The sequence below is a fragment of the Williamsia sp. D3 genome (genome assembly GCF_000506245.1).
Lineage (GTDB): Bacteria > Actinomycetota > Actinomycetes > Mycobacteriales > Mycobacteriaceae > Williamsia > Williamsia muralis.
On record NZ_AYTE01000050.1, the window covers coordinates 1 to 46,526 of the forward strand.

Genomic DNA, 46,526 nt, shown 5'->3' on the forward strand with positions numbered 1-46,526 from the left:
CGGGGTGCGCGCGGCACCCGGCTTGGCTGCTGATGGTTTTGCTGCCGGGGCGCTGCCTCCGGCGTTTTGATGATGGTGCTCCACCGTTGGCGGCGGGAGCGTCCTTCCCGGGGAAGGACTGGCGAAGTCGCCGGGCCACGGGAGCCTCTACGGTCGACGACGCTGATTTGACGAACTCGCCTTGTTCGCTGAGTCGGGCGAGTACTTCTTTACTCGTCACGCCCAGTTCTTTGGCCAATTCGTGCACGCGGGCCTTGCCTGCCACTGCTCTCCTCACTTGGAGGTCGAGCGGCATTGCCCGCTACGACCTCGGTCTACGTCCGAAACGTGCTCATCGCAAGAACTTCACGGTGTGCTCATGTCTTCTGCTACCTGTCCTTAGTGGCCGACTGCTGCCGGCCTCTCTGTGTGGCTACCGACTCGATCTCTCGGGTCAGTAGATCGGCGTCGACGGTCAACCCGCCGAGCCGAAATGCCCTTGCGAAGGCTCTGCGCTGCACCGCTGTCACCAGACATGCCGGTTCGGGATGCAGCCAGGCTCCTCGCCCTGGCATGGTCTTTCGATGGTCGATCACAACAGCCGGGAGACCGTCGTCGGTGCAGACGACCAGCCGAACGAGTTCGGTGGCCGGGCGACACTGTCGACATCCGACGCAGGTACGCATCGGAATTTTCTCGCGGTGGGGCGAAGGATCACTGTGGACCACCGCAAAGTCTACCGTCCTGGGCGCTGCAGATGCCAATGCCACCCTTTCCGGCGAGTTTTCGGTCAGCTCGCACCCGCCGCCGACTCGACGTGGTCGGGATCGGGCTGGGCGTCGCTGCGGATGTCGATACGCCATCCGGTGAGCCTCGCCGCGAGCCGTGCATTCTGCCCTTCTTTGCCGATGGCCAGCGACAACTGGTAATCGGGAACCACGACCCGCGCCGCCTTGGCAGCCAGATCGACCACCGTGACCGAGATGACCTTCGACGGCGAGAGCGCGTTACCGACGAACACCGCGGGATCGTTGTCGTAGTCGATGATGTCGATCTTCTCTCCGGCCAGTTCGCTCATCACGTTGCGGACCCGCTGCCCCATCGGCCCGATGCAGGCGCCCTTGGCGTTGAGCCCGGCGACCCCGGTGTGCACCGCGATCTTCGATCGATGCCCGGCCTCGCGGGCCACGGCGACGATCTCCACCGACCCGTCTTCGATTTCCGGGACCTCGAGCGAGAAGAGTTTGCGGACCAGGTTCGGATGGGTTCGCGACAACGTGATCTGGAGTCCACGCGCCCCGCGGGTGACGCCCACCACGTAGCACTTGATCCGCTCGCCGTGCACGTACTTCTCTCCCGGCACCTGTTCCGCCGGCGGCAGCACACCTTCTTGACCCGTTGCCTCGCTGCCGATCCGCACGACCACCATGCCGCGTGCGTTCGCCCGGCGTCCTGCTGGACCACACCGCCGACGATCTCACCTTCGTGGGTGGAGAACTCGCCGAAGTTCTTGTCGTGCTCGGCATCTCGGAGGCGCTGCAGGATGACCTGGCGTGCGGTGGTCGCCGCGATCCGTCCGAATCCCTCTGGTGTGTCGTCCCATTCGGAGATGACGTTGCCGTCCTCGTCACGTTCCTGCGCCATCACCCGCACCTGACCCGATTTGCGGTCCACGTCGATGTACGCGTGGGGGGCGAATCCGTCGGTGTGGCGGTACGCGGTCAGCAGAGCCGACTGGATGGTCTCGATGACGGTGTCGATCGAGATGCCCTTCTCTGCCTCGATCATTCTCAATGCTGCGATATCGATATTCATTTGTTCCCTTTCCGTCTTGCCTCGATCTGTTCGGGATCGAGGCCGCACTTCTCTAGTTCCGCAGGGGACGGTTCACCGAAGTCCACCTGTACGAACGCCTTGCGTACCGCCGCCAGCTCGATTTGCCGGGTGGTCAGACCCCGGCCGGACTTGATGACCACCGACACGCTGTTCTCGTCGTCGGCCAGTCGCCCCACCCGACCGGCGACCCGCTCGGGCGGCTCGCCGACGAGGTCGACGACAACCTTGCGGCCGGCGGCGCGTCGCCAATGACGCGCTGCCGTGAGCGGGCGGTCCACGCCCGGCGATGTCACTTCCAACACATAGGTGTCGAATGCGGCAACCGGGTCGCCGACGTCGTGTCGCCGACGGAGTCGTCGGATTCGGCCGGAGCGTCGAGTACTTCGGAGATGGATCTGCTCAGGGCGGCCAGTTCGTCGAGTGTGGCGCCACCATCGCGGTCGACGACCACCTTGACCACGTTCTCCGCACCGGAGGCGGACACCGTCAGTTCCTCGACGTCGTAGCCGTTCTGAGCGGCGATCGGCTCGAGCAGTGCGCTGATCCGGTCGTGGTCGATTGCCCCGGGCATCGGCGTCTCCTCCATGTGCAGTTGTCGGTTCCCAGCATGTCGAGCGGTCGATAGTCGACCGCATGCCTTCGCATCGACGATGCGGCGTGTGGCCATCAGCTTAACGCCCCGCGGACACCGTTTCGCCCACCTGCTCGGTCGGCAGGGCACGCGACCCACCGCGAACCGGCAGAGTCTTCCCTTGCCGAGCGCGACTGGCACTATGTGAACCTGTGACGGTCAGTGACATACGAAACTCGATGGACCTTATGGGGTCCGTGGAACCCTCGGGCTCCACCAGCTGGAGTCCTACACGACGGGTTTTCCTGCGATCGACGGTTGCGTTGTCGGCGGGTGCGGCCGCGGTCGCGACGGTGGCTGCATGCGGTGACAGCGCGGAGGTCACCGCGAAACAAAAGCTCGCCGACCAGCTGCTCCCCCAGGTCGCCTCGGCGAACGCCGATGCAACTGCCGCGACGGCAGCGGTGGCGACCAATCCCGACCGGGCGGCCGCACTGACCGTGATCGCGCAGGAGCGCAGCACGCATGCACGGGCACTGACCGACGAGATCACCCGCCTCGACAGCGGACGCGCGGAAAGCGCATCGAGTTCCGCGGCGCCGAGTCCGAGCCCGCCGGCCCCACCGACGATCGATCAGTTGCGTGCCCAGCTTACCGCCTCCGCGCGGTCGGCCGGTGACCTGGCGGTGCAGACGCAGGGGTATGTCGCCGGCCTCCTCGGGTCGATCAGCGCAGGCACCACCACAGCTGTGGCGGTGCAACTCTCGTGACCGTGACCACCGACGCCCTCGCGGCGACACTGGATGCTGAGAACGCGACGATCTTCACCTACGGAGTGGTGGCGGCGTACGCGGCCGCGTCCCGCGCACAGACCGTCGCCGAGTTCACCGCCGAACATCGATCACGCCGAGAAGAGTTGACCGCGGCTCTCACCACCGCCGCGGCCGAGGTGCCGGAGGCAGCACCCGGCTACGATCTGCCGCAACCGATCACCGACCCGGTTTCTGCCCTCACCGTCGCGCTGTCCACCGAAGAGGACTGCACGATCGCTTACCGCGCCCTGCTGGAACGCGCCGAGGACGCCGCCGTACGCGGCCTGGCGCTGGGCGGACTGACCGACAGCGCCCGTCGGGCTGCGACATGGCGTCTGGCGCTACGGATCTCGCCGTCGACTGTCGCGTTGCCCGGCAGCACGATCTGAGTCAGCGGCCCGCGAGCAACGTCTCGACCGCCACGTCGGAGGCGACCTCGGTGGCCTCGCCGGTGAAGCGATCCCGGATCTCCACCGTGCCGTTCGCCCAGCCACGACCGACCACCACCACCACGGGCATCCCCAGCAGTTCGGCGTCCTTGAACTTCACTCCGGGCGAGGCCTTGCGGTCGTCGATCAACACGGACATACCGGCTGCGTCGAGGTCGGCGGCCAGACTCTGCGCCCCGGCCCATGCCTGTTCGTCCTTGTTCGCGATCACGAGGTGGATGTCGAAGGGCGCCACCGACTTCGGCCACCGCAGACCCTTCTCGTCGTGGTGCTGCTCGGCGATCACGGCGACCATCCGGGACACGCCGACCCCGTAGGAACCCTGGATGAGCCGTACGGGCTTGCCGTTCTCGCCGAGGACGTCCACATCGAAGGCGTCGGTGTACTTGGTACCCAGCTGGAAGATGTGGCCGATCTCGATTCCCCGGGCGGTCACCAGGGTGCCCAAGCCATCGGGCGACGGATCCCCGTCGCGCACCTCGGCGGCCTCGATCGTGCCGTCGGGCACGAAGTCCCGCCCGACCACCAGGTCAACCACGTGCTTGCCCGGCTCGTTCGCCCCGGTGATCCATGCGGTGCCGTCGACGATCCTGGGGTCGACCAGGTAGCGCACACCGTTGTCCTGCAGGGCCTTCGGGCCGATGTAACCGCGGACCAGAAACGGATTGGCCGCGAAATCGGCGTCTGTGATGAGTTCGGGTGCGGCAGGTTCCACCGCGGCTTCGAGCCGCTTCATGTCGACTTCGCGATCCCCGGGCACACCCACCGCGAGCAATTCGGACGTGCCGTGGGGATGGCGCAGCTTCACGACCACGTTCTTGAGCGTGTCCGCCGCAGTGAAGCCGCGATCGGGGAAGGTCTCCTGAGCCCACGCCACGAGCGTGTCGATGGTGGGGGTGTTGCCGGTGTCGTGCACGGTCGCCTCGGGCAGGCCCTCGATGGGGCGCGCCGGCGGTGCCGGGGTGATGACGGCCTCGACGTTGGCCGCATACCCGGATTCGGGGCTGCGGACATAGGTGTCCTCGCCCACCTCGCTCTCGGCGAGGAACTCCTCGGACGCGCTGCCCCCCATCGCGCCGGACGTGGCGGCCACGATGACGTATTTGACCTGGAGCCTGCGGAAAATCGCCTGGTACGCCTCTCGGTGGGCGTCGTAGGACGCCTTCGATCCATCGGTGTCCAGGTCGAAGGAATACGAGTCCTTCATGATGAACTCGCGACCGCGCAGAATGCCGGCACGCGGGCGTTCTTCATCGCGATACTTGGTCTGGATCTGGTACAGCGTGACCGGGAGGTCTTTGTAGGACGAGTACTCCCCCTTCACCAGCTGCGCGAACAGCTCCTCGTGTGTCGGTCCGAGCAGCATGTCGGCGCCCTTGCGGTCCTTGAGCCGGAAGAGGGCGGCGCCGTATTCGGTCCAGCGGCCGGTGACCTCGTACGGGTCGCGCGGGAGCAGTGCAGGCAGAGAGATCTCCTGGCCTCCGATGTTGTCCATCTCTTCGCGCACCACGGTCTCCACCTTGCGCAACACCTTCAGGCCCAGGGCAGCCAGCTGTACACGCCTGGGGCGACCCGACGGACGTAACCGCCGCGGACCAGCAGCCGGTGGCTGGGTACCTCGGCGTCGGCTGGGTCGTCGCGCAGCGTGCGCAGGAACAGGGTCGACATGCGTGTGATCACGGTGTCACCTTAACGGGGTCTGGACGCCTTCCCGGCGGTGCCCGGTCACGGCTGAGCCGTCGGCGATACGGTGTTGCACTGTGCTGATCGTGTTACCCCCCTCGGAGAGCAAGGCCGGAGGCGGCCGCGGCGCTCCATTGGACCTGGACGCGTTGTCGTTGCCCACCCTGACGCCCATCCGCCGCAAGCTGGCCGAGGCCATCGTGTCCCTCGCCGACGACCACGACGCGAGCCGTAAGGCTCTGGGCCTGGGGGCGTCGGCAACGCCCGAGATCGAGCGGAACGCCCAGCTGTGGACGAGTCCGACACGACCGGCGATCGAGCGGTACACCGGTGTGTTGTTCGACGCACTCGACTACCCGTCGTTGAGCCGGGCAGGCAAGAACAAGGCGATCGACCGTCTCGCTGTCGGCTCGGCACTGTTCGGCGTCGTGCGAGCGGGCGACCTGATCCCGGCGTACCGACTGTCCGCGGGGTCGAGGATTCCCGGGTTCAGAACGCTGGCAGCCGAATGGAAACCCGCGCTCCCCGAGGCACTGGCCGCTCTGGGCGAGGATGTGGTCATCGACCTGCGGTCGGGTGGTTACCAGCAACTGGGTCCTGTCCCCGGCGCCATCACCATGACAGTGCTGACCGAGGGTACTGACGGCACACGCACCGTTGTCAGCCACTTCAACAAGCACCACAAGGGTGTGGTGGCCCGCTCGCTGATCCGGTCTCGCAAACAGGTACGCGACATCAACTCGCTGGCGGCAATCGTCGCCGACGGGGGTCAGCGAGCCGAGGTGGCCTCTGAACGGGAGCTGATCGTCCTCACCGACTGAGCGGTGGACTCAGGGTCAGGCAGTCAGTTCGTTGGGGTCGATGTCGGTGTGAGCGGCCTCCTGAGCCGCTTGCCCCTCTGCGACGTCCTCGGGGGTGAAACGCATGAACATCACCACCACACCGGCAAGGACGGCGATCGCGGCGCAACAGACGAACGCCAGCCCATAGCCGCTCGCGAGCGCATCGAGCTGTCCGGCGTCCATCTCTTCCACCGGTCCGGTCACCCCGCCCTCGGACAGGGTCCGCGAGGTCACCATCGCCCCGACCGCAACAAGTGCAATCGCTCCGCCGAGGTTCTGGGCCACCTGCGCGAGCGCGGTCAGCGGTCCGATCTCGGTGGGCCCCACCCCGGCGACCACCGACAACGTCAGCGGGATCACCGCCATACCCACACCGGCGCCGATCACGATCACCGGAATGAAGATGTGCGGCATGTAGGCGGGCGCATCGCGGGCGATCGCGGCAGCGTAGGCGCAGCCCGCGACCACCACCGAACCGCCGGCGATCACCAACCATCGCGGCTGGAAACGCAACGCCAGTTTGGATGCGACGGCCGCCGCGATCCCGAGACCGAACGCGAACGGAACCACGGCCATGCCGCTCTGGATCGGTGAGTACTTGAGAATCCCCTGCAGGTACAGCGAGATGAAGACCGCCATGCACATGATGATGGCGCCCGCCAGCAGGATCGCGACCAGCGCTGCGACGCGGCTGTGGTTGGCGAACAAACTGAACGGCAGGATGGGATTGTCGGCATGACGCTCGACCATCACAAACGCGATCAGCGCGCAGATCCCCAAGATGAGCGGGACCACGACGATCGGACGTAGCCAGCCTCCGGGTCCTTCGTTCACCGCCAGCACCACCAGGGAACAGCCGGCGGTGCCGAGCACGGCACCCCGGACGTCGAGCGGCAGTCGCTCACCCTGTGACTCCTGCAGGACAAAGATGGCGCCTATCGCGACCAGCAGACCGATCGGGACGTTGATCAGGAACACCAGCCGCCAGGACAGTTCGGTGAGCACGCCTCCTGCGATCAGACCTGCCACCGAACCGATCCCGGTCATCGCGGCGTAGACCGCAAATGCCTGGTTGCGGGGCTTGCCCGGCGCGAATGTGGTTGCCACCAGGGCCATTGCGGTGGGCGCGGCCACCGCTGCCGAAGCGCCTTGCAGCCCGCGCCCGATGATCAGGCTGAACGGATCCCATGCGAGTCCGCAGAGCAGAGAAGTGACGGTGAAGGCCGCCACACCCCCGACGAACATCCTCTTGCGGCCGAAGGTGTCGCCGAGCCTTCCGCCGAGCAGCATCAGACCACCGAACGCGAGCACGTACGCGGTGATGATCCATGCTCCCGCGCTGTCGGAGAGCTCCAACGCTGTCTGTATGCGGGGCAGAGCCAGTGCGGCTACCGTGCCGTCGAGCACCACGAGCAGCTGCATACCGCCCAGCACGACGATCTGCGGACCCCACACGCGGGTCTGTCCGACGTCAGCAGACATGCGTGTCGATGAGGTCATGGGCATCGACGGTACCGCCGCCTGGTCGCCATTTCACAATCAAGCTTGTCACGGTCCGGTCGCGGGAGTCCCGGTGCTGCCGGTTTCCGCGTCGAACCCGGCGACCGGACCGATCACCACGATCGCGGGCGGGCGAACGTTCTGTGAGCGTGCGTCCGCGGCCGCCGCGGCAAGCGTCGAGCGCACGACCCGCTGGCTGCTCAGTGTGGCGTTCTCGATGATCGCGACGGGGGTCGCCTCGTCCCGGCCGCCTTTCAACAGCGCCGCGGTGAACACGTCGAGTCGCTCGACGGCCATCATCAGCACGATGGTGCCACGCATCTTCGCCAGCGCAGGCCATTCGACGAGGGAGTCGGGATGATCGGGCGGGATGTGACCGGAGACCACCACCACCTCGTGGGTCATCCCCCGGTGCGTCACCGGGATGCCGGCGGCCGACGGACCGGCGATGGCGCTGGTGATCCCGGGGACCACCGTCACCGGCACACCCGCGGCCACACACGCCGCGAGTTCTTCGAATCCCCGGCCGTACACGTACGGATCCCCGCCCTTGAAGCGGACCACGAACTTGCCGGCCTTGGCGCGGTCGATGAGGACCTCGTTGATCGACTCCTGCTTCATCGCCCGTCCGTAGGGGACCTTCGCGGCATCGATGATCTCCACGTGCGGTCCCAGCTCGGCGAGCAGCGCCGGAGGCGCGAGGCGATCGGCGACGACAACATCGGCAGCGGCGAGCAACCGCCGACCACGCACCGTGATCAGATCCGGGTCACCCGGACCCCCCCCGACAAGCGCGACCCCGGGTGGCTGTGAACCGTGCGCAGCCGCCTCCAGACCGGCAGCGCCCAACTCGCCGCCGCCCAGCGCCTGACCGATCGCTGTCCTGACCGCGGCAGACCGTCGATGGTCCCCACCGGCCAGCACTCCGATGCTCAGGTGGTCGTGCCGCAACGACGCAGGGGTCACGGCGGTACCGTGCCGCGCGTCGTCGGCGCGAACACAGAAGATGCGCCGTGATTCGGCCTCGGCCACCACCGCGGCGTTGACCTCGGGATCGTCGGTGCATGCGAGCGCGTACCAGGCATCTGCGAGATCGCCGTCGCGGTACTCCCTCAGCGACAACGTGATGCCCGGGAACGATTCGACGGTCGGGGTCGCCTCGGGGGCAATGACGTGGATGTCCGCGCCGCTGTGGGCGAGGGTGCCCAATCGTCTCTGCACCACCGAACCCGCACCGATGATCACCACCCGACGTCCGGACAAACTGAGCCCCACCAGGTAGTGATCGGCCTGCTGGCCTTCGAGTTCCTTGTCCGACATGCGATAAACCGTACCCAGCGCACTTCGTGTGCACGGTCGGCACCTAGGGCGTCGCGCTCGTCAGTACTGCGAAACGCTGTCGAACGCGGTTCTCGCCGCCCGCACCAGGCGCGCGACGACCTCCGGCCGGCCTGCCGGATGTGTGTGTAGATACGACGCGTGCACGTTGCCCTGTACCCAACCCTCGATGTGGGCCACCCCATCGCGCCGCCACCCCCAGGCACTCGGCTTCGAGCCGTCGAGAGCCGTGATGGTGGTGCGGTGGAACTCGTGCCCCCGCATCCGGGAACCGGCATCGAACAGCACCGAATCCGTCAGGGCGACGGCGTCCCGGTAGCCGAGTGTGAGTGTCTTGCCGAAGGTTCCACGCAACGGGAGCACTCCGGCCATCACATGATCATCAAGGCTCTGGGCCAGGTAGAGCAGTCCCGCGCATTCGGCGTGGATGGGGATCCCGGAACGTGCGACTGTACGCAGCTGGGTCAGCAGCCTGCGGTTGGCGGCGAGAGCCGCGGCGTGTTCCTCGGGGAATCCACCACCGATGACAACACCCGAGCACCCATCGGGTAAGAGGTCGGTGAGGGGATCGAACGGCACCACTGACGCGCCGGCGGCGGCCAGCAGCTCGGAGTGTTCGGCGTACCCGAATGTGAAGGCCGCACCGGACGCGAGCGCGATGACCGGCCTGCTGTCGCCGGACACAGATTCGTCGACCCCGACCTCCAGTTCCGGTGACCACATCGGGCCGACGGCACCCGCGCCGATGTCGGCGGCGGCGACCAGAGCGGCCAGATCAACTGCGCCGCCGATCAATTCGGTCATGGCATCGATCGCGGCGACCGCTTCGGGCCCACGTTCGGCAGCGGGTATCAGACCCAGGTGGCGCGAGGGCACGGCCATTTTGGCATTGCGGGGAACAGCGCCGAACACCTCGAGCCCGGCGCGGGCACAGGCCTGGCGAAGCACGAACTCGTGCCGGGGGGAACCCACCCGGTTGAGGATCACACCCCGGATGTCGATGCCTGGATCGAAGCTGACGAACCCGTGCAGGATCGCGGCGAGGCTCTGACTGTGTCCGGATGCGTCGATCACCAGCACCACCGGCGCACCGAGTAGAGATGCGACCTGAGCGGTGGATCCGGGCGCGATCGCCGGCATGTGGTCTTCGGTGATGCGGCCGTCGAACAACCCCATGACGCCTTCGACGACGGCGATGTCGCAGCCGGCGGATCCGGCTCGATACAGCGGACCGATGCGGTCCTCGCCGACGAGCACGGGGTCGAGATTGCGGCCCGGCCGGCCCGCCGCCAGTCCGTGGTAGCCGGGGTCGATGTAGTCGGGGCCGACCTTGAAGGGCGCCACACGGTGCCCGGCCCGGGCCAGAGCGCCGATCAAACCCGTTGTGACAGTGGTCTTACCGCTTCCGGATGCCGGAGCGGCGATGACGAGTGCCGGTGGAGCCGTCACCATTCGATCCCCTTCTGACCCTTACGACCGGCATCCATCGGGTGTCTGGTCTTGACCATCTCCGTGACCAGGTCGGCAGCGTCGACCAGCGCGGCCGGAGCGCGACGACCGGTGATCACCACGTGCTGCTTGCCTTCCCTGGACCTCAGCACCTCGATGACGTCGTCGACGTCCACCCACCCCCAGTTGAGTGGATAGGTGAACTCGTCGAGGACATAGAACTCGTGGGTCCTCTCGAGGATGCGGCGCCGGATCTCGAGCCACCCCTGGGCAGCCTGCTCGGCGTGGTCGGACTCCTTGCCCGAGTGGCGGATCCACGACCAGCCCTCGCCCATCTTGTGCCACTGCACCGGACCACCCTGGCCTGTCTGGGCGTGGAGCTCACCGAGCGCAGTCAGTGCGGACTCTTCGCCGACCTTCCACTTGGCACTCTTGACGAACTGGAACACGCCGATGTCGAGGCCGGCATTCCAGGCACGCATGGCCATCCCGAATGCTGCCGTTGACTTGCCCTTGCCGTCACCGGTGTGAACAGCCAGCACCGGCAGGTTACGGCGCGCTCGGGTGGTCAGACCGTCGTCGGGGATGACCGATGGAACTCCCTGTGGCACAGCTCTACCTCTCTCGGTGTGGTGGTCTGTGAGTGTCTCGGCGTCTACACATCCGTGCTCATGCAGCCGCGCGGATGACGCCCGCGACACCACCGGCGGTGAGGTCGGCGAGTTGCACACACTGACCGCCGAGGCCGTGGGCGAGCGACGCCGCAAGCCCGAGACGGATCATGCCGTGCTCACAGTCGATCACGATGGAAGTGGTCCCGTCGCGACGGAGCCGGTCGGCCGCCGCCGCGGCCCTGGGCAAGGCGCCCGCTCCGGCTGTCGCCCGGCCATCGGTGAGCACCACCACCAGTGGGCGTCGATGAGGCTCTTTGAATGCGTTCCGGCGGATCACCTCGCGGGCCGTGAGCAGGCCTTCGGCCAGCGGCGTGCGTCCGCCGGTACGCAGACCGGTCAGCCTCCGTACTGCGGCGTCCACGGACCGGGTCGGCGGAACCGCGACCTCTGCGCCGTCACCGCGCACCGTCACCACGGCGACACGATCACGTCGCTGGTAGGAATCGCGCAGCATGGACACCACTGCGCCAGACACTGCGTCCAGGCGCTTACGTGCCGCCATCGACCCCGACAGGTCGAGGACAAAGACCACCAAGTTGCCTTCTTTGCCGCGGCGCAACGCACCCCGGATGTCTTGCGGTAGTACCTGAAGTCGCGTGTTGCCCCGCTCGAGGTGGCCTTCCGCAGCGGCCAGAACCGTGCCGATCAGGTGCACGCCACTTCCGCCTTCGGTGACCGCTCGAACTGCCTGCCCCCGTACGCTCAGCGATTGCGAACGTCGACCCGGCTCCCCGGCGCCAACACCCACGGCACTGATCGGTTTGACCTTGCCCGACGCACGGGTCGGCGAGAATCCGCCGCTCGGCGGCGTCGCTCCCCCACCCTTCGGGCCGTCCGGACCGGGGTCGTCGGGATCGGGGTCGGTGTCCGCCGGATCGCCGGGCGGCGGCGGCGGCTCGGACTCTGGCCCGGGCGCTTGTTCTTCCGAGTTCTGACTGTCCGGCTCGTGCGACTGCTCGTCCGCCTTCTGCAGGGCGTCGTCGAGTTGGTCCTCGGTGAGACCGGGCTCATCAAAGGGGTCGCGGCGACGTCGGTGCGGCAACGCGAGTTCCACCGCACGCCGGACGTCGATGTCCTCGACAAGGTCGGATCCACGCCATGCGGCGTGGGCCCGGGCCGCACGGGCGACCACGAGATCACCGCGCAGACCGTCCACCTGGAGTTCCATGCAGATCGCCGCGATGCGTCGGAGTTGGGCCGGCGGCAGCCGCACCGATCCGAGCACCAAGCGTGCCCGCGCGATGGCTGCGGCGACCTCGGCGTCCTGGTCGGTGAACTGTGCCGCGAACCCTGCCGGGTCGTCTTCGTACGCAAGTCGGCGTTCCATCACCTGGACGCGCGTCGCGATCTCCTGCGGCGCGGCGACATCCACCGCCAGTCCGAATCGATCCAGCAGCTGCGGGCGGAGCTCACCCTCTTCGGGGTTCATCGTCCCCACGAGGACAAAACGGGCCGCTTGTGTGTGCGAGACGCCGTCACGCTCGATGACCACCCGGCCCGTCGCCGCTGCGTCCAGCAGCACGTCGACAAGGTGGTCAGCGAGCAGGTTGACCTCGTCGATGTAGAGCACTCCCCCGTCGGCATTCGCCAACAGCCCTGGCGTGAAGGCTTTTTCACCCTCGGACAGAATTTTCTGCAGGTCGAGTGAACCGACCACCCGATCCTCGGTGGCACCGATCGGCAATTCCACCACCGATGCCCCGGTGTCGTCGCGAGCAGGCAGCAGCGGACCGAGCGCCCTCACCACGGTGGTCTTGGCCGTGCCCTTTTCACCCCGGATCAGCACGCCACCGATCGACGGCGCGATGGCGGCGAGGATGAGCGCCAGCTTGAGCTGTTCTTGTCCGACAACAGCACTGAACGGAAAGGGGAGGTCCAGCCCGGCATTGCTGTCGTGCCCAGGGCCCCCGCCTGAGGCTGTCTCTCGGGAGAGCGGATCCTTCACACCGTCAGCGATGTCCGCCGCCACGAACCATCGGCACATGTGGGACGCCGTCGAGCAGATGCTCCTCGCCGTCGACGACGAAACCGTGCTTGGCGTACATGTCGATGAGGTAGGTCTGCGCATGAATACGGCAGAGGTCCGACCCGACGTCTGCCAGAGCCGTCTGCAGCAGCCGGGTTGTGTGGCCCTGACCTCGGTGCGCGCGGTCGGTGCACAGGCGGCCGATCCGGTATGACTTGCCGCCTTCGTGCTCTTCGAGCAGTCGCAGCGTGCTGATGATCTCGCCGTCTTCTTCGAGCCACAGATGCCTCGTGTCCGGATCGAGGTCGCGCCCATCGAGGTCGAGATACGGGCACGACTGCTCGACGACGAACACCTCCACTCGCAGCTGCAGAATCTTGTAGAGGGTCGACATCTCGATGTCTTGGGCCCAACTGCGGTGCAGGCTCGCGGTGGCGGTCATATGCAAGTGCCTATCACACGGTGCTCGGTGTCGCCAGATGAGCGCCACGCTCATTCGGCGTCGTGTCGACCGCGTTCTGCAGTCCGAGAACCTTGGATGTGTGGTCCCAGATCTGCTCGAAGAGACGGGGATTGTCGTTCAGTTTGTGGCCCAGCGAAGGGATCATGTCGGACAGCTGCGGCTGCCACGCCTCGTAGTGCTTCGGGAAGCAACGCTGCAAGACATCGAGCATCGCCGGGACGGCGGTGGAGGCACCGGGCGACGCGCCCAGCAAGCCTGCGATGCTGCCGTCCTCGGCCGCGATGACCGCGGTCCCGAACTCGAGCACACCGCCGCGCCCCTGCTTGCGGATGACCTGCACGCGCTGGCCAGCGACGATGAGCTCCCAGTCTTCGCCCTGCGCCCTCGGCACGAACTCGGCCAACGTCTCGACCCGATCCGCCGGTCCGGCGGCGAGCTCGCTGATCAGGTACTTCAGCAAGCCGAACTCCTTCGGCGCAATCGACATCATCGGAAGGAGGTTGCCCGGTTTGATCGAGGCCGGCAGATCGGTGATCTTGCCCTCCTTGAGGAACTTGGGCGACCACCCGGCATACGGTCCGAAGAGCAGTCCTGCCTTGCCGTTGATCACGCGGGTGTCGAGGTGGGGCACCGACATCGGTGGCGCACCGACAGCTGCCTTGCCGTACACCTTCGCGCCGTGGTCGTCGATCAGATCGGGGTTGGTGCAGCGGAAGAAAGCGCCGCTCACGGGGAAGCCGCCGAATCCCTTGGCTTCCTTGATTCCCGACTTCTGCAGCAGATGCAGGGCGCCGCCGCCCGCACCGATGAAGACGAAACCTGCTTTGACAGTGCTGGTTTCCTTGGTCCGGAGGTTCTTGACCTTCAGGATCCAGGTGCCGTCGGATTGCTTCTTCAGGTTTGTGACCGCGTGCCCGAAGTTCACCGTGCCGGCGTGGCCGATGTAGCCGAGCAACTGCTGGGTGAGAGCGCCGAAATCCACGTCGTTCCGCCGTCGAACCAGTTGAGTGCTACCGGATCCGCGAAGTCGCGGCCTGCCGACATCAGCGGCAGACGCTTGGTGAACTCCACGGGGTCGGTGATGTACTCCATCCCCTTGAACAAGGTCTCGCCCGCCAGCTTGTCGTACCGCTTACGCAGGTAGTCGATGTTGGACTCACCGTGCACGAAGCTCACGTGCGGGATCGGGTTGATGAACTCCTCGGGGCGCCGCAGCACACCCGCTTCCACCGAGTTCGCCCAGAACTGGCGCGAGACCTGGAACTGCTCGTTGATGTGCAGAGCCTTGGTGATGTCGACCTCGCCGTCAGCTGTCTGCGGCGTGTAATTCAATTCACAGAGCGCGGAGTGACCGGTACCGGCGTTGTTCCACGGATCGCTGCTCTCGGCGGCCGCCGCGTCGAGGCGCTCGAACACACTGATCGACCAGTCCGGCTGCAGCCGGTGGATCAACGCGCCCAGCGTGGCGCTCATGATTCCGGCGCCCACCAGCACGATGTCGGTTGTGATGACTCCGCCGTCGCGCGGGTTTGCTGACTCAGACACTCCGGCTCAACTTCCTGATTCGGCGAACTTTCGGATGTGTTCCATTGTCTCTCATGCGGGTGCGGTCATTGCAACGCGGTCGGCAGTTGCCTCGGGCACACTCCCCGTGGCGGCGCGCACATCTACAGTGAACGATTGTGGCCCCTTCCCGCTGGCAGCCCGATGTACTCGGCCCCGACTTCTCGGCATCGACCTTCGACCTCGGCATCGACCCCGACGGTGAAGGTGAGATAACCGCCACCCTCGTCCGCCACGAACCGACCGGTCCGGTGACCGGCGCGGTGCTGTACGTCCACGGCTTCACCGACTACTTCTTCCAACGACCGCTCGCCGAGTTCTTCGCTCAGCGCGGGTATGGCTTCTACGCGTTGGACCTGCGCAAGTGCGGACGTTCACAACGACCGGGGCAGACCCCTCATCACATCACCGACCTGGCCGCCTACGACTTCGAGCTCGACCTCGCCGTCGCGGAGATCAACGCCGGCACCGACGGGGTTCCGCTCCTGGTGGCCGCGCACTCCACCGGCGGCCTGATCACCGCTCTGTGGCTCGATCGGCTGCGAGCACTCGACAGGCCGCGGGAGCTTGATCCCCTGGTTTCGGCACGCCCACGCGGGCTTGTGCTGAACTCTCCTTGGTTCGACCTGCAAGGCGCACCGATCCTGCGCACGGCCGGGACCGCGCTGATCAACGGCGTCGCCCGGGTACGCCCCCTGGCCGCCATACCCCGCAACATCTCCGGCGCCTACGGCGAGAGTCTGCACCACAGCGTGCACGGCGAGTGGGAGTACGACCTCAATTACAAACCCTTACAGGGTTATCCGGTCACGTTCGGCTTCCTCAGCGCGGTACGTCAGGGACAGGCCAGATTGCATCGCGGACTCGACATCGGCGTTCCCTCGCTGGTGCTGCACTCGACCGCGACGACCCTCAGCGGGCCCGAGGCCGACGGCAGTGTCGCGGACATCGACTCGGCAGACGGAGTCCTCGACGTCCGTCAGATCGCCAAGTGGTCGGGTTGCCTCGGTGGCCGGGTGAGCGTTGTCCCCGTCGAGGGCGCACGCCACGACGTCTTCCTCTCGCGCACCGGGGTACGCGACACCGCCTACTCCGAACTCGACCACTGGCTTTCGAGCAACAACGACCGGATACGAGGTGTCATCCATGGCTGAATCGACAACGCCCAACGGCCGTCCACACGTGCACGAGGTGGACCTGGCGATCATCGGTTCGGGAACCGGCAACTCGATCCCCGACGAGAGGTTCGCCGATCAGGAGATCGCGATCTTCGAGGAGAGCATCTACGGCGGAACCTGCCTCAACGTCGGCTGCATCCCCACCAAGATGTTCGTGTACGCCGCGGAGATCGCCCAGACCATCCGGGAGGGCGAACGTCTCGGCGTCACGGGCTCGGTGGAGAAGGTCGACTGGCCGGGCATCGTGAATCGCGTCTTCGGGCGGATCGATCCGATCTCGGCGGGCGGTAAACGTTACCGAGTGGAGGACTGCACCAACATCACCGTCTACACCAGTCACGTGGAGTTCGACGGGGTCACCGACAACGGCCGGTATCGGCTGCGCACCGCTGCCGGAGACGAGGTCGTCGCCACCAAGGTGGTGCTGGCCGCCGGATCGAGGCCGGCCATCCCGGACGTGGTCGCCGAGAGCGGGGTCAACTTTCACACCAACGAAGACGTGATGCGTCTACCCGAGCTCCCCAGGCACCTGATCATCATCGGCAGTGGCTACATCGCGGCCGAGTTCGCCCACGTGTTCGGCGCACTGGGTTCGAAGGTGTCGATCATCGCCCGCAGCAACGCTCTGCTGCGTGCGCAGGACGCCGACATCTCCCGCAGGTTCACCGAAATTGCTTCGGCCGCATGGGATGTGCACTTCGAGTCCGCGATCCACAGTGTCGAGCAGGAGGATTCCGGCGACGTCCGGGTGCAGCTCGCCGACGACACCGTCATCACCGGAGATGCCCTCTTGGTCGCTGTCGGCCGGATCCCCAACGGCGACAGGCTGGCACTGGACACGATCGGCGTCGACATCGACTCCGAGGGCCGCGTCTGCCGGGACGCCTACGGGCGCACCGCGGCCCGGAACGTGTGGGCTGTCGGCGACGTCACCTCGAAGTACCAGCTCAAGCACGTCGCCAACCACGAAGGTCGGGTGGTGCAGGCCAACCTCCTGCGCGATTGGGACGGCACCGAACTCGAATCCTTCGATCACCGGTTCGTACCGGCCGCGGTGTTCACGCACCCGCAGATCGCGTCGGTCGGATTGACCGAGGACGAGGCGGTGCAGGCCGGCCTCGACATCACCGTCAAGGTGCAGAACTACGGCGATGTGGCGTACGGCTGGGCTATGGAGGACCTCACCGGTCTGTGCAAGGTGATCGCCGAGAAAGGCACCGGGCGCATCCTGGGCGCACACATCATCGGCCCGCAGGCGCCGTCGGTCATCCAACCCGTCATCCAGGCCATGTCATTCGGTCTCGACGTCAAGAACATGGCCCGCGGTCAGTACTGGATCCACCCCGCCATGCCGGAAGTCCTCGAGAACGCGCTCCTCGGCCTCGAGGTCTGAGGGGACCGGGCCTGGGCCGGGTCACCGGACAGGGAGGATCACCACACGGCTGAACGCAACGCGACCTCGCTCGCGAGCGCGGCCGCCGCATTCTGCGGCACCCAGTGATCGACGCCTTCGAGAGCAGCGAACCGGTAGTCGGAGTAGACGTATCGTCCACTCCCCTCTGCCTGCTCGCGCCCCAGCGCGAAATCCTGGTCGCCCCAGAGCATCGTCGTGGGGGCTTCGATCGGCGGGCACGACAGGTGCGCTTTGATGTCGCCGGTGAAGTTCGCGCGGTACCAATTCAGCGCCGCTGTCAGCGCGGGACGCTCGGTGAGGGGCAGCACGCTGTCGTCGGGAACCAGCTCTCGCAGCATCTTCGCGTCGTCGGCGAGCATGGTGTCCTCTGCGTCGGGCTTGACGAAGTCGAGGATGTACGACGACCGTTCGCGCTGATCGCTCGCGGCCAGGGACGTCGAGATCGCCGAGGGGTGGCCCACGCTGACCGCGACGAGTCCGGTCACCCGATCCGGATGGTGGCCGGCCAGATGCCACGCCACGAGCGACCCGAAGTCGTGTCCCACCACCATCGTGTACCCGATGCCCAGGGCGTCGAGAATGCCGATGGCGTCGGAGGCCAGGTGCCGCAGTTCGTATGCTGCGACGTCGTCGGGCCGGGCTCCGGGGCTGTAGCCGCGCTGGTCCGGGACGATCGTGCGCAGGCCCGAGTCGTGCAGCCGTCCGACGACGCCGTCGAAACAGGCTCCGGTGGTGGGGAATCCGTGCAGCAACAGCACTGACGGCGCCTTGTCCGGCCCACCGATCCTGACGTCGAACTGCAGGTCGCCCACGGTGAGGGTGCGGTGTTCGATACTCACCCGGTCAGCCTACGTGTCCGGGTACGACGATCGGGTCAACTCAGCGTGGCCGTGAGCGTCGGCAACCCCGGCCTCGGCCCAGCGGTGACCACGTCGGCGATGAACTCCATGTCGAGTTCGGTTTCCACCAGGTCGGCGATCAGATCGAGCTGCGACATCCTCGCCTGTTCGAACGACACCTCCCCGGGTACGAACCCGGAACGTCCGACGTGGCCGGCCACCCGGCGGACATAGTCACGACGGAATCCGTCCGATGCCAGCAACCCGTGCCAGTGGGTGCCCACAACAGCTCCACGAACACTGCCCTCGCTGCCCGCCTCCGCATCGATCAGCAGTCCGTCATCTCCAGAGCCGACCACCCGCCCGTGGTGTATCTCATACCCGGTCACCGGATGTCCCCATGCCGTGCCGTTCACCTGCCGGAGCACCTTGTGCTCGCCGAAGACGACGTCGAGGGCGAGGATCCCCAGGCCCGCGACTTCTCCCACGTGACCTTCCACGTCGTCGGTGATCGATCTGCCCAGCATCTGATAGCCGCCGCAGATCCCCAGGACAGGTCGTCCGGTTCGGGCGCGGGTGATCAACGCCGAATCGATTCCCCTGGCACGCAACCACTTCAGATCAGACACCGTTGCCTTGCTGCCGGGGATCACCACCAGATCGGCCACGGCAACGCTCGCAGGGTCGTCCACCCAGCGCACGTCGACTCCCGGCTCGCACGCCAACGCCTCGACGTCGGTGGAGTTGGATATCCGGGGCAGGCGTATCGCCGCCACCGACAACCGGTCCGTGCCCACAGCCGGAGCAGATCGCCCCACGGGGTGCCCGACCACGCTGGCAAGCGAGTCCTCGGCGTCGAGCCACAGACCCTCCGCGAACGGGATCACCCCGATGGTCGGCCGGCCGGTGAGAACGCGGAGTTGCTCGAGACCCGGCTCCAATATCGATCGGTCGCCGCGGAACTTGTTGACCACAAACCCTGCGATGCGCGCCTGGTCGGCCGCCCCGAGCGACGCCAGCGTTCCGAGCAGATGAGCCAGCACACCACCGCGATCGATGTCGCCGACCACGATCACCGGCAGGTCGCCCATCTCGGCGAGACCCATGTTGGCGATGTCGGACGCACGGAGGTTGATTTCGGCGGGTGATCCCGCACCCTCACAGATCACGACATCGAAATCGTCGCGCAGTGAACGCAATTCGTCCCCCACGACGCCGGCCAGAGCAGCTCTGCGACTGTGGTAGTCCACGGCACCGACGAACCCGTCTGCCTGTCCACGGACCACCACCTGCGAGCGCCGGTCGCTACCGGGCTTGAGCAGAACCGGGTTGAAACGCACGGACGGCGCCAGCCCGCACGCCGCGGCCTGCATTGCCTGTGCTCGCCCGATCTCACCCCCGTCGAGCGTGACGACCGAGTTGTTCGACATGTTCTGCGCCTTGAACGGCGCCACCGACACACCCGAACGATGAAGCGCACGACACAGCCCGGCGACGATCAGACTCTTACCGGCGTCGGAACTGGTGCCCGCGACCAGCAGGGCGCCTTTCATCGACGGAGGTCCGGGTGCGCCACAGGTCAGGCGTCCGGCAGGGTCAAGATCTCCGCCCCGGTGTCGGTGACCACCAGGGTGTGCTCGAACTGCGCGGTCCATTTGCGGTCTGCCGTGGCGACGGTCCAGCCGTCGTCCCAGATCTCGTATTCGAGGGCGCCGAGATTGATCATCGGCTCGATGGTGAACACCATCCCGGGTTCGATCAGCGTTTCGACGTTGGGCTGGTCGTAATGCAGGATCACCAGACCGTTGTGGAACGTCTCACCGATCCCGTGGCCGGTGAAGTCGCGGACCACGTTGTAGCCGAAGCGGTTTGCGTACGATTCGATGACCCGCCCGATCACGTTCAGTTCCCGGCCCGGACGAACCGCCTTGATCGCCCTGTTCGTCGCCTCGCGGGTGCGGTCGACGAGATCGACCACCTCTTGGGCGACATCGCCGGCGAGGAAGGTGGCATTGGTGTCGCCGTGCACCCCGTCGATGTATGCCGTGACATCGATGTTGACGATGTCGCCGTCCTCGATGACGGTCGAGTCCGGGATCCCGTGGCAGATCACCTCGTTGAGCGACGTGCAGCACGACTTGGGAAAACCCTTGTAGCCCAGGGTCGAAGGGTACGCACCGTGGTCGATCATGTACGCGTGAGCGATCCGGTCCAGCTCATCCGTGGTGACCCCGGGTGCCACAGCTTTACCCGCCTCGGCCAGGGCGTTGGCCGCGATCTTGCTCGCAACCCGCATCTTCTCGATGGTCTCGGGTGTCTGAACCCACGGCTCGTGACCTTCGTTCACGGTCGACTTCCACACGTACTCGGGGCGTGGGATGTACGACGGCACGGACAGGGTGGGCGAGATCTCGCCGGGGGTCAGGGCGGCACGAACTGGCATGTATCCAGCCTAACCCGCGGCTGTCCCCCGCACGATCACAGCCGTATCGCCCTAAGTAAGGTAAGGCTCACACTGTGCTGGGATGGAGTGCGACGATGGTCAAGAACCGGTCTTCCGGTGGAAGAACTGCGCCGGTCGTCGCCGCGCTGATCATGGTCGTAGGCGTGCTGATGGCAGCTTGTTCCACCGCGCCGATCACCGACTCGGCGAACAGTTCGACGGCGCAGGACAACATGTTGCGGTCCGGTCCGCAAACCGCCGCGCTCGAAGGCCCGGACGTCGAGCCGATTGCCGACAATCCCGTCCCGATGTTGCCGGCGACCGTGGATTCGGTGGGCGACGGACGGGTCACCGTCGCCGACGCGAGCCGCATCATCGCGATCGATCGCTCGGGCACCTTGGCGAACATCGTGTTCTCCCTGGGGCTGGGTGAACGAGTGGTCGCACGTGACCGGTCCACCGTCATCCCCGAGGCGGGGCAGCTTCCTCTGATCACCGACAGTGGGCACTCGGTGAACATCGAAGCGGTCCTGGCCGCCGATCCCAGCGTGGTGCTCATCGACGAGTCGGTGAATCCGCCGGGGACCATCGATCAACTGCGCGCTGCAGGGATCACGGTCGTGGTGTTCGCCAAGGACCGCACCATCGCCTCGACCGGCCCGCTCATCACTGCGGTCGCCGAAGCGCTGGGCGTGCCCGATCAGGGCCGGGCCCTCGCCGCCCGCACCGACGCGGAGATCGAGGCGGCACGGGCATCGGTGCCCGAACGGGCGCATGGGTCGAAGATGGCGTTTCTGTACTTGCGCGGTGAGAGGTTCAAGCTCCTGGCAGGACCCGGCTCGGGCGCGACGATCTGATCGAGGCGATCGGTGGTGTCGATGCCGGAACCGCGGCCGGGTTGACCTCCTCGTTCACCACCGTCGACGCGGAGGCGATGATCAACGCCGATCCCGCGGTCATCCTGGTGATGACGCAAGGAGCAGAATCGGTCGGAGGAATCGACAAGGTGCTGCAGTTGCCGGGCCTGGCCCAGACCGACGCGGGCCGCAATCGGCGTGTGGTGCAGATGGACCAGGCCGAGATCCTCACCTTCGGCCCCGACACCGGGCGGGTGCTCGCGGCACTGGCCGAAGCGATCTACGTGTGAGGGCACTTCGCGACCAGATGCCGACCGTCGGCAGCGCCAAACGGGTTGTCTTCTCCCGCAATTCCCTCGTGATCGCCCTCATGCTGGCGCTGCTTGTCGTCTTGGTCGGGTGGTCGGCTGCCAGTGGCCAGGTGTACATCCCGCCTGCCGAGGTGTTCGGCTCGGTGATGCATCACCTGGGCCTCGACATCGGGCCGATGCCGAGTTCCCCCAATGGGGAAGAAACCTTGTGGACCGTACGGTTTCCCCGCATCGTGATGGGTCTGCTCGTCGGGGCGACACTCGCCTGCGCAGGCTGTCTGCTCCAGGGCGTCCTGGCCAACCCACTCGCCGAGCCCGGTGTCATCGGGGTGTCGGCCGGGGCCGCGGTCGGCGCCTGCCTGGCGATCGTGTCGGGCGGGATCTGGGCGAGTGTGTGGGGGCTGGCGGGCGCCGCCTTCATCAGCGCACTGATCACAGTGGCCGTGGTCTACACCCTGTCGATGCGAGATGGATCGTCGTCGCCGATCATGTTGATACTCATCGGCATTGCCGTCAACGCGTTCGCCTCGGGCATCATTGCCTTCCTCACCTTCCTCGCGGACACCAACGACCGCGAACAGATCGTCTTCTGGCAGCTGGGGTCGCTCCAAGGTGTCGGCTGGCGTCCGGTGTGGGTGGTGCTGCCGGTGGCGACTGCGGCCATCGCCGTGAGCCTGCTGCTGGTCCGCAGGCTGGATCTGTTGTCGCTGGGCGAAATTCAGGCCGCCGCCCTGGGCGTCAGGGTGGAAACGGTTCGGCGCATCGCCATTCTGCTGGTCGCGGTGCTCACCGCTGCTGCCGTCGCTTTCACCGGGATCGTGATGTTCGTCGGATTGGTTGTCCCCCACCTCATGCGGTTGATCGTCGGGCCGCGGCACGTGATCCTGCTTCCCGCCAGCGTCATCGGCGGGGCGATCGTCGTGTGCGCCGCCGATCTGGGCGCTCGGACGCTGATGACCGGCGCCGATCTTCCGCTGGGGATGCTCACGTCCCTGATCGGTGGGCCGGTGTTCTTCCTGCTGCTGCGTCGCAGCCGTCATACCGGAGTCGGCTGGTGACGAAGTTGACGCCCGGGCAGGCTCTCGTCGCACGCGACGTGCACGTCGCCATTGGTGGCCGCCCCATCGTGACCGACGTGGACCTCGAACTCGGTGCGGGCGAGATCGTTGCGCTGGTGGGCCCGAACGGCTGTGGAAAGTCGACACTGTTGTCGGGCCTGGCGGGTCTGCGTCCCCTTGCCGCGGGGTCGGTCACCGTGGCGGGGGCTGACCTCGGGTCATTGTCCCCCGTCGAGCTGGCGCGACGGCGAGCCCTGGTGACGCAGTCGCACCGTGAAGACAACCCATTCCTGGTTCACGAAGTGGTGGAGATGGGCCGTTTTCCCTGGTCCAGGACCGAACGGGCGGCGCAGTCCGCAGCAGTGGTGGAAGCGGCACTGACGCAATGCGATCTGCTGCAGGTGCGCGATCGGCCATTCAGCCAACTGTCCGGTGGGCAGCAGGCCCGGGTTGCGCTGGCTCGCGCACTGGCTCAGCAGACACCGATCCTGATGCTCGACGAACCGACCGCGGCCTTGGACATCCATCACCAGGAACGTTTGCTGACGATACTGAGCGAACGGCGCCATGATGGCGGCGCGGTCCTGATCGTGGTGCACGACCTGTCGCTTGCGGCGGCGTATGCGGACCGGGTGCTGGTGATGAAGGGCGGCACGATGGTGGCCGCCGGGCCGACACGCGGGGTGATGACTGCCGAACTGCTCAGTGAGGTCTATGAACATCCGGTGCTGACATGGATTCACCCTGACACCGGCCAGTTCCTTGTGGTCCCGGATCGAACTGCCCCGGGTCGGGCCACCTTGGGTCGAACAAACGGATCGGCGGGGTACCCCCCTCCAGTGCCCCGCCGATCCGATTAGGAATCTGACGAGAGCTTCTCAGTTTTGGTTCCACCCCGTGCCGAAATCGGCAAAAATATTGGCAGGATGTCTTTTACAAAGCTCACTATCTCGACCGGTCCGATCGAGGTCATCGGGGCTGCAAGGCCGCCAAGAACTCGTGGGTGACGGCCACCGCGTTGTCCGAGCTCCCGCCGAGCACCACCAATGTGGCCCATGCCAGGTCACCGCGGTAGCCGGCGAACCAGGCGTGCGAACCCGCCGCGACCTCGGCTTCACCGGTCTTGCCGAACACCTCACCGAGATCCTGCATGCGCAACGCGGTGCCGGACGAGATCACCTCGCGCATCATCGGGCGCAACTTCGTGACCACGGCCGGATCCATCTCCGGGTGAGGCCCCGAGATGGTGGTGTCGCGGCCGACGATCAGCGACGGGATCGGTGTCGAACCGCGTGCCACCGTGGCCGCGACCATCGCCAGGCCGAACGGGCTGGTCAGCACCTTGCCCTGGCCGAACCCGTCCTCCGTGCGCTGCACCAGTTCAGGTGCAATCGGGACCGACCCGCTTTCCGTCGGCAGGCCGACCACGTGATACTCGGGACCGATACCGAGAGATGCGGCGGTCCGCGTCAGATCAGACGGCCCCATCTCGCTGGCCAGTTTGGCAAAGGTGGTGTTGCACGACCGGGCAAACGCGGTTTGCATCGGGACCGTGCCGAGTCCGAAACCGTTGTAGTTCGGAACGCTGCGCTCGCCGATGGTGACCTCACTGGGGCACCCGACCATGGTCGACGGCTGGGCCAGCCCGGTGCTGATCGCAGCCGCGGAGGTGACCACCTTGAACGTCGAGCCGGGTGGATAGAGACCGATGGTCGCGATCTGGCCGTCCCGGTCGGCCAGCTCGTTCTGGGCGATCGCAAGAATGCGCCCCGTGGACGGCTGGATGGCGACCATGGCCACCTGGAAATCTGTGCGCTGGTCCACCGCGTGCTGCGCCGCTTCCTGCACTTCGCGGGACAAGCTGATCTGGACCGACGGAGCCGGGGCAGGGGCGGTCTCGGCCAGCACATCGGCATCGAGTCCGTTCGGGTTGACCGACACCACACGCCAGCCGGCCTTGCCCTCGAGATCCTTGGACACTTCTTTCTTCACCTGGGTGAGCAGCGCCGGGGCGAACTTCGGATCAGAGGGGACAAGATCTGCCTGGTCGACCGTCGACACCCCGGGCAGACCCGCGAGCTGGTCACGGACCTGATCGAAGTCACGCTGACCGAGCGTGATCACCGAGTACTCGCCGCCCAGCCCGGTTGCCTGCTCGGCGATGGCCTGCGCGGACATCGGAGCAAACCGACCGAGAACAGTCGCCAGTGCCGTCGCGGTGGACACGACCGCGCCGGAATCGGCGGCCACCGCGGCATCGAACCGTACGTTGTACACAGTGCCCGGTACCAGCACATTGGTGCCGTCGCTCTCGCGGACCGCTGCACGCTGGGCCTCGAGCGTTCGCAGCTGCATCGTCTGGTTCCCACCGAGTTTCGGATGAACGTTCGACGGCACCCAGCGAACCTGCCAGCCCGCGTCACTGCGGGACATCTGCACGGTCGCCCGGTACTCCCAGGTGCGCCCGCCCGGCAGGTCCCACGTGTAGTCGGTTGCGACCGTGGCCGTGTCCCCGGTGACCTTCACCTGCCCTGTGTCGGCCGACATCTCGGTGGCGGCCAAGCCCTTCCAGGTCGCGTCGATCGCAGACGTCGCCGACACGGGATCGTCGGTCAGGGCTCCGGCGCGACTGCCGTCGTGATCAGCGAAAGCATTCAGAAATCGTTGCGCTGCAGCGCCCGGTCCGTTGTCATCACGGGCACAACCTGCCGACGCGACCCCGATGACCACCACGAGGGCGATCCCGAGGAGTCGAACGGGCCACAGGTGAATTGATCGGGTCATCACCGGTCATCGTATTTGCGCGCGGCACTGCAACCCGGTTGCCACGCAGGCGAGACAGGAGCGATCCCACCCGATTGCTCTCGGTCAGTCCACCAACACGGTCGCGAACGTACCCACCTCGTGCATGCCGACTCTCCGATACGCCTCGCGCGCAGGCGTGTTGAACGAATTGACGTACAAGCTGGCGGTACGGCCGGCAGCCACGATGGCTTCGACAACGGCCGCGGTACCCGCAGAACCGAGGCCAGTGCCCCGACGGTGCGGGGCAACCCACACACCTTGGATCTGTCCGACCCGACGCGACATCGCACCGACCTCGGCCTTGAAGACCACTTCGCCGCGTTCGAACTTCGCGTATGCACGGCCTGCGTTGATCAGGCCTGCGATACGGCGGCGGTAGGACCGTCCACCGTCTCCCGCGCAGGGGTCGATGCCCACCTCCCCCACGAACATCTCGACCGCGGCAGGTAGGTATGCGTCGATCTCGTCCAGTCGCACCCGTCGCACGAAGGGGTCCGCACGGATGGCAGGTTCGGTGCCCAGCGCCAACAAGGGTTGGCTGCAACGGATTTCGCGGGCAGGACCCCAGTGTTCACGGGTGTGTTCCCAGAAGGGCATCACAAGCTCGGCCGGCCCGACGATCGACGAACAGGCCCGTGGATTACGGATGGCCCGCTCGGCGAAGGTGCGCACATCGTCAGCGGTACCGAGCAGCGGAACGAGATTGGCCCCGGAGAAACACAGCGAGTCGACCGGCTGCCCGTTGCTCCACAACTCCCCGCCCAGCGCTCGCGGATTGATGCCGTGATCTTCCACCCGAGCCGCGACCATGCACGACGACACCGGATCGAGCGCGAGAGCCTGGCTGACCGCGTCGAAGTCCCGCTCGCCGAGCGGACGGTCACCCAACAGCTTCAGCACCGCGGCTCCCAGGTTAGTAACGGGCGTACGAGAGCGTACGTCGCCATTCTGCCAGCCCGCTCGGTGCCAAGTCAGCTCACCGTGACAATCGGTGCGCCTGCCCCTGCCGCGTCACCGGATTCGCCTGCCGCTTCGGCGATTCGCATCGCTTCTTCGATGAGCGTTTCCACGATCTGGGCTTCGGGAACGGTCTTGATGACCTCTCCCTTGACGAAGATCTGGCCGCGACCGTTTCCGGAGGCGACACCGAGATCGGCCTCGCGTGCTTCTCCCGGGCCGTTCACCACGCAGCCCATGACGGCGACCCGCAGTGGGATCTCCATGCCTTCGAGTCCAGCACTCACCTCGTCGGCGAGCTTGTACACGTCCACCTGCGCGCGGCCACAGGACGGGCAGGAGACGATCTCGAGCTTACGAGGCCGCAGGTTGAGCGATTGCAGGATCTGATTGCCGACCTTGATCTCCTCGACCGGTGGCGCCGACAGCGACACCCGGATCGTGTCCCCGATCCCTTCGGCGAGCAGGGCGCCGAACGCCACGGCCGACTTGATCGTGCCCTGGAAAGCCGGTCCGGCCTCGGTGACACCGAGATGGAGGGGGTAATCGCAGGCAGCGGCCAGCTGGCGGTAGGCCTCCACCATGATCACCGGGTCGTTGTGCTTGACCGATATCTTGATGTCGCCGAAGCCGTGCTCTTCGAAGAGACTCGCCTCCCACAGCGCTGATTCCACCAGTGCCTCCGGCGTCGCCTTGCCGTACTTCTGGAGCAGGCGCGGGTCGAGTGATCCGGCGTTGACGCCGATACGGATCGGGATCCCGGCATCACCGGCAGCCTTCGCGACCTCCTTGACCCGGCCGTCGAACTCCTTGATGTTGCCCGGGTTGACCCGGACCGCAGCACACCCGGCGTCGATCGCGGCGAAGATGTACTTGGGCTGGAAGTGGATGTCGGCGATCACCGGGATCTGCGACTTCCTGGCAATGGCCGGCAGCGCCTCGGCGTCCTCGGGCCGCGGACACGCCACCCGGACGATGTCACACCCCGACGCGGTCAGTTCGGCGATCTGCTGCAGGGTCGCGTTGATGTCATGGGTCTTGGTGGTGGTCATCGACTGCACCGACACGGGATGGTCGCTGCCGACGGGCACCGTGCCCACCTGTAGCTGCCGCGTCTTGCGGCGCGGTGCGAGAACCGGCGGCGGCGCGGCGGGCATTCCCAGACCGATCGCGGTTGCATCTGCACTCATCGGGGTCACTTCCTGATCTGTAACTGTTTTCGGATGATCTAGAACACCTTGATCGGATTGATGATGTCAGCGGTCAGCGTCAGTGCCATGTATCCGCCCATGATCGCGAGGACCACGTACGTCGCCGGCATCAATTTCAGGTAGTCGACAGGCGCGCCGGCGCCGAGACCACGTAGCCGTCGCACCCAATCGCGCACCTTCTCATAAATGACGATGGCGATGTGTCCACCATCCAAGGGTAGTAGCGGAACCAAATTGAAGAGTGCCAGGAAGAAATTGATGCTGGCCAAAAGAAAAATGAAGAAGGACCAAACGCCCGCTTCGGCGGCCCCGCCACCGATCACTGACGCGCCATAGACGCTGACCGGCGTATCGGCGGCGCGCTCACCGCCGGTCACCGACGTCCACAACGCCCCAATTTTCGATGGCAAGGACAACAGAGAATGCCAGGTCTCCACCATGAGGTCGCCGGTGAACCCCGCTGCCGCCGGGATTGCGCCCAACGCCGAGGGATGTTCGGTTCCGGCGTCGAGATCGTAGGCGATGCCGACCATGCCGACTGTCTCGGTAGTGGTGACGCCCTTATCGTCAACCGCGGTGGAGGTGACCTGCTGCGGTACCACGGTCAGGTCGAGCTGCTCTCCCTCGCGCTCGACGGTCAGTGCTACCGGGGCGGTGCCGGCACGCAAAACCTTGCTCAACTCTGCTGTGTCGCTGATTCGCTGGCCGTTGGCTGAGATGACAGTGTCACCTGGCTGCAAGCCCGCCTCCGCCGCGGGACCATCACCTGTACACGGCGCCATCTCGCCGTCAGTGATGGTGGTCCCGACGCACGAGACTGCTCCCACCTTCGCGGGAATCGATCCGGAGAGGTTGGGGAGCCCCCAGGCGAGCCCCATGATCACGATCAGCACGAACCCCAGGATCAGGTTCTGCACCGGACCGGCGAGCAGCACCACAACCCGTTTCCACGACTTCTGGCGGTACATCGCACGGGGTTCGTCCTTGGGTGCGAGTTCGTCGTGGGTGGTCATGCCCGCGATGTCGCAGAAGCCGCCGAGGGGAATCGCCTTGATCCCGTATTCGGTCTCGCCCCGTCGCGTCGACCAGAGGGTCGGGCCGAAACCGACGAAGTAGCGCCGCACATACATTCCGGTGCGCTGTGCAGCCCACATGTGTCCGCACTCGTGCCAGGCGATCGACGCCAGCAACCCGAGTGCAAAGAGCACCACGCCCAGAGCAAACATCATCGGCCGCTTCTTACCCTTCTGAGAATCTGCTAACGGTGCACACCGGCGACGAGCAGACGAGCGCGTTCACGCGCCCAGGCGTCGGCCGCCAGGACGTCATCCACCGTACCTGGGTCCTCGGTCCACTGATCCGCAGCTGCAAGCACCTCCTCGATGATCCCGACTATCCGGGGGAAGGTGATGGCACCTGCGAAGAACCCGTCGGCCGCTGCTTCATTGGCGGCGTTGAACACCGCCGTCAGCGATCCCCCACGTGTTCCGGCGTGACGGGCGAGATCGATAGCGGGGAACACGGCGTTGTCGACCGGTTCGAAGGTCCACGTCGCCGCGGACGAGAAGTCGCACGGCGTCGACGCCCCCGCGATGCGGTCCGGCCAGCCCAGGGCGAGGGCGATCGGCAGCTTCATCGACGGAGGAGACGCCTTGGCGACCGTGGCGCCGTCGATGAACGTGACCATGGAATGCACGATCGACTGGCGGTGAACCGTCACGTCGATGCGTTCGTATGGAACCCCGAACAGCAGATGGGCCTCGATCACCTCCAGCGCCTTGTTCACCAGGGTCGCCGAGTTGAGGGTGATCATCGGCCCCATCGACCAGGTCGGGTGTTTACCGGCCTGCTCTGGGGTCACGCCCTCCAGTGCCGCGGCGTCCCAACCGAAGAACGGCCCGCCGGACGCGGTGAGCACCAGACGGTCGACCTCGGCAGCCGTACCGGCCCGTAGGCATTGCGCGATGGCGGAGTGTTCGCTGTCGACAGGCACGATCTGATCCGGCCCGGCCGCGGCCAGCACCAACGCTCCCCCGGCGACGAGCGACTCCTTGTTGGCCAGCGCCAACCGGGCACCGGATCGCAGCGCCGTCAGCGTCGGTCTGAGTCCGAGTGATCCGACCACGGCGTTGAGCACCACGTCTGCGCCGGTCGCCTCGACCAGGTCGCTCATGGCATCCGGCCCCGACAGGACGCCGGTCGTCCCGGTGACGGACTCGACGCGGGCGGCAGCATCGGGCTCGGCGACGGCGACCGCCGAACCGGGGAGCTGCCACTGACTGATTTGCTTCGCGAGCAGGTCGACGTTGCCGCCACCGGCGCCGAGGCCGGCCACCGAGAATCGGTCGCGGTTGGCTGAGATCACCTCCAGCGCCTGGGTACCGATCGATCCGGTGCTACCGAGGATGAGAACGCGTGTGGTCACCCACCCAGTGTGATCGATCCCGTACTACCCGCGCGACCACCTCGACGGGCGGCGACCTGTCACCCGCCGGTCACCGGCGCCGGATGTCGCTCGGCCCAGTGGCGAGCGATGTCGACCCGCCGAGCGATCCACACCTTGTCATGCGACTGCACGTGGTCGAGGAAACGCTCCAGGGCTGCGGTGCGAGCGGGGCGTCCCGCCAAGCGGCAGTGCAACCCGATCGACAACATCTTCGGGGCCCCCGCCTCACCTTCGGCGTACAGAACGTCGAACGCATCGCGCAGATGGGCGAAGAATTGGTCGCCCGAGGGGAAGCCGGCGGGTGAGGAGAACTTCATGTCATTGGTATCGAGAGTGTACGGGACAACAAGATGATCAACGGTGCGGTCTGGGGTACCGGGGCCCCGACCCGGGACGGTCACCTTCTCCCAGTACGGCAGGTCATCGGCATAACTGTCGGAGTCGTACAGGAAGCCGCCGTGCTCGACGACCAGCCGACGGGTGTTGGGCGAATCCCGGCCGGTGTACCAGCCGAGCGGCGCGGTCCCGGTCAGTTCCGTGAGGATCTCGACGGCTTCGGCCATGTGGGCACGTTCGATGTCGGGGTCGACCAATTGATAGCTGAGCCAGCGCAAGCCGTGTGAAGCGATCTCGTCGCCCCGTTCGAGAAAAGCAGCGACGGCCTCGGGATTGCGCGCCATGGCTTGTGCGACGGCGAAGATGGTCAGGGGCAGTTCGCGGCGGTCGAAGACGCGGAGTAGTCGCCACAGGCCTGCCCGCGAACCGTACTCGTACAACGACTCCATACTCATGTGCCGGTTGGGAAATGATTCCGCGCCAACCATTTCCGACAGGAACGTCTCACTCCCGAGGTCGCCCTCGAGGACGTTGTTCTCCGAACCCTCCTCATAGTTGAGGACGAATTGCACGGCGATATTGGCCTCACCTGGCCACTGCGGATGCGGCGGGGTGCGACCGTATCCGACCAGATCACGGGGATAGTCGGCGCTTACATGATTTTCCGGCGGCACGGCGCTCATTCTCGCATCGGGTAACCGAAGGCGCAGCGGAGACGGCACCCGGAAGGGCACGACGCGACCAACCCCACGTCGGCCGAGGCCCGACCGCCCACGATATGCTGACGCGGAAGAATCGTCGGTCCCAACCATCAGGAGTAGCCGTGGCCAGCACTGAGGTCGAGTACAAGCGCGAGCCCGCGGATGCGCCGTCGGCCCGATTCGGCTGGCACGGCGAAGGTCTCAAGACTTTCAAGATCGCCGGATGGGTGTCGATCGTGGCGCTGCTGGTCATGATGATCGGAAATCACGAAGGTCACGTCGAAGACCTCTTCCTGCTCGGATTCGCGTTGCTCCTCGCCTTCATCTTGATCCGCGGCGAGATCCTCAGCCGCAGAAAATGGGCGATCAAGAAGTAGGCGCGGTCGCGTCCTCGCCCTCCCGCCTGCGACGGGCACTGTCCGCCACAGCGGGATGCCTGATCCTCCTTAGCGCTGCGTGCACCGCCACGTCCGATCCCCCTGGCGCCGAGAGCACCGAGCCGTCGGCCACCCGTCCATCGGTCATCTCCACAACGCCCCCGCCGGCACCGCCGGCGTCGACACCCAGCCCTGATCCTGCACTCGAGCTCAGGGATGCCGACGGGCGCACGCCTTTGGTCGCGGCCACCAAGGCTGGTGATGTCGAGACCGCACGGCGGCTGATCCTCGCCGGCGCCGATGTCAATGCCAAGGATGATCTCGACGACTCCGCGTATCTCTACGCGGGCGCCGAAGGCCTCGACGAGATACTCGTCCTCACCCTCGACCACGGCGCAGATGTCCGGTCGCTCAACCGATTCGGGGGCACCGCCCTGATTCCGGCAGCGGAGAAGGGACACCCGACCACCGTGCAGTTGCTGATCGACGCCGGGGTTCCGCTGGACCACATCAATTACTCCGGCTGGACCGCACTTCTCGAAGCCGTTGTCTACGGGGATGGTTCGACGCCGTACCAGGACATCGTGGCGCGCCTGCTCGCGGCGGGTGCGAACCCCGATATCCGGGACGCGCAGGGACGAACAGCCCTGGACAATGCACGCAACCTCGGTCAGACCGACATCGTGCGGCTCCTGGGTGGCTGACCGCGGCCGATGTGGTCCCGCGGCATCACCCGATTGTTGTCATTGAAGCCGGTAGAACCGGAAGATGTCATGCTCGATGTCGAGCACGGAGGCCCCGTCCAGTCCTGCCGACCGGGCGTAGGCATCAAGCGTGGACGTCCGCATGACAGTTCCGGTGGCTGCACTGTCCCCACCGGACATGCTGTCGGGCAGGCAACAACCGATCGAGAATCCGTACAGCAGTTGTTCCACCGGCCCGGCATCAGGGGTGAAGGAATCGGCCGTTCGTTCGTCCATCACGATGATCGGTGCGCCAGGTTTTGCTATTCGACGCATCGTCGCGAGGAACGACACCGGATCCGAGAGGTCGTGCACGCACTCGAAGGCGAAGACCGCATCGTGGCTGTCGGAATCCAGTTCTGACTGTGCATCGGCCACGGTCACCGTGACGCGGTCCGACACGCCGTACTCGACAGCATTCCGCTGCGCGGCGGCCACGGAGTCCGTGTCGATGTCGTAGCCGTCGACCGAGACGTTCGGATATCCCACAGCGAGGGCGATCGACGACCATCCCTCACCGCATCCCAGGTCGGCGATACGAGCACCCGAGGTCAACAACGCATGCAGATCAGGGATCTGCGGCAGGAACTCAGAGGTCAACTGCCCCATGTACATCGGCCGGTTGGCGTACGACTGCGCCTCGCGGGCATCGGCGCCGAGTTGCTGCCACGACACACCGCCGCCGGTGCGATAGGCCTGCAGCAGTTCCGACATCTGACTCCCCGTCGCGACCGACAACCGTGCCAGCGGGGCGAGATACGACAGGCTGTCGCCGTTCACCAGCACCTCGGAATACTCTGCGGGGAGCGCGAATCGGGTGACCTCGGGCCCGATGTCGGCGACAACGTAACCCGAGACCGCCTGATGCTCGAGCCACTCCCGGGCGTACCGTTCTGCTGTCCCGGATCGCTCTGCCAATTCCGCTGGTGACAGCGGGCCTTCCTTCGCGAGCAGTTCGTACCAGCCGAGCCGGTCACCCAGATACAGCGCCTGGACCTGCTGGGCGCCGAGTAGAGCACCGAACACGTGGTCGGCGAATTGGTCCGTGGTCATGGGCGCCTGGGAAGTCATGGTCTCGTCTCATCTGTTCGGGCGTGTGTGACGAGTACAGCATCTGATCGATGAACGGCGGGCAACTTGTCCTGCGAATGCCGCACACATGTTGCGTGGCCACCAGCCGGGGGCAGTGCCAGGTGAAAAGGTGCCTCAGCGCTCTTCGGCGGCGAGTTGCCCGCAGGCCGCGGCGATCTCCTGGCCACGGGTGTCGCGAACCGTACACGAAACACCCTGCGCGATCACGCGTCTCACGAACTCGCGCTCGACGGGCTTGGGGCTCGCGTCCCACTTCGAGCCCGGCGTCGGGTTGAGGGGGATCAGATTCACGTGCACCAGGGGTCCGAGGGCCTTACGCAGCTTCTCCCCGAGCAAGTCGGCACGCCACGGCTGGTCGTTGATGTCGCGGATGAGGGCGTATTCGATCGAGACCCGCCGACCGGTGGAGTCCGCGTAGTAGCGGGCGGCGTCGAGTACCTCGCGCACCGACCACCGGTTGTTCACCGGAACCAGGGTGTCGCGCAGTTCGTCGTCGGGGGTGTGCAGTGACACCGCGAGGGTCACGGTCAGTCCTTCGTCGGCCATCCGCCGGATGGCGGGCGCCAGACCCACGGTCGACACCGTGACCGACCGCTGAGAGATCCCGAGGCCTTCGGGAGCCGGTGACGTGATGCGCCGGACGGCGTCGATGACCCGCTTGTAGTTCGCGAGCGGTTCGCCCATTCCCATGAAGACGACGTTGGAGAGTCGCCCGGGGTCGCCGAGTTCCCCGTCACGCATGGACCGTGCGGCGGCGCGCACCTGGTCGACGATCTCTGCGGTGGACAGATTGCGGTCGAGCCCGCCCTGACCCGTCGCGCAGAACGGGCAGGCCATGCCACAGCCGGCCTGACTCGAGATGCACAGAGTGGTGCGATCGGAATACCGCATCAACACCGACTCGAGAAGCGTGCCGTCATGAAGTCGCCACAGGGTCTTGCGCGTGGTGTTGTCGTCACAGGCAATGTGGCGAACCACCCTCATCAGCTGCGGGAACAGAGCCTGACCGACGGATTCACGCATCGCTGCAGGCAGGTCCGTCATCTCGGCCGGGTCGGCGTTGAGACGGGCGTAGTACTGGCGGGCCAACTGATCCGCCCGGAACTTGGGTAAGCCCAGTTTGGTCACTGCGGCCACGCGGCCGGCGGCGTCGAGGTCGGCCAGATGCTGCGGCGGCTTGCCCCGTTTGGGCGCGTCGAACACCAACGGCAGCGGACTTGTCATAACACAAGGGTGACGGACTGGGGCCACAGAAGCCAATTCGGCCCGGTGATGATGCCAATTCGATCACCGACATTGTCGTTCGGTGCGCGCTGACGCACCATGGAACACATGACTTACCAACAGCCCGAGGGTTACCCGCAGGAACCCGCGTACGACCCGGCTACCACCGGCAGCGCGCCTCCCCCGGACTACACCGGCAGCGATGTCCCCGCCGCCGACCACCGCGAGGAAGAGCGGCGCAAAGCGCTCGACGACGTGAAGCACACCCGTACCCGCGCAGCCTGGGTCGGGCTCATCATCGGTGTCCTGGTGACCCTCGTGCTGCTGATCTTCATCTTGCAGAACCTCGACAAGCAGCAGGTCGATCTCTTCTTCTGGAGTGTGAACCTGCCGCTCGGCGTGAGCCTGCTCGTCGCGGCGATCCTCGGCGCCGTCATCACCGCGATCATCGGGAGTCTTCGGATGTTGCAGGTTCGCCGGGCGGTGAAGAAGGCCCGGCCCTGAACCCGGCTTTCACCGATCACGGTTGAGTCCGCGGAGGGTGAGCGATCAGAGCAGCGCGCCCAGCACGGCCCACACCACGAAGGCCGACGGCAGCACCGAGTCGAGTCGGTCCATGATCCCGCCGTGTCCTGGCAGCAGCGTGCCCATGTCCTTGATACCGAGATCACGCTTGACCTGTGACTCCACGAGATCGCCGAGTGTGGCGCACACGACCAGTACCGGCCCGAGGATCAGTCCGATCCACCAGTGGGAGTCGACGAGGTAGGTGACGGTGAGTACTGCGCCGACGATGCCGAACAGCATGGATCCGGCCATGCCCTCCCACGACTTCTTCGGGCTGATCGCGGGAACCATGGCGTGCCGTCCGAAGGTGACTCCCGCGATATAGCCGCCGATATCGGAACAGGCGACGACGATCATCAGCGTGAAGACTCTCGCCGCACCGTGCTCTTCAAGCACCATCGAGGCGCCGAAGGCGCCCATCAACGGCAGCCAGGCGAGCACCAACGTGGTGCCGGCGAGGTCCTGGAGGTAGTTCTGAGGCGCCGCCTGCAATCCCTGCGAGAGCAGTTTCCAGATCATCGAGACCAGGACCGTCGCGGCGAAGGCCACCACTGATCCGGTGATCCCCCAGGGCCAGCTCACCCAGATGATCGCCTGTCCTCCCACGAGGATCGGGATCAGCGCGACCTTGATTCCGGCATCTCGGAATCGTTTGGTGACCTCCCAGCTGGCGACCGCGATGGCCACCGCCACGACCGGGAACCAGACCTCGGGGACGAAGGTGAGGATCAGGATCAGCGACACACCCAGAGCGCCTCCGACCCCGATTGCGGCCGGGAGGTTCCGCCCGGCCCGCGAGGTGGAGCCCTTGGGCTGCGGTCCTGGTGTGTCCTGCGGCCGATCTGTGTCGGTCACCTTCTGCCCTGCTCCCCTGGAACTGCGTGAAGTCGTCATCGGATGACTAGACCTCGAGCAGTTCGCTTTCCTTGTGTTTGACCAATTCGTCGACCTGCGCGACGTACGTCGAGGTGGTCTTGTCCAGATCCTTTTCGGCCCGGGTCACCTCATCCTCACCGGCTTCGCCGTCTTTTTGGATGCGTTTGAGTTCATCGACCGCTTTGCGACGCACGTTACGGATGGACACCTTGGCGTCCTCACCCTTGGATTTGACCTGTTTGACCAGTTCACGGCGTCGTTCTTCGGTCAGCTGGGGAATCGCGACTCGAATGATGTTGCCGTCGTTGGTCGGGTTGACGCCGAGATCGGAGTTGCGGATAGCGGTTTCGATCAGGCCCAGTGAGGACTGCTCGTACGGCTTGATCACCACCATGCGCGGTTCCGGGGTGTTGATGGACGACACCTGTGTGATCGGGGTGGGCGCACCGTAGTAGTCGATGGTGACGCGGTTGAACATCGCCGGGTTCGCCCGGCCGGTTCGGACCGAACCCATGTCGTCGCGGGCCACAATGACGGCCTTCTCCATTTTTTCCTCGGCGTCGAGCAGCGCGTCGTCGATCATGGTGTCCTCCGTTGTCGTGTGGTGGTGGTGCCGCGGCCGGTCCGTCTCCGCAACGACGGGCGGGCCGAGTCGCGGGTCAGGTGCTGACCAGTGTTCCGATCTTCTCACCTGCGACCGCACGGGCGATGTTGCCCTGCTCGAGCAGGTTGAAGACCAGGATGGGCATCTGGTTGTCCATACAGAGACTGAATGCGGTGGCGTCGGCGACCTTGAGGCCCTGTTCGAGCACCTCACGGTGAGTGATCTCGCGGTACAGGGTGGCGTCCGGGTCGATCCTGGGATCGGCGGAGTACACGCCGTCGACGCCCTTGGCCATGAGAACCACCTCGGCCTTGATCTCGAGGGCGCGTTGGGCAGCGGTGGTGTCCGTGGAGAAGTACGGCATTCCCATGCCTGCACCGAAGATGACGACACGGCCTTTCTCCAGGTGCCGCTGGGCACGCAACGGAATGTACGGTTCGGCGACCTGACCCATCGTGATGGCTGTCTGCACTCGGGTGACGACGCCGCGCTTCTCCAGGAAGTCCTGTAGCGCAAGGCAATTCATAACGGTGCCGAGCATGCCCATGTAGTCGGACCGGGCGCGCTCGAGACCCCGCTGCTGTAGTTCGGCGCCACGGAAGAAGTTTCCGCCGCCGATCACCACGGCCACCTGGACACCGGTGTCGACCACCTCGGCGATCTGGTCGGCGACGGTGGACACGACGTCGGGGTCGAGACCGACCTTGCCGCCGCCGAACATCTCGCCGCCCAGCTTCAGGACAACCCGTTTGAACCCGGCGCGTTGAGCGGTGGCGTCGTCGGTCATGTGGCGTTCCTCCATGGAGCGATTGTGGGCGCGGCGGGCTACTGGTGCCGGCGGGTCCGGGATGCGTCCCGGGTCCGGCCCAATCCTAAACGAGCACAAAAGAACCCCGGCGAATCGATTGATTCGCACGGGGTTCTCTCATGAAAACTCAGGCCTGTCCGACCTCGAAACGAGTGAAGGACACAACCTGCGCCCCCGCCTCGTCGAGGACGGCCTTGACCGTCTTCTTGGATTCCTGGACCGACGGCTGGTCGACCAGCACGACGTCCTTGAAGAATCCGTTGAGCCGGCCTTCGACGATCTTGGGCAGTGCCTGTTCGGGCTTGCCCTCCTCGCGAGCGGTCTGCTCGGCGATGCGACGCTCGGAAGCGACCACGTCCTCGGGCACCTCGTCGCGCGAGGCGTACTTGGCGCGCAACGCAGCAACCTGCATGGCTGCTCCACGAGCGGCTTCCGCAGCCTCGGGGGTGTCGCCGGTGTACTCCACCAGGACGCCGACGGCAGGCGGGAGATCCGAAGCTCGCTTGTGCAGGTAGGACGCCACATTGCCCTCGTGGTACGAGACCCGGTTCAAGACCAGCTTCTCGCCGATCTTGGCGGAGAGCTCCTGGATCAGCTCGTCGACCGTCTTGTCGCCGACGCTGGTGGCCTTGAGGGCCTCCACGTCGGACGTCTTGGCGGCGACAGCAGCGTCGAGAACCTGAGCGGCCAGCGCCTGGAACTCGTCGTTCTTGGCCACGAAGTCCGTCTCGGAGTTGATCTCGATCATCGCACCGTCTTTGGCGGCGATCAGACCTTCGGCGGTGGACCGCTCGGCACGCTTGCCGACGTCCTTGGCGCCCTTGATCCGCAGTTCTTCGACGGCCTTGTCGAAATCGCCGTCGTTGTTGGCCAGCGCGTTCTTGCAGTCGAGCATGCCCGCGCCGGTGAGGTCACGGAGCCGCTTGACGTCAGCGGCGGTGTAATTCGCCATGGGTGGGCGAGCCTCCTGTCGATTGTGTCGGGGTGATGCGAAAGCCGGAGGGATCAGGCCTGCGCGGGGGTTTCGGCCTGCGCCGGGGCAGCTTCCTCGGTGCCTGCGGCCGGTGTGGTCGCCTGGGTGAGCAGTTCCTGCTCCCATTCGGCCAGCGGCTCGGTGGCGCCACCTTCGGGCTTGGCGTCGGCATCGGCACTCTGACCGGCGCGAGCCTGCAGGCCCTCGGCAACCGCCGAAGCGACGACGCGGGTGAGGAGTGCGGCGCTGCGGATGGCGTCATCATTACCCGGGATCGGGTAGTCGACGAGGTCCGGATCACAGTTCGTGTCGAGGATGGCGATCACCGGGATGTTCAGCTTGCGAGCCTCGGAGACCGCGAGGTGCTCCTTGTTGGTGTCGACAACCCAGATCGCCGAAGGGACCTTCGACATGTCCCGGATACCACCGAGGGTGCGATCCAGCTTGGTCATCTCACGCGTGAGCATGAGGATTTCCTTCTTGGTGCGACCTTCGAAACCGCCGGTCTGCTCCATGGCCTCGAGTTCCTTGAGGCGCTGGAGGCGCTTGTGCACGGTGGAGAAGTTGGTGAGCATGCCGCCGAGCCAACGCTGGTTCACGTAGGGCATGCCCACGCGCAGCGATTCGGAGGCGATGGATTCCTGAGCCTGCTTCTTGGTTCCGACGAAGAGGATGGTGCCACCGTGGGCAACCGTCTCCTTGACGAACTCGTACGCCTTGTCGATGTACGTCAGCGTCTGCTGCAGGTCGATGATGTAGATGCCGTTGCGATCGGTGAAGATGAATCGCTTCATCTTCGGATTCCAACGACGGGTCTGATGCCCGAAATGAGCGCCGCTGTCCAGCAGCTGCTTCATGGTTACGACAGCCATAATTCACTTTCATTGCAGTTCATGCCGGCGCCCGGTTGGTCGTCGGCCCTGGCGCCTGGCACGTGTGGAACCCCCGGTGAAGAACGATCACCGACGAGGACTGCCCACACGCTGTCTCGGCCGGCATGACGCTGGCCGACTGCAGACGCGCGAAGTCACTCCCGCCGCAGCGAGAGCGCCACATGAGTCTACGCGCGTGAGGGCCCGACACGAAATCGCTTGCCGTACCGGAGCGGGCCCGATGTCAAGGCCTCGGCGAGCGTTGTGGACAGAAGGAGGTTTCATGCACATCTTCGCAGGTCATCGCGCGATCGGCTGACAGATCCAGCAGGCTCGGATCCATGGCTTTCTGGTGGGCACTGTGCCGTGCGGCAGCGCTGTTGGGCGTGATCGTGGCCGCCGTACCACTGCTCGCGCTGCAGTCGCAGCCGACAGCACGCGCCGCACCCGCCTCGGCTCCGTCGCGCGGGTTCACCTGGCCGCTGATTCCGACCCCACAAGTGCTACGCACCTTCGAGCCGCCCACGCAACGCTGGCTGCCCGGTCACCGCGGTGTCGACCTTGCCGCGGCGGCAGGCGCCACCGTCCATTCGGCAGGCGACGGGGTGGTGCATTTCGCGGGTCCCGTCGCAGGAAAGCCGGTGGTGTCGATTCGGCACCCGGACGGTTTGTTGACCACGTATGAACCGGTGAAGTCCTCGGTGCGCGCCGGTATGCCGGTGGCCCGCGGCTCGCCGATCGGTGTGCTCGAGCCCGGCCATGAGGGCTGCGCGCGCCCGTGCCTGCATTGGGGAGCGCGCCGCGGAGCCGGAGCGTCGGCGACATACCTCGATCCGCTGGCCTTGCTCGGCGTTGTGCGGGTGCGCCTGAAGCCCCTCGAGACGGGCGACGCGTGAGGCGGGCGGCCCTCAAGCCCTGGGGTGCGCCTGATCGTGGACCTTACGAAGGCGTTCGACGCTGACGTGGGTGTACAGCTGCGTTGTCGCAAGGCTCGCGTGGCCCAGCAGTTCCTGCACCACGCGAAGGTCGGCGCCTCCTTCGAGGAGGTGGGTCGCCGCACTGTGGCGCAATCCGTGAGGGCCGAGGTCAGGGGTGTCGGGCAGGCTCCGCAGTATCTGGTGGACCACCGTGCGGGCCATCCGCTGATCAAGTCGTCCGCCCTTGGCCCCGACAAGCAACGCGTTGGCCGCCTTGGGTTTCGCCAGCGCCGGCCGCCCTGATCTCAACCACGTGTCCAACGCGGCGGCTGCGGGGGCGCCGAACGGCACCGTCCGTTCCTTGTTGCCCTTACCGATGACCCTGACGACGTTGCGTCCCGTGTCGACGTCCCCGATGTCCAGGCCGCACAGCTCCCCCACCCGAATGCCTGTGGCGTACAACAATTCGACGATCAGTCGGTTCCGCTGGCCGATAGGGTCAGCCGGGTCGGACGGGTTCTGTGGATCGTCGGCGCGCGCGGTTGCATCGCCGCTTCCGCCTGCTCTGCGCTCAACACCCCCGGAAGGGTGCGATGAGCCCGGGGGGCCTGGAGTCGGGTGCTCGGATCTGCGGCGAGGATGCCCTCGCGGGTTGCCCAGGCCGTGAAGCGTTTTGCCGACGAAGCCTGGCGCGCGATGGTGGTCCGGGCTGCCCCCGCCTTGCTGTGTGCCGCGAGCCAGGCACGCAGCAGACCCAGATCGATTGCCGTCGGTGCGATGCCGCGGGCACCCGCGAAACTGATCAGCGACCGGATGTCACCGAGGTAGGCGCGCACGGTGTGGTCACTGTGCCCGCATTCGAGGCGCAGATAGCTCTCGTACTCGTCGATGATCGCGGCACTCACCGACTCAGCCAAGCGATCTCGGACCTCTACTGCAAGACGCCACACCCGGCCGTGCAGCTTTTGTGTCCTGATCGAACCCGTGCGCGGGCATCAACGGGTCAGACTGCGCTGCCGGCGGCCTCTTCGTTCTTTTTGAGTTCGGCTTTCCATTGCCGGAAACCCTCTTCTGTCCGTCCACGACGCCAGTACCCCGAAATGGAAGCGTGCGATGCCGGGACGCCGCGCTCTTTCCTGACATAGGCGCGCAGATTGTGCATGACCGCCTCTGCTTCGCCGTGGATGAAGACCTGAACCGTGCCCGGCAGCCAGTCTGCCTGTTTGACGGCCGCGACGATGGGAGCGTTGGCGCCGGCTTTGTCGTCCCCCACCTCATCCGACGAGCCACCCCGGTGCAACCAGGTGATCTCCGCGGTGTCGGGGGCTGCGATGTCGACGTGATCGTCCGGCCCGGCGACCTCGATGAAGGCCTTCACGACCGCGCCATCGGGCATCGATTCCAGGGCTGCGGCAAGCGCCGGCAATCCCGCTTCATCGGAAGCGAGCAGATGCCAGTCGACGTCGGTTCTGGGGCGGTATCCACTGCCAGGGCCCAAGAACCGCACCACATCTCCTGGCTGTGTGGATGCCGCCCATGGCCCCGCGAGCCCTTCGGTGCCGTGAACCACGAAATCGATCGCCACTTCGCGGGCCACCGTGTCGACCCTTCGCACCGTGTACGTCCGCAGGATCGGTTGTTGACCTGGCTCGAACTCCTCCCGGATCCGCTCGAGGTCGAACGGTTCGGGATACCGGACTCCCTCGGGCGGGAACAGGATCTTGACGTACATGTCGGTGTCGTCCACCGGCGTGAACTCGTCGAACCCGGGACCGCCGATATACACCCTCACCATGTGAGGGGTGAGTTGTTCGGTCCGTTGCACCGTCATGGTGTTGAGCTTCTTGGCCACGCGTTGGTTCCTCTCATCGCATTCGAACCCACGGTACCGGAAAGGTAGGTGACCCTAAGTTCGCCGATCCGATATACCGTCGCTGCCATGCCCACCATATTGATCACCGGCGCCTCCCGCGGTATCGGACGCGCGACCACGCAGCGCCTCGCGAATGCGGGCTGGAACGTGTTCGCAGGAGTGCGTGACGACGCCGCCGGCGCCGAGTTACGCGCGCTGGCACCCGGACTGATCACACCCGTCGTCCTCGACATCACCGACGCCGACCACGTGGCAGACCTGGACCGCGTGTTGCCTGCCGAGCTGGACGCGGTTGTCAACAATGCCGGCATCGTCGCCGGCGGTCCGGTGGAAGCCGTCTCACCCGAACAGCTCCGACACCAACTCGATGTCAACGTCATCGGTCAGCATGCCGTCACCCGCGCGTTGCTGCCCCGGCTCCGGGCCTCCCGTGGACGAGTGCTGTTCGTGTCGTCGGTCAGCGGCCGGATCGCCACCCCGATGACGGGTGCCTACAACGCGTCGAAGTTCGCTCTCGAAGGCATGGCGGACGCGCTTCGAATGGAAGTGCGGCCGTGGAAGATTCCCGTCGTGCTGATCGAACCAGGCCAGACCGACACCGACATCTGGCGCAGCGCCGAATCCACTCTCGAAGACCTGGTGAGTGACATGTCGCGCGAACACCGTGCTCTCTACGCCAAACACATTGCCGGATACCGCAAGTCGATTCCCCTTTCGCAAAAGGTGGCGGTACCTGCGGACACTGTCGCCGCCACCATCGAATCGGCCTTGACGGCGCGGCGGCCGCGGGCGCGCTATGTCGTCGGCGCTGCGAACAAGGTTCAGGCGACAGTGGTGGGAGCTCTACCGACCGCGGTCGCCGATCTGCTCCTACGAACCGTCACCGGGGTTCCCCGGCGGCCCTGAGGTACTCACCGCGATCCGGCCAGTCTCCACCCGGATCCGTTGGTGCTCAGCAAACCTCGCGTTTCCAGGATGGCCAGCGCGGAGCGCACCTGGCGGACGTCGAGTCCACTGGCGAAAGCGATCTCGCCGATGGTCAGTGATCCGCGCGCAGGCACTGCGTCGTAGGTTCGTTGCTGGGTCTCGTCGAGGCCGTCGGTCGGTCGCACTGACGACGCGCGGGCTTCCGAACCCGTCACACCGTTGGGCTCGGCCAGCCTGATGATGTCGTCTGAACTGGTCACCAGTTGCGCCACACCGTCGGCAATCATCCGGTGGCATCCGATGGAAGTCGCCGATGTGACCGGTCCTGGCACCGCACCGAGAGGTAGCCCCAGCTTCCGAGTCCACGCGGCTGTGTTGGCCGCGCCGCTGCGCCCGCCTGCCTCCACCACGACGACCGCCCGCGACAGTGCCGCCACCAGACGGTTCCGGGTCAAGAAGCGATGCTTGGCTGCCGATGTGCCCGGGCGGTATTCGCTGACCACCACTCCGGTGCGAGCTATCTCGGCGATCAACCTTGCGTGACCGGCCGGGTAGTCACGGTCGAGTCCGCATGCGAGCACGGCCACCGTGGTCCCGTCCGCGGCCAACGCACACCGGTGCGCCACACCATCGATGCCGTAGGCACCTCCGGAGATCACCGACCACCCTTCGCCGACGAGACCGCCGGTGAGTGACGACGTGACGTGCTCGCCATAGCCTGACGCCGCCCGGGAACCGACCAACGCCACCGAGCGGTCGACGGCGCCGTCGAGCCTTGCCGGCCCACGGGCCCACAGCGCCAAGGGTTCACCGCCTTTGGCCGCGGTGTCCGCTCGGCCCAGCGCGAGAAGCTGCCATCCGGGCCATTCGTCGTCAGCGGGTGTCACCAGCCTGCCACCGAGACGGGCGATCGCGGACAGGTCTTCCTCGGCGGTGTTGACCTGGTGGCGAGCCGCCGTCGCCCGCAATACCTCTTCGTGGCCGTGCGGCACCGACTGCCGCGACACCGCGCGCGCCGCCTCGGTCACGCCCACCTCCGCAATCAGCTTGTGCAGAGCGGCGTTCGGTGGCTCGGCCACACCGGCGAGGTATGCCCAGTCGAGTCGTGTGTTGTCGTCGAGCATGTTGTCCCCTCAGTTGTATCCGCGATCGCGGAACATCAATGCCTGCGCCACATGGTTTTCGGTCGGCTGGTCGTCTCCGGAGAGATCGGCAAGCGTCCAAGCCAGGCGAAGAGCCCGGTCGGCTCCTCGTGCCGTCACCCGCCCGTCTCGAAGGAACAGTTCGATCGGCCTGACCACCGAACCCGGCAGGCGAAAGTCACCGCGCCGCAGCACCGACCCCGGCACCTCCGCATTCGTCTGCCACCCGTGGGCGAGCCAGCGCTCGCGAGCAGCGGCCCGTGCCGCCATCACACGTTCGCGCACAACAGCACTCGATTCCGCGAGTCCGCCCGCCAGCGCCGCTGTCCCGGGAGGATCCATCCGAACCCGGATATCGACCCGATCCATGAGTGGCCCCGACAGCTTGCCGAGATAGCGACGACGGGCAGTGGGCGAGCACACACAGTCCACATCGTTCGCCGGAGCGCACGGGCACGGGTTGGCCGCCAGGATCAGTTGGAAGCGGGCAGGAAATCGAGCGACCCCGTCTCGGCGCGCCACTCGAACCTCACCGTCCTCCAACGGAGTTCGCAATGTCTCGAGCACCTTGACACCGAGCTCCGCGCACTCGTCGAGGAACAGGACGCCGCGGTGCGCCCGTGACACCGCACCGGGTTTTGCCATCCCCGTACCACCGCCGATCATCGCAGTCACCGTCGTCGAGTGATGCGGAGCGATGAACGGCGCATCACGAATCAACGGGTGATCGGCCGGCAACCCACCGGCAATCGAATGAATCGCCGTGACCTCCAACGCCTCGGCCTCGTTCAACGGCGGCAAGATCCCCGGCAACCGCCGCGCCAGCATCGTCTTCCCGATCCCCGGCGGCCCCGTCAACAACAGATGATGCGCCCCCGCAGCAGCAACCTCCATCGCATACCGCGCCTCATCCTGACCCACCACATCACACAGATCCGGCCCCGCCACCACCGACCGGACCGGCTCCCGCGGACCCACCGTGTCCAGCACAAAACGTTCCCTTGAGCCAAGCAAGCACCTCCCGCAGATGACTCGCCCCACCCACCTCGATCCCCGAGACCAACCCCGCCTCGGCAACATTGCCCAACGGCACCACCGCATGAGTGAAACCCGCCTGCCGGGCCGCCACCACCGCAGGCAACACCCCACGCACCGGCCGAACCCGCCCGTCGAGCGCCAACTCACCCAGAAACACAGACTTCTCCAAATACGCAGGCGCATAATCATTCCCCGCCGCCAGCACCGCCAAAGCCAACGCCAAGTCGTACATCGACCCCGACTTGGGCAACGTCGCAGGCGACAACGCCAACGTGATACGACCCTCCGGCCACTTCGCAACAGCGCCCTCGTCCCCGTCAGCCCCCTTACTCGCCGCAGCAGTGTTGGTGATCGCCGCACGCACACGATCTTTTGCCTCCTTCAACGCCGCATCCCCCAGCCCCACCAGATGCACACCCGGCAGACCCTGCCCGATCGACGCCTCGATCTCCACCACCACACCCTCGACACCATTGATCGCCACCGACCGCACCCGCCCCAACTTCACCTCAGAACACCCCACGCAAATGTGAAATCGACACCGAATCCTTCGAATCAAGTTGCACGGCAACCACATCAAAACGCACCACCGGCCAACGCCGCCCCTGCTCACGCAGCCACACCCCCGCCAACCGGCGCATCCGCTGATACTTGGCCACCGTCACCGCCTCCGCCACATCGCCGTACAACGACCCGGTCCGCGTCTTGACCTCCACCACCACCAACGCATCACCATCAATCGCGATCACATCCAACTCCCCATAACGACAACGCCAATTCCGCTGCACCAGGGCCCACCCCAAACCCACGAG

At 66.0% G+C, this 46,526-nt stretch carries 41 protein-coding genes and 6 pseudogenes; 13 read left to right on the top strand and 34 right to left on the bottom strand.

The window, feature by feature from the left end; all coding sequences use genetic code 11:
- The 5 genes and pseudogenes from W823_RS57600 to rimP form a co-directional block, all read right to left on the bottom strand.
- A partial coding sequence (locus tag W823_RS57600) for a translation initiation factor IF-2 N-terminal domain-containing protein (protein WP_235189694.1) occupies positions 1-265 on the bottom strand: 265 nt, incomplete at its 3' end.
- Positions 266-368: 103 nt separating this feature from the next.
- On the bottom strand, positions 369-842 hold the full coding sequence (locus W823_RS59810; protein ID WP_369792683.1) for a YlxR family protein: 474 nt from the start codon (positions 840-842) through the stop codon (positions 369-371).
- Positions 770-1,794 (bottom strand): annotated as a pseudogene (gene nusA, locus W823_RS55920) (transcription termination factor NusA). The gene W823_RS59810 and the pseudogene nusA overlap by 73 nt, the downstream one beginning before the upstream one ends.
- On the bottom strand, positions 1,791-2,108 hold the full coding sequence (locus tag W823_RS59815; protein WP_369792684.1) for a hypothetical protein: 318 nt from the start codon (positions 2,106-2,108) through the stop codon (positions 1,791-1,793). Before W823_RS59815 ends, nusA begins: the two are co-directional and overlap by 4 nt.
- On the bottom strand, positions 2,105-2,386 hold the full coding sequence (gene rimP / locus W823_RS59820) for a ribosome maturation factor RimP (protein ID WP_369792685.1): 282 nt from the start codon (positions 2,384-2,386) through the stop codon (positions 2,105-2,107). Before rimP ends, W823_RS59815 begins: the two co-directional genes overlap by 4 nt.
- A 248-nt stretch (positions 2,387-2,634) precedes the next feature.
- Here rimP and W823_RS55930 point away from each other — a divergent pair, with 248 nt between their 5' ends.
- Together W823_RS55930 and W823_RS55935 are read left to right on the top strand one after the other, a co-directional pair.
- Positions 2,635-3,156 carry a hypothetical protein gene (locus W823_RS55930; RefSeq protein ID WP_081729984.1) on the top strand — a complete coding sequence of 174 codons (522 nt, stop codon included), beginning with the start codon at positions 2,635-2,637 and terminating at the stop codon, positions 3,154-3,156.
- A gap of 2 nt (positions 3,157-3,158) precedes the next feature.
- Entirely contained in the window at positions 3,159-3,587 is a 429-nt protein-coding gene (locus W823_RS55935; RefSeq protein WP_369792686.1) for a ferritin-like domain-containing protein, read from the top strand.
- Position 3,588: 1 nt separating this feature from the next.
- On the opposite strand, the pseudogene W823_RS55940 reads toward W823_RS55935, so the two are convergent.
- Positions 3,589-5,327: pseudogene (locus W823_RS55940) on the bottom strand (proline--tRNA ligase).
- A gap of 80 nt (positions 5,328-5,407) precedes the next feature.
- On the opposite strand from W823_RS55940, the gene yaaA reads away from it, so the two are divergent.
- Positions 5,408-6,151, top strand: a complete 744-nt coding sequence (gene yaaA, locus W823_RS55945; protein ID WP_023963903.1) for a peroxide stress protein YaaA — start codon at positions 5,408-5,410, stop codon at positions 6,149-6,151.
- A 15-nt stretch (positions 6,152-6,166) separates the two neighbouring features.
- On the opposite strand, the gene W823_RS55950 is transcribed toward yaaA, so the two are convergent.
- From W823_RS55950 to mqo, 7 genes and pseudogenes are all read right to left on the bottom strand, one after another.
- Positions 6,167-7,672, bottom strand: coding sequence for an MFS transporter (locus tag W823_RS55950; RefSeq protein ID WP_369792687.1), 1,506 nt, complete (start codon positions 7,670-7,672; stop codon positions 6,167-6,169).
- A gap of 48 nt (positions 7,673-7,720) precedes the next feature.
- Positions 7,721-8,992, bottom strand: coding sequence for a uroporphyrinogen-III C-methyltransferase (gene cobA / locus W823_RS55955; protein ID WP_023963905.1), 1,272 nt, complete (start codon positions 8,990-8,992; stop codon positions 7,721-7,723).
- Between the two features lie 60 nt (positions 8,993-9,052).
- Complete coding sequence (locus tag W823_RS55960) at positions 9,053-10,462, bottom strand: cobyrinate a,c-diamide synthase (RefSeq protein ID WP_023963906.1); 1,410 nt, start codon at positions 10,460-10,462, stop codon at positions 9,053-9,055.
- Entirely contained in the window at positions 10,456-11,070 is a 615-nt protein-coding gene (gene cobO, locus W823_RS55965; RefSeq protein ID WP_031333727.1) for a cob(I)yrinic acid a,c-diamide adenosyltransferase, read from the bottom strand. The genes W823_RS55960 and cobO overlap by 7 nt, the downstream gene beginning before the upstream one ends.
- A 58-nt stretch (positions 11,071-11,128) precedes the next feature.
- The gene (locus tag W823_RS55970; RefSeq protein WP_031333729.1) at positions 11,129-13,012 is read right to left on the bottom strand and encodes a VWA domain-containing protein; all 1,884 of its coding nucleotides are present in this window, start codon (positions 13,010-13,012) and stop codon (positions 11,129-11,131) included.
- A gap of 70 nt (positions 13,013-13,082) precedes the next feature.
- Positions 13,083-13,541, bottom strand: a complete 459-nt coding sequence (locus tag W823_RS55975) for a GNAT family N-acetyltransferase (RefSeq protein ID WP_023963909.1) — start codon at positions 13,539-13,541, stop codon at positions 13,083-13,085.
- Between the two features lie 13 nt (positions 13,542-13,554).
- Positions 13,555-15,035: pseudogene (gene mqo, locus W823_RS55980) on the bottom strand (malate dehydrogenase (quinone)).
- 209 nt (positions 15,036-15,244) lie between these two features.
- Here mqo and W823_RS55985 point away from each other — a divergent pair.
- Positions 15,245-16,279: an alpha/beta hydrolase gene (locus tag W823_RS55985; protein WP_023963911.1), complete on the top strand. Its 1,035-nt coding sequence runs from the start codon at positions 15,245-15,247 to the stop codon at positions 16,277-16,279.
- Positions 16,272-17,696 (top strand): mycothione reductase, encoded by a 1,425-nt coding sequence (mtr, locus tag W823_RS55990; protein WP_023963913.1) that lies wholly within the window; start codon positions 16,272-16,274, stop codon positions 17,694-17,696. Before W823_RS55985 ends, mtr begins: the two co-directional genes overlap by 8 nt.
- A 38-nt stretch (positions 17,697-17,734) precedes the next feature.
- Here the strand turns inward: mtr and W823_RS55995 are convergent, their stop codons facing one another.
- Genes W823_RS55995 through map form a run of 3 tightly spaced genes read right to left on the bottom strand, consistent with a single transcriptional unit; the run spans position 17,735 to position 20,999 of the window.
- Positions 17,735-18,556 (bottom strand): alpha/beta fold hydrolase, encoded by an 822-nt coding sequence (locus W823_RS55995; RefSeq protein ID WP_023963915.1) that lies wholly within the window; start codon positions 18,554-18,556, stop codon positions 17,735-17,737.
- A 35-nt stretch (positions 18,557-18,591) separates the two neighbouring features.
- Positions 18,592-20,109: a cobyric acid synthase gene (locus W823_RS56000; protein WP_023963917.1), complete on the bottom strand. Its 1,518-nt coding sequence runs from the start codon at positions 20,107-20,109 to the stop codon at positions 18,592-18,594.
- 26 nt (positions 20,110-20,135) lie between these two features.
- On the bottom strand, positions 20,136-20,999 hold the full coding sequence (map, locus tag W823_RS56005) for a type I methionyl aminopeptidase (protein ID WP_023963919.1): 864 nt from the start codon (positions 20,997-20,999) through the stop codon (positions 20,136-20,138).
- A gap of 95 nt (positions 21,000-21,094) precedes the next feature.
- Here map and W823_RS56010 point away from each other — a divergent pair.
- The 3 genes and pseudogenes from W823_RS56010 to W823_RS56020 all read left to right on the top strand — a co-directional run bounded on the left by W823_RS56010 (position 21,095) and on the right by W823_RS56020 (position 24,085).
- Positions 21,095-22,146, top strand: a pseudogene (locus tag W823_RS56010) (hemin ABC transporter substrate-binding protein).
- A gap of 80 nt (positions 22,147-22,226) precedes the next feature.
- Positions 22,227-23,225: an iron ABC transporter permease gene (locus W823_RS56015; protein ID WP_116915676.1), complete on the top strand. Its 999-nt coding sequence runs from the start codon at positions 22,227-22,229 to the stop codon at positions 23,223-23,225.
- Positions 23,222-24,085 carry a heme ABC transporter ATP-binding protein gene (locus W823_RS56020; RefSeq protein ID WP_023963923.1) on the top strand — a complete coding sequence of 288 codons (864 nt, stop codon included), beginning with the start codon at positions 23,222-23,224 and terminating at the stop codon, positions 24,083-24,085. Before W823_RS56015 ends, W823_RS56020 begins: the two co-directional genes overlap by 4 nt.
- A 109-nt stretch (positions 24,086-24,194) precedes the next feature.
- Here the strand turns inward: W823_RS56020 and W823_RS56025 are convergent, their stop codons facing one another.
- From W823_RS56025 to puuE, 6 genes are all read right to left on the bottom strand, one after another.
- A complete protein-coding gene (locus W823_RS56025; RefSeq protein ID WP_023963925.1) occupies positions 24,195-26,009 on the bottom strand; it encodes a penicillin-binding transpeptidase domain-containing protein in 1,815 nt (604 codons plus the stop codon).
- An 84-nt stretch (positions 26,010-26,093) separates the two neighbouring features.
- Positions 26,094-26,930, bottom strand: a complete 837-nt coding sequence (locus W823_RS56030) for a GNAT family N-acetyltransferase (RefSeq protein WP_023963927.1) — start codon at positions 26,928-26,930, stop codon at positions 26,094-26,096.
- 71 nt (positions 26,931-27,001) lie between these two features.
- Positions 27,002-28,177 carry a flavodoxin-dependent (E)-4-hydroxy-3-methylbut-2-enyl-diphosphate synthase gene (gene ispG / locus W823_RS56035; RefSeq protein WP_023963929.1) on the bottom strand — a complete coding sequence of 392 codons (1,176 nt, stop codon included), beginning with the start codon at positions 28,175-28,177 and terminating at the stop codon, positions 27,002-27,004.
- A gap of 38 nt (positions 28,178-28,215) precedes the next feature.
- Positions 28,216-29,427 (bottom strand): RIP metalloprotease, encoded by a 1,212-nt coding sequence (locus W823_RS56040; protein WP_023963931.1) that lies wholly within the window; start codon positions 29,425-29,427, stop codon positions 28,216-28,218.
- A gap of 29 nt (positions 29,428-29,456) precedes the next feature.
- Positions 29,457-30,623 carry a 1-deoxy-D-xylulose-5-phosphate reductoisomerase gene (dxr, locus tag W823_RS56045; protein ID WP_023963933.1) on the bottom strand — a complete coding sequence of 389 codons (1,167 nt, stop codon included), beginning with the start codon at positions 30,621-30,623 and terminating at the stop codon, positions 29,457-29,459.
- A 59-nt stretch (positions 30,624-30,682) separates the two neighbouring features.
- The gene (gene puuE / locus W823_RS56050) at positions 30,683-31,663 is read right to left on the bottom strand and encodes an allantoinase PuuE (RefSeq protein WP_023963935.1); all 981 of its coding nucleotides are present in this window, start codon (positions 31,661-31,663) and stop codon (positions 30,683-30,685) included.
- 140 nt (positions 31,664-31,803) lie between these two features.
- Here puuE and W823_RS56055 point away from each other — a divergent pair, with 140 nt between their 5' ends.
- Together W823_RS56055 and W823_RS56060 are read left to right on the top strand one after the other, a co-directional pair.
- A complete protein-coding gene (locus W823_RS56055; RefSeq protein WP_023963937.1) occupies positions 31,804-32,058 on the top strand; it encodes a DUF2631 domain-containing protein in 255 nt (84 codons plus the stop codon).
- The gene (locus W823_RS56060; RefSeq protein ID WP_023963939.1) at positions 32,040-32,762 is read left to right on the top strand and encodes an ankyrin repeat domain-containing protein; all 723 of its coding nucleotides are present in this window, start codon (positions 32,040-32,042) and stop codon (positions 32,760-32,762) included. The genes W823_RS56055 and W823_RS56060 overlap by 19 nt, the downstream gene beginning before the upstream one ends.
- Positions 32,763-32,801: 39 nt before the next feature.
- Here W823_RS56060 and W823_RS56065 read toward each other — a convergent pair whose 3' ends face one another.
- Both W823_RS56065 and rlmN read right to left on the bottom strand, forming a co-directional pair.
- Positions 32,802-33,854: a class I SAM-dependent methyltransferase gene (locus W823_RS56065; RefSeq protein ID WP_023963941.1), complete on the bottom strand. Its 1,053-nt coding sequence runs from the start codon at positions 33,852-33,854 to the stop codon at positions 32,802-32,804.
- Between the two features lie 153 nt (positions 33,855-34,007).
- Positions 34,008-35,117 (bottom strand): 23S rRNA (adenine(2503)-C(2))-methyltransferase RlmN, encoded by a 1,110-nt coding sequence (gene rlmN / locus W823_RS56070; RefSeq protein ID WP_023963943.1) that lies wholly within the window; start codon positions 35,115-35,117, stop codon positions 34,008-34,010.
- A 108-nt stretch (positions 35,118-35,225) separates the two neighbouring features.
- Between rlmN and W823_RS56075 the strand changes: the two genes are divergently transcribed.
- Positions 35,226-35,621 (top strand): lipopolysaccharide assembly LapA domain-containing protein, encoded by a 396-nt coding sequence (locus W823_RS56075; protein WP_223249449.1) that lies wholly within the window; start codon positions 35,226-35,228, stop codon positions 35,619-35,621.
- 45 nt (positions 35,622-35,666) lie between these two features.
- Here the strand turns inward: W823_RS56075 and W823_RS56080 are convergent, their stop codons facing one another.
- From W823_RS56080 to rpsB, 5 genes are all read right to left on the bottom strand, one after another.
- On the bottom strand, positions 35,667-36,578 hold the full coding sequence (locus tag W823_RS56080; RefSeq protein ID WP_031333742.1) for a phosphatidate cytidylyltransferase: 912 nt from the start codon (positions 36,576-36,578) through the stop codon (positions 35,667-35,669).
- A gap of 7 nt (positions 36,579-36,585) precedes the next feature.
- Positions 36,586-37,143, bottom strand: a complete 558-nt coding sequence (frr, locus tag W823_RS56085; RefSeq protein WP_023963949.1) for a ribosome recycling factor — start codon at positions 37,141-37,143, stop codon at positions 36,586-36,588.
- A 76-nt stretch (positions 37,144-37,219) separates the two neighbouring features.
- Complete coding sequence (gene pyrH / locus W823_RS56090; protein ID WP_023963951.1) at positions 37,220-37,951, bottom strand: UMP kinase; 732 nt, start codon at positions 37,949-37,951, stop codon at positions 37,220-37,222.
- A gap of 148 nt (positions 37,952-38,099) precedes the next feature.
- Positions 38,100-38,924 (bottom strand): translation elongation factor Ts, encoded by an 825-nt coding sequence (gene tsf / locus W823_RS56095; RefSeq protein WP_023963953.1) that lies wholly within the window; start codon positions 38,922-38,924, stop codon positions 38,100-38,102.
- A 53-nt stretch (positions 38,925-38,977) separates the two neighbouring features.
- Positions 38,978-39,817, bottom strand: coding sequence for a 30S ribosomal protein S2 (rpsB, locus tag W823_RS56100; RefSeq protein ID WP_030163598.1), 840 nt, complete (start codon positions 39,815-39,817; stop codon positions 38,978-38,980).
- Positions 39,818-40,158: 341 nt separating this feature from the next.
- Here rpsB and W823_RS56105 point away from each other — a divergent pair, with 341 nt between their 5' ends.
- Positions 40,159-40,713, top strand: a complete 555-nt coding sequence (locus W823_RS56105; protein ID WP_023963957.1) for a M23 family metallopeptidase — start codon at positions 40,159-40,161, stop codon at positions 40,711-40,713.
- Positions 40,714-40,725: 12 nt separating this feature from the next.
- On the opposite strand, the pseudogene W823_RS59410 reads toward W823_RS56105, so the two are convergent.
- A pseudogene (locus tag W823_RS59410) lies at positions 40,726-41,639 on the bottom strand (tyrosine recombinase XerC).
- Positions 41,640-41,737: 98 nt separating this feature from the next.
- On the bottom strand, positions 41,738-42,586 hold the full coding sequence (locus tag W823_RS56115; protein ID WP_023963959.1) for a siderophore-interacting protein: 849 nt from the start codon (positions 42,584-42,586) through the stop codon (positions 41,738-41,740).
- Positions 42,587-42,673: 87 nt separating this feature from the next.
- On the opposite strand from W823_RS56115, the gene W823_RS56120 reads away from it, so the two are divergent.
- The gene (locus tag W823_RS56120) at positions 42,674-43,513 is read left to right on the top strand and encodes an SDR family oxidoreductase (RefSeq protein ID WP_023963961.1); all 840 of its coding nucleotides are present in this window, start codon (positions 42,674-42,676) and stop codon (positions 43,511-43,513) included.
- Between the two features lie 5 nt (positions 43,514-43,518).
- On the opposite strand, the gene dprA is transcribed toward W823_RS56120, so the two are convergent.
- The 3 genes and pseudogenes from dprA to W823_RS56135 form a co-directional block, all read right to left on the bottom strand.
- On the bottom strand, positions 43,519-44,658 hold the full coding sequence (gene dprA / locus W823_RS56125; protein ID WP_023963963.1) for a DNA-processing protein DprA: 1,140 nt from the start codon (positions 44,656-44,658) through the stop codon (positions 43,519-43,521).
- Between the two features lie 9 nt (positions 44,659-44,667).
- A pseudogene (locus W823_RS56130) lies at positions 44,668-46,222 on the bottom strand (YifB family Mg chelatase-like AAA ATPase).
- A 1-nt stretch (position 46,223) separates the two neighbouring features.
- On the bottom strand, positions 46,224-46,526 hold a 303-nt coding region (locus W823_RS56135; protein ID WP_023963972.1), incomplete at its 5' end, for a YraN family protein.

Bases quoted from the DNA above. Each gene is read 5' to 3' on its own strand.
- W823_RS59810 (WP_369792683.1), bottom strand. From the start codon at position 842: ATGGCGTATCGACATCCGCAGCGACGCCCAGCCCGATCCCGACCACGT.
- rimP (WP_369792685.1), bottom strand. From the start codon at position 2,386: ATGCCCGGGGCAATCGACCACGACCGGATCAGCGCACTGCTCGAGCCG.
- W823_RS55930 (WP_081729984.1), top strand. From the start codon at position 2,635: ATGGGGTCCGTGGAACCCTCGGGCTCCACCAGCTGGAGTCCTACACGA.
- W823_RS55950 (WP_369792687.1), bottom strand. From the start codon at position 7,672: ATGACCTCATCGACACGCATGTCTGCTGACGTCGGACAGACCCGCGTG.
- cobA (WP_023963905.1), bottom strand. From the start codon at position 8,992: ATGTCGGACAAGGAACTCGAAGGCCAGCAGGCCGATCACTACCTGGTG.
- W823_RS55960 (WP_023963906.1), bottom strand. From the start codon at position 10,462: ATGGTGACGGCTCCACCGGCACTCGTCATCGCCGCTCCGGCATCCGGA.
- W823_RS55975 (WP_023963909.1), bottom strand. From the start codon at position 13,541: ATGACCGCCACCGCGAGCCTGCACCGCAGTTGGGCCCAAGACATCGAG.
- mtr (WP_023963913.1), top strand. From the start codon at position 16,272: ATGGCTGAATCGACAACGCCCAACGGCCGTCCACACGTGCACGAGGTG.
- W823_RS56000 (WP_023963917.1), bottom strand. From the start codon at position 20,109: ATGAAAGGCGCCCTGCTGGTCGCGGGCACCAGTTCCGACGCCGGTAAG.
- map (WP_023963919.1), bottom strand. From the start codon at position 20,999: ATGCCAGTTCGTGCCGCCCTGACCCCCGGCGAGATCTCGCCCACCCTG.
- W823_RS56015 (WP_116915676.1), top strand. From the start codon at position 22,227: ATGCTGGCGCTGCTTGTCGTCTTGGTCGGGTGGTCGGCTGCCAGTGGC.
- W823_RS56025 (WP_023963925.1), bottom strand. From the start codon at position 26,009: ATGACCCGATCAATTCACCTGTGGCCCGTTCGACTCCTCGGGATCGCC.
- ispG (WP_023963929.1), bottom strand. From the start codon at position 28,177: ATGAGTGCAGATGCAACCGCGATCGGTCTGGGAATGCCCGCCGCGCCG.
- W823_RS56040 (WP_023963931.1), bottom strand. From the start codon at position 29,427: ATGATGTTTGCTCTGGGCGTGGTGCTCTTTGCACTCGGGTTGCTGGCG.
- puuE (WP_023963935.1), bottom strand. From the start codon at position 31,663: ATGAGCGCCGTGCCGCCGGAAAATCATGTAAGCGCCGACTATCCCCGT.
- W823_RS56060 (WP_023963939.1), top strand. From the start codon at position 32,040: ATGGGCGATCAAGAAGTAGGCGCGGTCGCGTCCTCGCCCTCCCGCCTG.
- W823_RS56065 (WP_023963941.1), bottom strand. From the start codon at position 33,854: ATGACCACGGACCAATTCGCCGACCACGTGTTCGGTGCTCTACTCGGC.
- rlmN (WP_023963943.1), bottom strand. From the start codon at position 35,117: ATGACAAGTCCGCTGCCGTTGGTGTTCGACGCGCCCAAACGGGGCAAG.
- W823_RS56075 (WP_223249449.1), top strand. From the start codon at position 35,226: ATGACTTACCAACAGCCCGAGGGTTACCCGCAGGAACCCGCGTACGAC.
- W823_RS56080 (WP_031333742.1), bottom strand. From the start codon at position 36,578: ATGACGACTTCACGCAGTTCCAGGGGAGCAGGGCAGAAGGTGACCGAC.
- frr (WP_023963949.1), bottom strand. From the start codon at position 37,143: ATGATCGACGACGCGCTGCTCGACGCCGAGGAAAAAATGGAGAAGGCC.
- pyrH (WP_023963951.1), bottom strand. From the start codon at position 37,951: ATGACCGACGACGCCACCGCTCAACGCGCCGGGTTCAAACGGGTTGTC.
- tsf (WP_023963953.1), bottom strand. From the start codon at position 38,924: ATGGCGAATTACACCGCCGCTGACGTCAAGCGGCTCCGTGACCTCACC.
- rpsB (WP_030163598.1), bottom strand. From the start codon at position 39,817: ATGGCTGTCGTAACCATGAAGCAGCTGCTGGACAGCGGCGCTCATTTC.
- W823_RS56105 (WP_023963957.1), top strand. From the start codon at position 40,159: ATGGCTTTCTGGTGGGCACTGTGCCGTGCGGCAGCGCTGTTGGGCGTG.
- W823_RS56120 (WP_023963961.1), top strand. From the start codon at position 42,674: ATGCCCACCATATTGATCACCGGCGCCTCCCGCGGTATCGGACGCGCG.
- dprA (WP_023963963.1), bottom strand. From the start codon at position 44,658: ATGCTCGACGACAACACACGACTCGACTGGGCATACCTCGCCGGTGTG.